Source organism: Odoribacter sp. N54.MGS-14 (assembly GCF_000980295.1).
In the GTDB taxonomy this organism is placed as follows: Bacteria; Bacteroidota; Bacteroidia; order Bacteroidales; family Marinifilaceae; genus Odoribacter; species Odoribacter splanchnicus.
On the sequence record NZ_LARL01000005.1, the window covers coordinates 1 to 57,671 of the forward strand.

Consider the following 57,671-nt stretch of genomic DNA (forward strand, 5'->3'; position numbering starts at 1 on the left):
ACAATCCAAAAATCAACATCATTAAAGATTTATGCGGAGTGAAAAAGACGGCATAGGGCTACTTGCGAAACTTGAATTTTTCATAATGTGCTGGTTTAAGTTTATCTTCTAGTTGGACGATTTACTGTGCCCCGGGAGGAACCACCCGAACTCCGGGAAGGCGATGAACTCCGGGAAGGCGAATAGCTGCTGCCTGAACTTCGGGAAGGGGTATAACTGCTACCCGAACTCCGGGAGGCCGATGAAGGTCTCCGGGGAACATAATTCGAAGAACTGTTGTTATTATAAGTCGGTCTGTAACTATTTTGAGGACGATTATAAGTTTTTACATTACCTGAACCGCTACCGGCCGGACGGGTATACCTGTTGTTCGTAGTGGTTGAAGGCCGGGTTGTGGTAGACGGCCGGTTAGTCGTTGTTGATGGCCGCGTTGTCGTTGTCGGGCGATTCGTCGTTGTCGATGGCCGTGTGGTTGTCGACGGCCGGGTTACCGGACGTGTTCCCCCTTGTGAGGGGCTGGACGTATTGGTTCCCGGGCGTATATTCGAGCCTGTATTCGGCCGGGTGATCGTTCCTGGGCGGGTAGTTGTCGTATTCGGCCGTGTCGTACCTGTCGGCCGGTTGATACCGGAAGTATTGGGGCGTGTTGTACCCGGACGGTTAACCGTTCCGGTTGAATTGCCCGGACGGGTGGTTGTTCCTGTTCCTGGCCGTAAAGAGTTACTGGTGCCCGGGCGTAACACACTTCCTGTACCCGGACGGGTGCTGTTCGGGCGGTTCAACCCATTGTTGCTGTTGGGCCGATTTCCGTTGGGGCGTATGCCGCTTACTCCGCCTCCGAATCCAGGCCGTTGTCCTGCCCAATGAGGCCGGTTGGGCCTGTTGGGATAATGACCGCTTCCACCGCCCCAGTGCGGATAATCCCAACCGGGATGTCCCCAATGTGGGTGATGCCAGTGTGGATAACCCCATCCCGGATAGTAACCACCGTACCAGGGGCGATACCAGGGATCGTACCAACCTCCGTACCAAGGATCGTACCAACCTGAATTCCATCCGAATCCGATGCTCCAGCCCGGACCGCCCCAGCCCAGATTCAGACTCCAGTTGAAACGGTTGTTGAAAGTAGCGTCGAAAGCCCAACTGTCGAAGCGGGGATTGTTCCATACGATGGTCCAGATATATTTCGGATAAGTACCGAAAAGCAGGGAAGAATATAAATTGATGTTCGTATTGGACGGAAACCACCAGTAACGTCCGTTATCTGTATAGACATTCCAATCCGAATCGAACGAAAGGTTGAGGGCTATTTCCTGCCCATTGCTGAAATTGGCGAATCCTTCGGGATACATGTTGATGATCCGTTGTATTTCTGTCAAATCGCTGGCCGGGCCCCGGTAGCCTCCGAGCCAGTATCCGGTATTTTCGTACAAGGTCATATCGATCTCTTTATTGTTGGCAAGCTTCTCTTCTGCTTCCCGGGTCAAGCTTTGGATATTCACTTGCTCCAATTGCCCGCTACGGGCATTGATCTTCGTGTTGTTACTACTCGAGAAGGTGGCAGGCGGTGTACTGCTACCTGCCGAACGGGAGATTTCCCCGGCTAAGACAGTCGGATCGACCGGTTGTTCGGTCCCGATATCATGTCCGGTAAGATTTTCTACTTCCCGGATAGCCAGCGCTTTTTTCCCGGGGACGTAATAGATATCGTCCTCCATGATAGAGCTGAAATTCCGGGTAGTGGAACAGGATACTATTATAAAAGCAAGACCTGCTATGTATAAAGAAAATTTCATGTTGTTTTATTTATTCGTTTTATTATTAATATCAAAAAGTATACCAAGAAAAAATTTGCTATTGTTTTTATAATTCTTTTTTAACCTGTTGCCGATCATGGAATAAAAATAATCAAATTCGGTCACATCTACTATTTTTTTCCTTAAATTTGCTCCCGTTTTATCAAATAATAAGAAGATGGGCAAGTTTTTAACATCAAGAAGCGAAGATTACTCACAATGGTATAATGAATTAGTGGTAAAAGCCGGTTTGGCCGAACAATCCGTAGTGAGAGGATGTATGGTGATCAAGCCTTACGGATATGCGATCTGGGAGAAGATCCAGCGTCAGTTGGACGATATGTTTAAACAAACAGGGCATGTCAATGCTTATTTCCCGTTGTTGATTCCCAAATCTTTTTTCTCTAAGGAAGCCGATCATGTCGAGGGGTTTGCAAAAGAATGTGCTGTTGTGACGCATTATCGCTTGAAAAATGATCCGAACGGAGGAGGAGTTGTTGTCGATCCGGCAGCAAAATTGGAAGAAGAGTATATCATTCGTCCGACTTCGGAGACCATCATCTGGAATACTTATAAAAACTGGATACAATCCTATCGGGATCTGCCGATTTTGTGTAATCAGTGGGCTAATGTGATGCGTTGGGAAATGCGTACCCGGATGTTTTTGCGTACGGCTGAATTTTTGTGGCAGGAAGGACATACAGCCCATGCTACGAAAGAAGAGGCGTTGGAAGAGGCCAATAAGATGGTGAGGGTGTATGCCGATTTTGCACAAAATTGGATGGCTGTTCCCGTCATTATGGGCTCGAAGAGTGAGAGCGAGCGGTTTGCAGGTGCCCTGGAAACCTTTACGATCGAAGCTCTGATGCAGGATGGAAAAGCTTTACAAGCCGGTACTTCGCACTTCCTCGGACAGAATTTTGCCAAAGCTTTCGATGTACAGTTCACCAATGCTGAGGGAAAACTCGAATACGTGTGGGCAACTTCGTGGGGGGTATCGACTCGTTTGATGGGCGCTCTGATCATGGCTCATTCGGATGATAACGGTTTGGTATTGCCTCCGAAATTAGCACCTTTGCAGGTGGTTATCGTGCCGATCTATAAAGGGGCCGAAGGATTGAAAATAATCAGCGATAAAGTACAGGGGCTGATTGAAAAACTGAGAGCTAAAGGAATCTCCGTAAAATATGACGATCGCGATACCCAGAAACCGGGGTGGAAATTTGCCGATTACGAGTTGAAAGGTGTGCCTGTGCGTTTAGCGATGGGAGAACGGGATTTGGAAAACGGTACCATCGAAGTGGCTCGCCGCGATACTTTGACGAAAGAAACTTTGCCTTTGGAGGGTATTGTCGGACATATAGAAAAATTGTTAGGGGATATCCAGGAAAATATTTATAAGAAAGCATTGGATTTCCGCAATAGTATGATCACTAAAGTGGATTCGTACGATGAATTTAAAAATCTGCTGGAAAGTAAAGGCGGATTTTTCCTTTGTCATTGGGATGGTACTGCAGAAACTGAAGAAAAGATAAAAGCCGATACCAAAGCGACGATCCGTTGTATTCCTTTCGATAGCCCTGAAGAAGAAGGAAAAGATATGGTGACCGGTAAACCGTCTCATCGGAGAGTGTTGATTGCGAAAGCCTATTAATGTAATATGTAAAGAGCTAAAAGCTGGCAGGTAAGTTTGCTGTTTTTAGCTTATAGCTTTTTACTTTTAGCTTTTTTGCTTTTTATGATGAATGTTACTGACCGTTTTTTGAAGTATGTAGGTTATGGTACTCAGTCTGACCCGAATACGGGATTGAATCCCAGTACACCGGGACAGATGGAGTTTGCCCATGTATTGAAGGAAGAGATGGAAGCTATAGGTATCCAGGAGGTGGAACTGGATGAATACGGCTATGTGATGGGAGTTATACCTTCTACTGTGGAACGGGAAACGCCGGCTATCGGGTTTATCGCCCATATGGATACCAGCCCCGAAATGAGTGGCAGGCATGTAAATCCCCGGATTATCGAGAATTATGCGGGCAATGATATTGTGCTGAATAAAGAGAAGGGAATCGTACTTTCGACGGAGGAATTTCCGGAATTGATGAATTATGTAGGGCAAACATTGATCACTACAGATGGGAATACCTTGTTGGGTGCGGACGATAAAGCCGGAATCGCCGAGATTTTGACCGCAGCCGAATATCTGATCGGACATCCCGAAGTTAAACACGGTAAAATATGCATCTGTTTCACTCCCGATGAGGAAATAGGGGAAGGGCCCGATCATTTTAATGTAAAAAAATTCGGGGCTAAGTTTGCCTATACGATGGATGGAGGAGAGATCGGAGAATTGGAATTTGAGAATTTTAATGCCGCTAATGCCCGGATCGTTTTCAAAGGACGGAATATTCATCCCGGATATGCGAAGAATAAAATGGTCAATTCGATTGCTGTAGCCAATGAGTTTATGGCTAGTCTGCCTAAAAAAGAAGTGCCTGAAAATACTTCCGGTTACGAAGGTTTTTTCCATGTGTATTCGATAAAGGGAGATGTGGAAACTACCGAGATCGAAATCCTGATCCGTGATTTTGACCGGGAACGTTTTGAATGGCGCAAAAATACGATCGAGAACGGGGTGCGTGAATTTTCCAAACGTTTTGGGCTGAAAATCGAGTTGGAATTGAAGGATCAGTATAGCAATATGCGTGAAAAGATCGAACCGGTTCACTACATTATCGATATTGCAAAGCAAGCCATGCAGGAGTTGAATATCAAGCCGTTGATCGTGCCGATCCGGGGAGGTACGGATGGGGCACGGTTGTCGTTTATGGGGTTACCTACTCCGAATCTTTTTACGGGAGGACATAATTTTCACGGGCGCTATGAATATATACCCGTTTATGCAATGGAAAAAGCCGTACAGCTGATTATACGGATTGCTGAATTGTGTACGAAAATCTAGTTTGACTTTTTAAATCGTTTCATAAGGCAGAACTTCAGAAAACCGACTTTCTTTTCCGGGTTCGGATAGTTTTCTGGTCAGAGATGAAATTATATCTCGTCATCACGTTGTGATTGTCATTGATATTCCGGTCCGATCGGGTGATGAGTCGGTAAGAATCGGTATTGCTGCCGAAACCGGTTCAGGAACCGGTTTCGGTTGGGAAATATTGTGATAAATTAAAATAAATTCACTACTTTTGAGGAAGTGTTTTTAAATAGCGTGGTTATGAAAAAGTACATTTCTGAAATGATCTTTACTTTCATCTTTGTACTGGTTGTTTTGGGTGTAACCGATGACAAGAAGGGAACACCGGTGATGTGTGGTTTGGCGATCGGACTGACGTTAGTGTTGGTACATATCGTTTGTATCCCTATCACAGGAACTTCTGTAAATCCTGCCCGTAGCATCGGACCGGCTCTTTTCGAAGGGGGGAAGGCATTGACACAGTTATGGTTGTTTATCGTCGCTCCTTTTGCCGGTGCTGCTTTATCGGCTGTCGTGTGGAAGAGTATCGGCAGCGAAAAATAACGATTCGAATTCTTTCGTTCTTGTCGGGAACAGGACTGTCTCTGTTTGGATAATCCTATAAATTCTCCCGACAAGAACGAATGAAGTTTCGGTGAACTGAAAATGTTCAGGACCTGAAAAACGGATAAAGTATAACAGCGGGGCGGGGAAAGTATCGTCCAATCGACGAAAGTCCCCGGGGGAGCGGGAATCTGACGTATTTCTGTCTTTTACGATGCTTTCAGGCTTTATGTTATCGGAGTAACCGATAGGGCTGTTAATTCAGCATCCGGTATTCATTGGGAGTGACTCCTACCACTTTCTTAAATAAGCGGCTGAAATGTTGCGGATATTGGAAACCGAGCTCATAAGCGATTTCGCTGATGGTTTTGCCGGTGTCGAATACTTTTTCTTTTGCGATATCGATCAGTTTGGTCTGGATATGTTCGGAAGCGGTTTTCCCGGTCTCTTTTTTGATCAGATCGCCGAAATAATTGGCGGACAGATGCATTTGATCTGCACAGTATTTTACTGTCGGCAGGCCCGAACTCTCCGGTTTTTCGGAATAGAAATAGTCGTTCAGCAAATTTTCGAACCGGGTGAGAATGTCTTTGTTGACATTTTCGCGGGTGATGAATTGACGGTCGTAGAAACGGACACAATAGTTGAGGAATAATTCGATATTGGATACGATCAACCGCTGGCTGTGTTTGTCGATGGGGTGATACAGTTCTTCTTCGATATTACGGAAACAGTCGATGATGATATGACGCTCTTGCTCGGAAAGATGAAGGGCTTCGTTCACCTGATACGAAAAAAAGGTATAGTCTTTGATCGTACGGCCTAGAGTGGTTCCCCGTAAAAGATCCGGGTGAAAGACCAGGGCCATCCCCTGCGGTTGATAGACTTTACCGTCGTCTTCGACGCCGATTACCTGGCCCGGAGCAAGAAAAACAAGTGTTCCTTCCTGATAATCGTAATAGTTACAACCGTACCGAAGATTTCCACATTTTATTTCTTTCAGAAATACCGTGTAAAAACCGAAAGAATGGAGACCGTGCCGGAGACGGCATGATTGGGCCAGATTGATGACATTAACCAGCGGATGTAAAGTCTCTTGTCCTAAAAATTCATTATACTGATGAATCGTGTCGAATTTTTGAATGGTATTCATGGCTGTTGTATTTTATTCGATACAAATTTAAATATTTTTTTATTGCCTGATTCATAGGATGTACCGGATCGGTAAAAATGGTAGGATAATCCGTAATTGGTGTACTTCCGATCTGTTTGTCTCCCGTATTTTTGTCATGTCGGAAAAACTTTATAATTTGGAAGATGAAAAAGTATCAAGACTATAAAATTGAAGAACGGTATTGAAATGCCGGTTTTGGGTTTCGGAGTCTGTCAGGTGGCTTATTTCATCGCAACCAGGGCGGAGACGGAGACGGAAAAGATCGAACGTACTTTCGATTGTTTACGGGGTACGGCTTGTCTGGAAAATTCCTGCGGGAAAAGGGGGATCGCTGTCACCGGACTATGGCGAGAGGGAGAAATGGACGGTTTGCTTGATATGAAGCAGACCAATGAAATGGGTAAAGCGGTTTAAGGCCGGGAAAATAAGTCGGAGAAATATGGGTAAAAAAAGATTTCGTATGATGTGGGTGATTTTGAGTGTTATCGTTTTGTCGGCTGTAGTTGGAGTCGTATTTGTGAATATGCCGCAATTCGGTCGTTTACCCCGGGGAGAACGTTTGGCTAGAATCGAACGCTCGGCCCATTACCGGGATGGAGAATTTCGTAACTTACACGAAACGGTATTGATGACTTCCGGCAAAGGATTTTTTCAAAATTTGACGGGCTTTTTATTCAGGAAACAAGCAGGACTGAGGCCGGATAGTACTCTGCCTGTTATCAAAACCGATTTACAGACCCTGAACCTCTCAGAGGATCTGTTGGTTTGGTTCGGCCATTCTTCCTATCTGATCCAGATGGAGGGTAAACGTTTACTTGTCGATCCGGTATTTTGTACGGCTGCACCTGTTTCGTTCGTAAACAAACCTTTCAAAGGAACGGAGGTGTACCGGCCGGAAGATATGCCCGATATCGACTGGGCTATTCTGGAAAACGGTCAGTACAACGAAGGGTGGAAATATATCCACCTGATGCCCGGATATATGGCAGCGGTAGCCAGGGAATTGAAAGCGGCAAAAATTCTGACGGTTCATCATTCTAAATATGCTTTGGCTACTCATCCCTGGGACGAACCGTTGAAGAATGCACGGAGGATGCGGGATAGAGATTCGCTACCTGTAGTTATTCCGCAAATAGGCGAAGTTGTAAATATGACGGGACATTGACCGGATGCTGTATGGATATGCTTATCAATCATCATCTGAGGTCAGCTTTTCCCGTTCTTTTTTGCTTAGGCTTCGGACTACGATTTCGTAGGATTTGCCGACCAGTTCTTTTATCATGATATCGGGGACATCCTGGTTAAAGTAAACGCTGATCCAATATTTCTTGTTCATATGCCAGCCCGGTTTTATTCCAATATATCCGGCTTGTAATTCTCCGGATTCTTCGGGTTGGCATTTGAGGCAACAAAAATCGAAAACTTCGATATTGACGAAGCAAAACCATTTATCCGCTACGTAGAAACACAGGACGTCACGGCTGTATTTATCGGCAACTCCTGAAAATGGCATCTTTTCGTATACTCCTTTGAATGACAAGCAATATGCTCTGAACTCTTCAATATTCATTTCTGTTACGATGGATGAGACCGGACAAAAATACGGTATATTTATTTAGATTCAAGCTTAAATTCTCCTGTTTTTATGGATAGATATCCGGAAATGTGCCGTAGGCCGGGTATTGAAATTATCTCTCTTTATTTTCAGGGTTTGGCTGCAACGTATGGTTATCCGGTCGGCTGGAATAGCAGAATGTAAAATGTGGTCGGTTGGATGATTTTGTAGAAAGGGGTAGACTTGTAAATAAATAAATTTTTTTCAATCCTGACTACCCCGTTTTTCGTTTGAGATTGTTATAAGAATGAAAACACAATAAATTTCAGCAGATTTTTCAAAATTTAATGAATGTAATTAATCCGGAATGAGGAGCTTAAATCTGTAAATAGAAAGACTTTGAAAGTGGCAGAAAGCTATTTGACGATTTTTGATTTAGGATAGATTAAAAAATGTTTTTATGCGATTGGATATGAATATTTTTCAGATAGCGGCTAAGTATGCAACCAACTTAATGGGGATTGCTACGCCGGAAGAACGGGAGGCGTTGGAAAACTGGAAGCAGGAAAGCGTGTGGCATACCAATCTGGCGGAGAGATTGGATCAGGAAGAAGATTTTAAAGCAAACCAGCAGTTGTTGGAACGTTTTTCTGTTACAGAGGCCTGGAAAAAAATGGAGAAGAATCTGGATAAGGCTATGGGAAGACGTGCCGGGGGGAGGAGGTGGTGGAAATATGCTGCTGTCATTTTAGTGATGTTGGGAGGTGGATTCTGGTATTTTCAGATGAAAACAGCTGTGCCCGTAAAGCCGCCCCTTATTGTGCAGCAGAGTATTCCTTCCGGAAAGCGAAGTGCAAAATTAACCTTAGGAAATGGAAAGGTGGTAAAGCTTGTTCCGGACGGTCGGTTTACTTTGGCAGAGATGGATGGTACTGTGATTCAAAAGGATTCTACGGGGATTGATTACAGGCAGATCGGAGTAGGTGAAGATACGCTTGTTTATAATCAGATGGAAACTTTGACCGGGATGGAGTATACGTTGACTTTATCTGATGGTACGCGGGTTTATTTGAATGCTGAGAGCCGGCTAAAATATCCGGTAGTATTCCGTGGCACAGAGCGGGTGGTAGAATTGAGTGGAGAGGCTTATTTTAAAGTGTCTAAAGATGCACTTCGTCCTTTTGTAGTAAAGATGAATGGGGTGAATGTACGGGTGTTGGGGACTTCGTTTAATGTTCGTTCATATGCAGATGAAGGGCAGGTGGTAACAACTTTGGTGGAAGGAAAAGTGAAGGTGAACGATCAGGATATTGTGGCAGGAGAGCAGGCCGTGTATTCGAAAAATGACGGTAAAACGACCGTACGGCAGGTTGAAGTAGAACAATATGTGGCCTGGCAGGAAGGAACGTTTGTATTCCGGAATGAACGATTGGAAAATGTTATGAAAACATTGGGGCGTTGGTATGGGGTGGAATTTCATTTTATAGACGAAAGAGCTAAAGAAATCCGGATCGGTGCAAGGTTTGGAAGGTATGATGATATGCAACCGATTGTTGATATGATAAAGAAGACAAATTTAGTAGAGGTGTTGCAGACAAACCGTTGTTTGTATATATCGGAGAAAAAATGAAATTAAAGATGATGATACTGAATACGAATAGGGTGGATGGCAAGGGGATATGAGGATAGAGAAATGAAAATATAGCGTTTGGGGTATACGGGTTTGAAATAAAAATGTTCCCGGTGGTCTGCGAAACTGGCCGGGAACATGCTTAAATAATCAAAGTGTGTTAAACTTTAATTCAACAAATTTATGAAAAAAAATCCTGGAATGGTTTTTCCCGCCCGGGGAAAACTCTCTAAAATTTTATTTGTGGTGAGACTGAAGTTTTTTTTGATTTTGTTTAGCTGTTTTCAGCTGAATGCAGCAGTACATTCTCAAAATAATGTAAGAATCAGTTTGGATTTGGAAAATGTGTCTTTGGAACAGGTGATCTGGGAGATTCAAAAGAAGACGGATTTTGTGTTTATGTACGGAACCCGTGACATTGAAGGAGTGAAGCAATTGACGGTACAGGAAACGGATAAGGAGGTGAATGAGATTTTGAAAACGTGCCTGAAAAATACTGGTCTTTGGTTTGAGATTTCCGGAAATGCCGTAGTGATAAAAAAAGAAGTGACAGCAACCGAAGGTCGTAAGATCACCGGAAAAGTGGTGGATGAAAAAGGGAATCCGCTACCGGGAGTGACGGTCATTATCAAGGGAACTTCTTTAGGGACGGTGACTAGCGTAGAGGGAGAGTTTACAATCACTTTACCTGTGGCTGATGGACAAGCCTTGTTGTTTTCTTTTGTGGGGATGGAGACGATGGAGGTGAAGATTACGGATAAGAATGATTATAAGATTGTCTTAAAGGAGGATGTAAAGGCACTTGACGATGTGGTGGTGACCGGATATTTTAATAAGAACAAAGATAGTTTTACAGGGGCACAGGTAACCGTGAAAGGGGACGAGCTAAGGAAGGTGACTACCGGGAATGTGCTTCAGGCACTTTCTGTATTTGATCCTTCTATCCGCTTTGAGGACAATATAGACATCGGATCGAATCCTAACCGGATTGCTGATTTTACGATTCGGGGAAATTCTGGAATCGGGCTGACTGAATTTGAAAAGGAAGCAGTGAGCCGGGATAATCTGAAAAATAATCCGAATCTGCCTACGTTTATCATGGATGGTTTTGAAGTAGATGCAGAGAAAATTTTTGACCTCGATATTGAACGGATCGAATCGTTGACTATTCTGAAAGATGCTTCGGCAACGGCTATTTATGGTTCTCGGGCAGCGAATGGAGTGATTGTTATCAAAACGAAAGCTCCCTCGGAAGGACAGTTGCGGGTGAACTATAATTTTACTGCTTCTATCGCTATACCGGATTTAAATGGATACGACTTATTGGATGCCCGTGAGAAGTTGGATTTTGAAAAGAGCATAGGCATGTATAAAGATAATAATGCTGATGCGCAGATCAATAAAGATAAAGATTATAATTATAAACTGAGTCTTGTTGAGAGTGGAGTGAATACCTATTGGTTGTCTCAGCCTTTGAAGGTAGAGTTTAATCAAAAGCATAGCATATTCATTGAAGGTGGGGATAAAGCGGTTAGATATGGTATTGATTTTAAGTATGATAAAGACAATGGGGTGATGAAAGGATCGGCTCGTGACCGCGGAGCTTTAGGTTTTTCACTTTCTTATAATCTAAAAGATAAACTTTTAGTAAGGAATTATCTCACTGTCAATAAAGTGAAATCTAAAGAATCCCCTTATGGTGACTTTTCCCAATATGCCTTGTTGAATCCCTATTATCCTTTTCAGGATGAGCACGGTAATCTGATCCGTAAGATGACGCAATACATAAATACCAATAAGCAAATTTGGAACCCTGTGTATGAAGCAACGGTAGGAAATCGGGATGAAAGCGAGTATCTGGACGTGACCAATAATTTCAGTCTGGAATGGAGTATCGTACAAGGATTACGTTTGCGGGCCAATTTCTCTTACGGTGAAAAGAAAGAACAAGTAGAGACTTTTGTTTCACCGGAATCATTGCAGTATGAAAGTTATGAGTTGTCGTCCGGTGAAGGATTGTTGAATAAAGGAGAAGGGTACCACGGGACGAGTAATACGTATAGTATGGATTTTAACTCGGTATTGACTTATTATTTGGGAGTGGGTAAACACTTTATCAATACGGCATTAGGTGTCAATCTCACAGAAAGTGGTAGTCGTAGTGTGAACTTCGACGTGAGAGGTTATCCTTCCAAGATGATGGATTATATCTCTTTGGCGAAGGAGTTTACCAATACCCATCCCGGAGGAAGTGAGGGAAAAACCCGATTGGCAGGTTTTTTTGCCAATGTCAATTATTCTTATGCGAATCGCTATTTATTGGATTTATCGGCTCGTTTGGATGGTTCGTCCATGTATGGTTCGGAATCTAAATTTTCTCCTTTCTGGGCAGTTGGTTTGGGTTGGAATATACACCATGAAAAATTTATGGAAAATACCGGTATTTCCAGACTGAAGATCCGTGGGTCTATTGGAACGACAGGAAAGGCTTCTTTTCAACCCTATCAATCTCAGACGATGTTCGAATATATACAGGACGGCTGGTATGCGACAGGAATCGGGGCAACCCTGATGGCTTTAGGGAATCCGAATCTGAAATGGGAAACGACGACTGCTTACGACTTGGGATTGGATTTCGGCATGTGGGAAGATCGGTTGACGGTGACTTTCGGGTATTATCTGAAAAAGACCAAAAACCTTTTGAGCAGTGTTACTTTGCCTACTTCTCTGGGATTTATTGATTATAAAGAAAACCTGGGACAGATGGAAAATGAAGGAGTGGAATTGGCTTTACGGAGTTTTGTCTATAAATCGAACGATTGGAATGTCAGTCTGTTTGTGAATATGGCTCATAATAAGAATCGTATCGTATCCATTTCGAATGCTTTGAGTTCCTATAACGATAAAGCCGATCAGGAACAGGCTAACAATGACGACTATAAAACCAAACCGATGGTCCGGTATAAAGAGGGAAGATCTTCAACCGCTATTTATGCGATGAAATCGTTGGGCATCGATCCTGCTACCGGAAAAGAGTTATTCCAGCGTCAGGATGGTACTAATACGTACGTTTGGGATCCGAAAGAGAGTGTGGTATGCGGTGATACAGAACCGAAAGTGACCGGAGCATTCGGAACGAATATAACCTGGAAGCAACTCAATCTAAACATGAATTTCAGTTATCGTCTGGGAGGACAGGTGTACAACCAGACCTTGATCAACCGGGTAGAGAATGCTGATCCGAGAGATAATGTAGACCGTCGGGTATTGGAGCAACGCTGGCAGAAACCAGGCGACCATACATTTTATAAAGACATCAACGATAAGTCGACGACTCCGGCTAGTTCCCGTTTTATACAGGATGAAAATGTATTACAGTTGGGATCTTTGTCATTGTCTTATGATTTGAAGAAAGAATGGCTGAAACCTATCGGTTTTGATATGGTTCGTTTGACTGCAATGATGAATGATGTGTTTCGTTTGTCGACAGTGAAGCGGGAGAGAGGGATTTCTTATCCATTTGCCCGTAGTATGAGTTTAGGTGTAATGGTTCAATTTTAATGCAATAGAATATGAGTTACAAAAAAATTAAAAATATGACAGCTGCAATCCTGTTGGGATGTGCTGTCCTCTCACAGTCCTGTACGTCGTGGTTGGATATTACTCCGGAGGCACAGGTGAACGACAAGAAAATATTTTCTACTCCTCAGGGATTTAAGGATGTATTGAACGGGATTTATATTACCGCTTCGGGTGAAAAATTGTATGCCAATAATTTATTGTTCGGATTTACGGATGTTTTGGCTCAGTATTACGCTATTCCGGACGAGACACATGAGTTTGCCCAGTTGGCCAAGTACCAATACAAGGATGTGAATATTTCGCCTAAAATTGATGAGATGTGGCTGGAATTGTATTTCTGTATTGCCAATTGTAATATTTTATTGGAAAGATTGGAGGAAGTCGGTCCGGATTTTTTTGAGGATGAGCGTACTTATTATATTTTACATGGAGAAGCCAGGGCTTTAAGGGCTTTTTTCCATTTTGATCTGTTGCGTTTGTTTGCACCTTCGTATAAAGCAGATCCGGGATATACAGCTATTCCGTATATTACAAAATATTCGAATAAAGTGTCGCCTCAAAAGACGGTCAGTGAAGTGATCGATAGTGTGATTGTAGATCTGAAAGCTGCCGTTACCGATCTGGAAGGCCGGGATCCTATTTTTGATCCGTTGTATCAGGCAACTACTGGCTCGGATATGTATATGTGGACCCAGCCGATGCCTGACCGGAATGAATTTTTGTCTTATCGTGGATTCCGTCTGAATTATTATGCTGTGAATGCTTTGCTAGCACGGGTATATGCTTATAAACTGGACAAAAAACAGGCTTACGATTATGCTAAAATTGTGTTGGAATCGGGAGTATTCAAATTTACCGATTATTGGAAGATTACTAGCGATATTCAATATCGGAACCGGATTTTACGGCCTGAGATCGTCTTTGGATTCAATGTACCCCGGATGACTAAAGTGTTTGAACCTTATTCGCCCAGCTATAGTAGCAGCAAAAAGTGGTTGACGATAAAGAATAGTGAACAGATGTTTGAAGGAAGTGCCAATGATTACCGTTTGAACTATCTGATGGAGCATGAAATATTGGCTGCTTTCGATCGGCCCAGTTGTATCAAATTTGTGAAACCTGAGAATGCTGATGAGATGACGGAAGAGGAGATGGGAAGGATAGCTCCGATGATTCGGATTAGTGAGATGTATTATTATGTTTGTGAATATCTGATGGATAGCGATCTGAATGGAGCTAAAACAGAATTACAGAAATTACGGAATGCCCGGAATGCCAAGGAGGCCTTGATTGCAAATTCACCCGCAGAGCTGGAAGATGTGATTGTTAACGATGCCCGCCGGGAGTTTATGTGCGAAGGGCAGCTGTTTTATTTCTACAAACGGTTGGGACGGAAAGTAGTAGATGAGTCCGGAAATTATACCATGACGGAGAAAGATTTCGTATTACCGTTGCCGGACGTGGAATTGGAATTCGGTAACAGATTGTCTGAACTTTATAAATAGAAAGGTATGAAAGCAAAGATATTGGCATTGATCATAGGGTTGGGAATGGGATTGGTGTTCTGTTCCTGTGAAAAAGACCTCGAAAAGTATTCGGGTACGGACTATATACGTTTTGTATCGGTGTTTGAAAAGGACAGTGTGGATTATAATTTCGGATTGGCTGGAAAGACAACGACAGATCGTATTGGCATAGAAGTGAAAGTGACAGGCGAAGTGTTGGATTATGACCGCGAATATAAGGTAAAGGTAAATCCGGCAAGTACGGTTCAGGAAGGGGTGCATTTCAATATTCCGGCGCAAAACTGTAAGTTGCGGGCCAATCGGGTTACGGATACACTTTGGGTTGAAGTGATGAATACAGAAGAATTGAAAGCGGAAAAATTGTATCTGCAGTTGGATTTGGTGGAGAGTGCCCATTTTAAATTGTGTTTCCCGGAGAGTAATAGTTGTAAAATATATCTGACTGATCGGATCGTTCGGCCCGGATGGTGGGATGAGTGGCATGAAACCGAAGGATTGGGTAGTTATTCTGAAACGAAATATCGTTTGTTTATCCGGATTAGCGGTACTTTTGATTTGGAAAATATTGCTTATCCGGAAAAGAGGGCCGCTATCCTGAAGTTTAAATATTATCTGGAAGAAGAAGCCGCTCAGGGACGGGTAATCATGGATGAGAATAATCAACCTATGCAGGTGAAGATGGTGGGATAGTAATAAAGGGGTACCAATTAAATTTAGATCGAGTTATGAATAAGATATATATATTGTTACTGGCATTACTGGTAATGGCCGGTTGCTATAAGGATAAAGGAAATTATGATTATAAAACAATGTATGCAATTGAAATTGATGGGATCGATGAAAGTAAAAAATATGAACTCTGGTTTGGAGAACCTTTTACGATGCCGGAACCGATTATTCGTTTTACCGATAGTACACAGGCACATGATGATCTATCCTATCAATGGAAGCTGGATACGTTTGTGGTTTCTACTGAAAAATGTCTGAATGTTACTTTTGGGATAGAACCCCAAGGGTGGAATGATATTTTCGGTGCTTTTAGCGTTAAAGACGAACGTACGGGAATCTCATATAGTCAGCGTTTTCGGGTGACTTTGCTAAGTAATTTTACGAATGGTTGGATGTGGATGACTGAAAATCAAGGAAAAGCGGAGTTGAACATGTTGGCGAGCAGTAAAAAGTTTTTTCAGAATGTTTATACGGCAGTTAATAACAGGGAATTGGGGCCTAAAGCTTATGGAGTGGTAGAACATTTTGATGCCGGTTTGAATGCAAACGGTGTATTGGTGATGGCCGGAGGGCCGGGATCGGACGGACCGGTAGAATTAGACTGGAGTAACCTTCGGAAAGAGGTGTGGACCGGAGAGGAATTTGTCGGCGGAAGCTTGCCGGAAGATTTGCAAGAAATTAAGGCAGCTTGTTTTATAAAGAATTATTCCTGTTTGGTTTCCGGGTCCGGGAAATTGTATGTCCGTTATTCTCCCGGAGGGTATTTGTACCAGGACCGGTATCCGGATTTTCCTTTCTACGGGGATTATAAGCTCTCTTCTGTGGTGGGGTATAGTTTCCCTCCTGATTATAATGTCGCTTTATTTTATGAAGAAAATGAAGGAAGATATTTGTTTTTGGATAACGGAGAGTTACGGGGATTAGATCAGGTGGAGGATGCGGGACAAAAATTCAGCCTGGTTGATCCTGATAAAGAGTTGATCTATCTGGCTCCGGCTTCTCAGCAGCAGGGGAAGAGTTTGTTTTATGCCGTTTTGCGGGATAAGTCGGATGGAAAATATTATACTCAGCGTTTTCAATTCGGGATCGTGGGAGGACAACCGACATTGACAACAATTGCACAGGATGTATTTCCGGCAGTTGTGAATGAAAAGACCCGTTTTGCAGTGGGATATACAACGAAGGAGGCTTATTATTCTCAGGGAGCACAAATTTTCCGGTATAATTTTGAATTGAACGATACTCCGGTAGCTGTAGCCGATTTTAAAACAGGAACAATAACAGCTTTTACCCTTGATTCTTATGGAGAACAGTTCGGTGTGTGTGTACAAAATGGAAATACTCATGACTTCTATTGGACGAGTACGGATGGACAGGAGTTCGAGCATGTGAAACAAATTCTCGGAGAAGTCAAAGGTTTGATATATAAATCGGGTGGTTCTTGGAAGTATGAATAATATCTAATGGAATAAAATTTGATGAGAAGATTAGTTGTTTTATTTTGTCTGTTCTTGTTGTGTATACAGGAAATATATGCACAACAGCAGGTGTCTGATGAGCTGCGTGCTTATAATGATTATCTATTGAGTTTATCCTGCTATAAAGCTTCGGGTGAGTTGAATATGGCTATCGGTGAGAAGTTTATGGAGGGAGATATTGCCGGAGTACGTCGGCTGTCGGCAGAGAGAGAAAAGTTATTGATGCAATCCATTGATAGTGTATTGGCTTTCCGTGCAGATGCCAAAAAAAGTGAAGCGGCGGCACAGTTGGTTACCCGGTTGGTATTTAATCTGGGATTTGAAAATACCGGAAAAGTATTGAATCGGTTTGAACCGGGATTTGATCCTTTGTGTTTACAGGAAGTGAGACAAAGTTTAGAGAAGGAGAGTAAAGTGCGTCCGGGAATGCCTGCTGCCGATTTTAAGGTGTTCGACCGGGAGGGAAAAGAGTATACCTTGGCTAGCTTTAAGGGAAAATATATTTTTCTGGAATTCAGTGCATCCTGGTGTAGTTGGTGTAAGAAGGAAATTCCTTCCATCCGGCAGGCTTATGAACGGTTTAAAGATAGTGTGGTGTTTATCACCATTCATTTAGATGATAACCGGGATAAATGGTTGAAGGACCTGGAAACTCATGCTGTGCCCTGGTATTGCCTGACAGATCTGAAAGCCTGGAAGAGTCCGGTGGCTAAGGCATATAATATTGCCGGAGTGCCTAATTGTTTTATCATTGGTAAAGACGGTTTGATCAAGGCGAAGGAGTTGCGCCGGGAAGAGATTACGCAACAGTTGGAAAAGTTATTGGCTGCCGGCAAAGGAATTCAATTCAGGACCGGTAGTTTTCAGGATGCTTTACAAGAGGCTGAAGCGACGGGTAAACTGATCTTTTTGGATGGTTATACTTCGTGGTGTGCTCCTTGTAAAATGATGAATACTACTGTCTTCACCGATCCGGAAGTGGGGCACTTCTTTAACGAGCATTTTATCAATGTTAAATTTGATATGGAAAAGGGCGAGGGACGGGAGTTATTGAAGCGTTATGGGATGCAGGTATTTCCAACTTATTTATTGCTGGATGCAGCAGGGAACGAGGTACACCGGGTCGTTGGCGGACATGATGCCGGTGAATTTATCCGGCTGATCCGGGAAGGAATGGATCCGGAAAATTCGATTGCAGGGATGCAGAAACGTTATGAAACAGGTGACCGGGAGGCTGATTTCCTTCGCCGGTATATTACGACTTTGGGGGGGGGATATCGGTTTGATAAAATTCCGGCCGTATTGGATGAGCTTTGCCGGAAAAATGGAGAGACGGTTAACGAAGAGGACTGGCAGCTGATTCGGCGTTACCTGTCGGATCCTTCGTCGTATACATTCCATTTTGTCGCAAAACACCGGGAATTATTTACTGCCTATATTGCTCCGGAGGAACTGGAAGCATGGATTCAGAAAGTACTTTACGTTCCGGTATTCAATACTGTCAACAGTCTTGTATTTGATGAGAAAGAATATGATGCCGGACGTTTTAAGACTCTGAGGAAGGATATCAAAATTGTTCGGCCGGAACAGAAAAGTTATTTGTTGTCCATATTGGATTATTACGATGCATTTCGGATGGATAAAATGGATAAAGTACTTTCTATTTTTAAAAAACAATTTATGTCCCTTCCTGCTTCGGACCGTTGGGGATTGACGATGCAATTAAATGCGATGTTGTGTGCAAAAGGAAATAAAGCTCAGTGTGAAGAAGGATTACATATATTCCGTCAGCTTTTTAATCCGGTTGATCCTATACTGAAAAATTTTGAAAATGCTTTGAATAAACGGATCGGTTCGTTATAGATCACGGAAATGTGGCGATTGTGTGGAGCCCCCACACAATCGCTCCCGTTTCTGGTGCGCTGTATTATACTTTTGAATACAATCTTATCGGCTATTCGGGCTTCTTACCTTTGTATCCCGGCCGGGCACTGAGTTGAGTCCTGGTAAACTCAGAAAGAAAACTTATAGGTTAGCTGGAAACATTTTTTTGTTGAACCTTAGGACTGGTTTTGTGTTGTTGTTTTTATTTCTTTCATTTGTGATATAAAAGGCAGATGCATGATGGAAAACCAGTATTGTTATAAATATCCCCGTCCCGCGTTGACGACCGATCAGGTTATCTTTGGATTCGGCGAGGGGGAGTTGAGGGTATTATTGATCCGGAGAGGGAACGAACCGTTTAAAGGGAAATGGGCTTTGCCGGGAGGTTTTATGGATATGGATGAAGATGCAGAAACCTGTGCCCGCAGGGAGTTGGAAGAAGAAACCGGATTGAAAGTAGTGAATTTCGAACAATTATATGCTTTTTCGGATGTCGATCGTGATCCTCGTTATCGCGTTGTCAGTATCGCTTATTATGCTTTGGTCAGATGGGAGGATTGTAAAGTGAAGGCAGGGGACGATGCCGATAGGGTCCAATGGTTTCCTTTGTCCGGAATACCGCCCCTGGCATTCGATCATCGACGAATTCTGCAAATGGCTGCCGACCGATTAAAGTTAAAAGCCCGGTATCGGCCGATCGGGATCGATCTGTTGCCCCCTGAATTTAAGATGGCCGATCTTCGGCATTTATACGAATCGGTTTTACAGTGTACACTCGACCGGGATAATTTTCGTAGAAAGATGGTAGGGACCGGATTATTGGTCGATGCAGAACAGGAAAATCGGGCGAAGAACGGTAGGAAGGTCAGGTATTATCGCTTTGATCGGGTAAAATATCGGTATTTTACGGAAAAGGGTTTTTATTTAAAATGGGAATAATGAAGATTACCCGGATTCAGGCGGAAGCTGGGGGTATGGAAGCCTAAGGTCGACGGACAAGTGGTGCCGGACTATTTAAAGGCATTATGTACATACGATCTGGCCTGAGCCTTTAGGTGCCCGTTTTACAACGACAACGGCGCTGAGGTCGAATTTTTAATCGAAGGCATATGATAATCAAAGATTTTACAGATAACGATCTCTACAAATTTACAACGATGAATGCCATTCAGAAGAAATTTCCGGATGCCGAAGTCGTATATCGTTTTGTCAACCGGGGAGAAACCGATTTCCCGTCAGGATTTGCCGAAGCTTTACAGGCAGAAGTGGAAGAGATGCGCGGATTGACTTTGACCGACGAGGCCGAACGGTTTATGCGGCGAAAATGTTATTATTTCGATTCTGTATTTTTCGATCTCTTGAAAGGATATCGTTTCGATCCTTCAGAAGTAAGGATTCTGCAAAATGGGGGTAGCCTGGAACTCGAGATCCGTGGATTATGGTATCGTACGGTACTCTGGGAGGTCCCTTTAATGGCGATGATATCGGAACTTTATTTTCAGATGACCGGCCAGTTTGCCCGGCAGGTGGAAGAAAAAGCGATCCATAAAGCCCGTCGTTTTGCAGAGATCGGTGCAGAAATATCGGAATTCGGCACACGGCGCCGCTTTTCATTCGAGGTACAGGATCGGGTGATCGGAATATTGAAGGAGTATTCCGGCAAATACTTGAAAGGGTCCAGTAATGTATGCCTGGCGATGAAGTATAACCTTACTCCTATGGGAACTCATCCCCACGAATGGTTTATGTACCATGGGGCACATTATGGCTATCGGTCTGCCAATGCTCTGGCTTTGGCTAATTGGGTGGATGTGTATGACGGGCATTTGGGGATAGCCTTGACGGATACCTATACAACCGATAACTTTTTCAGCAGTTTCGATACGCAATATGCTAAGCTATTCGACGGGTTGCGTTGGGATAGCGGTGATCCTTATGTATTTACCGAGAAAGCTTTGAAACATTACCGGGAGAAACGGATCGATCCGCGGACAAAGACCGTGGTCTATAGCGATGCTCTCGATCTGGAAGGGGTAGAAAATATTCGCTCCTTTGTGAACGGACGATTACATGATGTTTATGGGATCGGTACTTTCTTGTCTAATGATGTCGGAGTAAAACCGCTGAACATGGTAATCAAAATGTTCGAGTGTAAACCTCAGGGAGGAAAAGAATTTTGGCCTGTCGTAAAGCTTTCCGATGTGGAAGGTAAACATACGGGTGACCCGAAGGAAATAGCCCTTTGCCAGGGATTGTTAAGGATTTGAGCGGATAAAACGGTAATGACGGATAAACGGTCACTACACTGGAAATTGGAGGGGCGATAGATTACACTTATTCGATCGTAGCTTTTGCCGGCATCGTAAAATGCGGAATTTTAGTTTGCCGGACGATCCTGTTCGCTGGAGGTATCGCTATGCAGATGGGCCAGAAGAAGTTGGGAATGTTGTAATGAACGGATGAAATTGCAGCGTTCATATTCGTTTTCACAGAGTTCTTGTAATATTTCGATCGATTTGCGGTAACATTGCTCTGCTTTCGGATAGTTTTTTAAATGTACTTCATAAAGTTTTCCCAGGCTTCGCTGGCATTGTGCCGTTGCAGGACGATACCGGTATATATCTTCCCGGTCGAATTCGGATCGGGTATCCAGACTGGCCGAATACAGCCGTTCCGCCGAATTGAAGCGTCGCATGTCGACATATAGATTGCCTAACCGCCATTGGGTTATTGCTACATCTTCGAGGTAAATCCACCAATAGTTTTCTGCCAGTCTCTTTTGTATTTCCAACATTCGCAGTAATATTTGTTCGGAAAGTTCCAAACGATTCGAACGGTTGTATAGGTTTACTAAAAAGTCCATAATCTTCAATTTATGACTCTGTATGATGATTCTGCGCCCTGAATATTTTTCGTAGTTCTCCAATGCCTGAAGAAATAACTTTTCAGCTGAATGGTAATCTTTATAATCATACCAGTAAATTTGAGCCAGATTAGCTTGTAATTCGGCTATTTTAGGGCGATAGACGTTGGGCCTTCGGGAGAGGTTGGATCGGTATTCGGCGATATGGTTATGGATTGTTGTGATCATTTGTTGTATTGAGTCGATTTCGGTATTTTCTTGAAATAATATTTCGGATGTCATAATCTTAAGATTTTTTAATCGATGGTTTTTACTTTTTGTCGATAAATCTATTTACGGGCTGATAGATGAGGATATGTCAAAGAACGATATAAACCGGACCCATTACGGATCTTGGTTTCACTTCAAACAGTGATAAATAAATTTAACGGTAACTGGCAGTCCGGATATCCGGCGGTATCCGGACAAACAATTTGACTGCGGTGGTATTTTCGTGGCAAAGATAGTGATTATTTTTTATACAAAGAAAGTTTTTTCAATGACATTAGGCGCTAACTTGATTAGCGGGAGATTCGTATATGCTTTGTTAATCCTGTCGGAGAGATATTAAAAGTGTATATTTACAAAACATTTTCCTTTGAAGAAATACCGGAGGCACAAAAGTTGATGGAAGTTGGAAAAGTGGTGGTGAGAGTAGGAAAGAAGACTTCTGAGGAGTGAAGATTGAATTTTTAGAATAGGAGAAAATGAATATCGATTTAAGTCCGATCGACCGCCGGAAAGTAAAAAATCTGGGTGAGGTTTTGGAGATGAATAATGAGGTGCTGGGATTAATGAGCAGATATCTTACGGTATGTCCTGATTTTATCACGAAAGAACTGATAGAGGGGATCACCGGTGAGTGTGAAATTACGTTAGCAGAAGCCTATACCAGCTTGTTGGTCGCTGCTTGTGGACTGGATGTGGAAAATAATCCCCGGGATCGTTATCTGTCGACAGCTTATCTGAGGTCCGGTATCCGCCGGCTCGATCCGCAGGAATATCGGATGAATCCTTATTACCGGCAAATTCGGATTCCTGAAGCTCATTTTGGAAATTGGAAGCTGACCATTGAAAAATATAAACCCTATGAAGCGTTTGTTTGTGATGATATCCGGACCGATGAAGAGTTGAAAGAAATTCCACAGATCGGATTTTTCGATACGGAATTTTCATTCCCGGCAGTCATGGAGGACGGGCAGGAGTGGATGGCTATTAAACCGAATGAAATAGAAACCATGCGGCAACCCATAGCCAGGGCAGCGGGGCAGGTTGTTGCTTTCGGACTCGGAATGGGGTATTATGCTTTTATGGTTTCTGAAAAACCGGAAGTGAAAACGCTGACTATTGTCGAAAGGGACGAAAATGTCATCGCTCTGTTCCGGGAGCATATCCTTCCTCAATTTCCTAAAAAGGAGAAGATCGATATCGTTCGGCAAGATGCTTTTGAGTTTGCGACGAATTGCATGTCCGACGGCTATTACGACCATGCTTTTGTGGATTTATGGCACGATGTATCCGACGGATATCCTCTTTACAAGCAAATGAAAGCTTTGGAAAAAAATAGTCCGAATACCCTTTTTTCTTATTGGATCGAGGATTCTTTGCTTTCTCATCTGCGTTGGGAATTATTTCACCGGATGTCGGATCTGCTTTCAGCGACTGCACCTGCCGGAGAGCCAGTCATCCTCCGGCCGGTATATACTTACGAGCAGTTTGTCGCTTGTCTTCGCAATCCGTTTTTACGGAAGCTGGCAGGGACCGGGCTTTTATAATTGATATAGAGTGAGAAAATAAAAAGGATAGTTATATGAAAAGACGTTTGTGTCCGCAATGTAAAATACCGAATTTCTATGTGTTGAACGAGAAAAAAGAACGGCGTTTGGTGTTTGTGACAGTTGAGTTTGAGGTTATTGCCGCCAAGGAGGGGGAGAGTCTCGAAGGGTTCGACCTGACTGTGATTTATTGTTTGGGATGTTCCTGGAGCGGTTCACCTCGTCGTACGGTACGTTATTGAATATAAGATGGTTTAATAATTTGAAATCGGAATACGATGAAAAAAGTAAAGATAACGGTGTTGAAAACCACTTTGGACGAAGAGTTGGTAAAAGAGTACGGAGCAGAAGGTTTGAAGGCTTGTCCGATGTTAAAAGCCGGGCAGGTATTTTATGCCGACTATGCTAAACCCGAGGGCTTTTGCGATGAGGCCTGGAAAGCGATCTACCAATATGTTTTTGCGCTTTCGCATGGAGCGGGTGAAACATTGTTTTATTATGGCGACTGGATCAGAAAACCCGGGGTAGCTATATGTAGTTGTAATGACGGTTTGCGTCCTGTCATATTTAAACTGGAAGCGACCGAAGAGGAATCGGTTATCGACTATACGCCGGTGAGGTAAGAAGTGAGTTTACCCCTAAAGGATCGATAAGCGGTTGTGTCAACCTGGGTGGTTGGGTTTACAGATCGCTGACCGGTCGGGCCCTGCGAGGGACACTGATCCCCACAAGCCTAAAGGCATGGCTTGTGGGGGGGAGGGAGGGAGCTATTCCAGGTATCTCTTGAGCATAGCAGCTGAAAAAAGGATCAGGGAACGGGTAGGAGGTAAAGTGGCGAATCCGTTGAGCATCCCCCAATCGTGGATCACGCCGTTGAAACGGATGGTGGTGACATCAACACCTGCTTCGTCGAGACGACGGCCCAGGGCTTCTCCCTGGTCTCGAAGGATATCGTTTTCTGCAACTTCGATCAAGGTGGGAGGAAGACCTTGTAACTCTTCGGTAGAGGCTTGTACAGGAGAAAGATGAGGATTCAGGCGGTCGTCTTGCTCGGTAAGATATTGGTCGAACATCCATTGCATCAAGGGAATGGTTAGGAAACGTTGCTCTCCGTAGAGATCATAGGATTCCCAGTCGAAATTCGCGTCCGTTACCGGCCACATCAGGATTTGTACCTTGATTTCAGGCCCTTTTTGCTCTTTGGCCAGCATACTGGTGACGATAGTCATATTGCCCCCGACGCTGTTGCCGACGATACCGAGGCGGTGACCGTCTACATGAATTTCATCCCCATGCTCGGCCACCCAACAGGTCGCTGCATATATTTCATCGATCGTTTGTGGAAATTTGGCTTCGGGCGAAGGCGTGTAATTGACGAACACACAGGCGTAACCGGACTCGACTACCAGATCACGGGCCAGACGTTTGTGGGTGGGGTAATCTCCTAATACCCAGCCTCCACCGTGGATGAAGATGAATACCGGTAACTTTTCCTTAGAACCTTGAGGACGGAGGATATTCAGACGGAGCATGTGATCGTCCACTGTGATTGTTTTTTCCGATTCTTCAATGCCGGAAAGGTCTGTTTTTACGCTGGCTTGTGCTGTTACCAACACCTTTCTGGCTTCCGGAACAGAGAGCGATTCCACCGGCTTGTCACCTGAATTCAATACTTTGAGATATTCTTTTGTACCGACACTAAGATGATCGTCTTTCAGATATTCGGGTGCTTTTTTTCGATTTGCTGTCATGATATAAATTTTTATTTTCCGGTTGTACGCAGAAAAGAAAACCGGAGTTTCTCCGTGACAGCCTTTTGTATTAGATGATGACAGTAACAGCGGATAAAGCGATCTGAATTTGATTTTTATCGCTTTGTCCGCTGTTACTCTTTCATTTTCCGGCGCTTTAAATTTTGCCGCTCAAACCGAATTTTTCCGTAAGGACTTTGGCGACATTCGGTGAAAGGAAAGCGGGCATGGTCGGTCCCAGATGGATATTTTTGATACCTAATGACAGTAAAGCCAGTAGTACGATAACGGCTTTTTGTTCATACCAGGCGATATTGTAAACAATAGGGAGTTCATTGATATCTTTCAGTCCGAATACTTCTTGCAGTTTCAGGGCTATGCGTACCAGTGAATAACTATCGTTACATTGTCCGGCATCCAGGACACGGGGAATGTTTCCGATGTTTCCCAAACCCAGTTTGTTGTAACGGTATTTGGCACAGCCAGCTGTGAGTATCACTGTATCGGAGGGGAGAGATTTGGCAAATTCGGTATAATATTCCCGTATTTTCATGCGTCCGTCACATCCGGCCATGACTACAAACTGACGGATAGCTCCGCTTTTTACAGCTTCGACCACCTTGTCTGCCAGTTGAATGACCTGGTGATGGGCAAAGCCACCGACAATGGTTCCTTTTTCAATTTCTACCGGAGGTTTACAGGTTTTTGCTTTTTCGATGATTTCCGAAAAATCCTTTTTCCCGTCCGCATCTGTTACGATGTGTTTACATCCGGGATATCCGGCTGAATTGGTCGTGTACATCCGGGCTGTGTAGGTGGCTGCCGGTAATGGGGGTACGATACAATTGGTCGTGAAAAGGATCGGTCCGTTAAAAGTTTCGAATTCCTCCCGTTGTTTCCACCAGGCATTTCCATAATTACCGGCGAAATGTTTGTATTTTTTGAATGCCGGATAGTAGTGGGCAGGTAACATTTCACTGTGGGTATACACGTCGATTCCGGTTCCCTCGGTTTGCCGTAACAACTCTTCCATATCTTTCAAATCGTGTCCGCTGATCAGGATTCCGGGATTAGAACGGACGCCCAGATTGACTTCGGTGATTTCAGGATTACCGTAACTTCCGGTATTGGCCTGGTCGAGTAGGGCCATGGCCTGTACGCCGAATGTCCCGGTTTGCAGGACACGGGCGGTGAGTTCTCCGACCGACAGGTTACCGATAGCGATATCGGACAAGGTACGTTGTATAAATTCGTGAAGAGCCGGATTATCGTATCCCAGGCGCATAGCATGCCCGGTATAAGCCGCCATTCCTTTGAGTCCATATACAATTAATTCTTTCAGTGAACGCAGATCTTCGTTCGGTTCGCGTAATACCCCCACTTCAGCCGCTTTATCATCATAAGCTTCCGGGGCTCCGTTCCAGGTCAATTCGTCGGCCGAAGGAAAGGTGATGCCGGCTGACGATGCCTGAGCAACCAGACGGTTGCGAAGATTGAACCCCCGATTGATCCGCTCGGTGATGCTTTTTTCGTCGAAATTAGCATTGGTAATAGTCGAAAAGAGGGCGTCGATGACAAAAGCATTGACTTGTGGATCGGGTAATATCCGGTGCGTACGTAAGGTGTGGGCTGCAATAGAAATTCCTCTGATTACAAAGAGCAGCAAATCCATGCGAGCCGAAGTTGTACTGTTTTTACCGCATACTCCGCGGACTGTACAGCCTGTCCCTTTGGCTGTCTCCTGACATTGAAAACAAAACATCGATTCTTTCATAACATTTTATTGATTTGTATACCTTTTACTTTATACGTAAAAAGTAATCTTATAGCCATATTTCTTCTAAAATTTCGCCCTGTAGGCTGATTTTGACCATCTTTAAAGGAATGTTGCGTTTTGCTTTTTGACGGGCTTTCTGGCAAAGGTGCAATAACCCACTGCAACAAGGCACTTCCATGATCATAACGGTCAGGGTGTCTATTCCTCCTTCATCGATCATCGTAATCAATTTTTCGAGATATATTTCTTGTCCATGATCCAGTTTCGGACACGCGATAGCCAGGCGTTTCCCACGAAGCCAGTTGGTATGAAAATCCCCGGCAGAATAGGCTGTACAATCCGCAGCAACCAATAGATTCGCCTTCTTCAGCCAGGGAGCGGTCGGAGACAGTAAATGTAACTGAACGGGCCACTGTTGTAATTCGCTGGGCATCGATACCGGTGAGGTGAAGGTATCCGTTTGGCTTTGCGCCGATGCCGGGATACCGATGGCTTGTTTTTGTGATTCCTCCAATACGTCGATGGCTTGTTGGAGATAATCCTGCTGTCCCTGAGTTGCCAGATGACGGAGATGAGCGGAGATCACTTTTTCTCCTTTGGGGAGCAGGCGTTGCATCACTTTACGTTCGTCATAAGCTTCGGCTTCTCTCTCTTCCAGTTCTATCGCTTGCTGCGGGCATTCTCCTAAACAGGCCCCCAAACCGTCGCAATAGAGTTCGCTCACTAGAACGGCTTTGCCCTCGATCAGTTGCAGAGCCCCTTCGTGACAACCTTTTACACAAAGACCGCAACCATTACACCGGGAGTCGTCGATTTTAATTATCGTGCGTTTCATATTTGTCTGTTTTAATGTAATGACAAAAATCGGAATCTTATTACAGAAGAATTGTCACAAATGTTACAATGGAAAAAAATATGGAGGGGAATTGTGCTATATTTGGGGAGGAGAGTTGCTGAGTTGTAGAGTTGCTGAGTTGTAGAGTTGCTGAGTTGTAGAGTTACTGAGTTGTTGAGTTACTGAGTTATAGAGTTATGAAGTTGTTGGGTTATTGGGGGAAAAGGTGTTTGCAGGGAGAAGGATAATAAATAATAAACAAGACGGATGATGGATTATAAGAAATTGGCAGAGGCTCCGGTTTTCAGAGGGCTTTCAGAAAGGTTCCTGGAAAATTTTATCGGTCGTACTCCGAATGCTTTGCGTGAGTTTGGTATCGGTGATTTTATTGCTTTACAGGGGACGGTTTGTCAGTCGTTGTATTTGTTGTATAGTGGCCGGGTACGGACTAATATGGTGAATGAAGAGGGGAAACAGGTGACGATAGAAGAGATCGAAGCTCCCCGTTTGTTGGCTCCGGCTTTTATTTTTGCTACAGACAACCGTTTCCCGGTAAATATTACCACTTTAACAAATTGTGAAGTGCTGGTTTTGAACCGGACTGATTTTGTAGACCTGATGCATCGGGAAAAGATAGTGATGCAAAATTTTCTGCGGATCATTTCCGACCGGAGTATTTTTTTGAGCCGTAAGTTGAATGCTTTTGCCTTACAGGATTTGAAAACCCGCTTGCTGGCTTATCTTCGCGAACATGAAAATCCGCGTAGTCGACAAGAGATCGCCGATATCCTGGGAGTGGCACGTCCCTCCTTAGCCCGGGTATTGTCGGAATTGGCCGATGAAGGATATCTCCGGATCGAAAAGCGGAAAATCACTGTCGTACAGCATAAGATCGATTGACGGGGATAAGTGAGGTGAGCAGTTTGGGAAGTCTCAACAAACTAAAAGTTTCTAAACACGAAATTCCTGCTCTATAGCTTTATTTTTGCCCGAATCCGGCTCAGTGACTGCGGGGTGATCCACAGATAAGAAGCGATGTGTTTTTGCGGGACATGTTGCAATAATTCCGGGGTTTCCCGGATTAAAGTCAGGTAGCGTTCTTTAGCACGCGGACTGTCATTACTGAGTAACCAGTTTTCAGTGGTAAGCAATTGTTGCTCCATCAGACGGCGCCCGAGGTTGGCTAATCCAAGGGATGAATCGAATAACTTGGTTAAAAGATGGCGCGGAATACTGTATGCGATACTGTCATTACAGGCTTCTATAGAGATTTGGGAGATCGAATTGTCGGCATATCCCCAGATCGAAAAGGCTATTTCACCGACAGAAGCAAACCAGATAGTCGTATCGGTTCCGTCTTTCAGATAATGTCCTCTCCAGATTCCTTCTTTGATCAGGTATAAATTGCTATTGCGTTCTCCTTCAATGACAATAGCTTCTTTTTTTCTAAAACGTACTTCCTGCATTTGTTCTGTCAATGCTTTTACATCCGTTTCTGAAAGGTTATACCTTCGGCAGAATTTCTCGATAAAGACTTCCATAGTTGATCTGTTCTTTTTGCCCTGCAAAGATAGTGCTTAATTTTAGATTAAGGTAGTCGTAAGGGCGGCGGACAAGACCGAAAGTTCTCCACAGGAGTAAAGCCGATTTCGGTAAATTTAAGACTTCTGTTTCTGCTTTTCGTGCAGATAAAGGCTGCCGATCAGGAGAAGGGTGAGTACTTCTGCCAGAGGGACGGCCAGCCATATTCCTTTTACATCGAGTAATATAGGAAGCACCAGGAAGCCCACCAGCATAAATAGTATCCCGCGTAGCAGGGTGATGACGGTAGCCCGATGTGCCCGTTCGATACTTTGATAATAACCGATTCCAATCATATTGACGGCGAAAAATATAAAGCCGAAGGCAAAGTAAGGCAAACCTTTCACTGCAATCTGATAAGCTGCATATTCCGGTCCGATAAACAGAGCGACAATCTGGTGGCGGAAAAGGGCGGTGAGGGTGAAAAAACTTATTCCGCAGAGGAGTGCTGTTCTGTACATCAAACGGAGGGTTTGTTTGATCCGTGATGTATCCCGGAGACCGAAATTATAACTGAGGATCGGCTGACCCGATAACACGATTGCGTCGTATATCATAAAAATAATCGGGAAAAAATAACAAGCGATACTGAATGCTGCTACTCCGTCTTCTCCTAAATGACTGATGAATACGTAATTTCCCAGAAACATCATAAAGGCGATGGATAGTTCGGTGACAAAGGCCGATGAACCGAGCTTAACCATATAACCGATATTCCGGGCGGTAAGTTGCATACTTTTCCGGCTTAATTTGATTCGTTGCAGATGTAAAGTATGTGACCGGCGCAGCAGATAACCAACTGTCATCAGTCCCCCGATCGTTGTCCCGAGACTGGTTGCAAAGGCTGCCCCCATCAGTCCCCAGCCGAAACGGAAGATGAAAATATAATCGAGGAGGATGTTGGTTACTGCTGCTATAGCATTACACATCATGGCATAATTGGGGGAACCGTCTAAACGGATGAAGAACATCCCTGCATTCAGGATTAGATAGAATACCAGAAAAGGAATATACCAGATCATATATTCCATAACGCCGGGCAATAGGCGTTCCGAACTTCCCAGCAAGTGGGCCAAAGGTTCTAAAAACAGACAACACAGGGCGGACAGAATCAGAATGAGTAAAGAAGCGAATCCGATTGCCTGGGTGATATTGATATTCGCTACTTTTACTTTCCCCTGGGATAAGTGAATAGAAGCGACTACAGATGCGCCCATACCGAACATCAGGCCGATACCCGTCGTGATCATAAACAAAGGGGCAGTGATGTTAACGGCTGCTAAAGCATCACTACCGATTCCTTTCCCGACAAAGATACCGTCGGTGATTACAAATACTGCTGAAAATATCATTCCTAAAACTGTCGGAATCAATAATTTTCTGAACAAGGTCGAAATGTTCATGCTTCCGAAATCAATACTGTCTCTCATATTCCTCTTTTTTTGAATTTCGTCGCAAAGGTAAGGCAAACTATAGGGTAAAAAATTACCAAATGATAACTTCTCGGTTATTTTTTATGTGGAATTATTCCGGTCCTTGTTCGTCTTCGGTATTCGTGTTGGGGGACGCGGTCGCTTCTGTCGGTCGTCTGGCTTTTTCTTTCACTGACCGGAGGAACTCCTCACTGTGCAAAAAACTTTACGTTACGTTTCCGTCAGACACCACCGGTCGGTCGTTCAGAAAAAGCAAGACGACACTCGCCAGAGCTCCAATGGTCCCCGAACACGAACATCTTCGACTCCCGTTATCACTGCCTGGCAAGCTAAACCGGACCTGAAAACCATAAATTTCAGCGAAAAAAGATTTTCCGGTAAAGTAACCCAACTATCCATAATCCGATAGAGGTGAGCCGGTATTTTATTCTATAAAATTTTTCTAATTTTTCCTTTGCCAGGTCGTGTTAACGTGAGATGCAGGGTTTATGCCGAAAGACCATGGGAGCAGGACCGTTCCAGGCGAACCGGTCTGACGGCACAAAACCCGGAATCGGAATAGAAAGAAAAAATAAACCTACGAATATGTCATCGGTCCACAGCGTAGCATGATCGGCCTGGCATTTTTACGAAAATCTTTTGTTTTAAAAATAGTGATTTCAGTGATGACTTCGGTAAATTTGCCGGAAAATTATGATTTGAATATGCATTATTCTCAGACAATTTTGCCAACTTGCGGCGGTAAAGATCGGATAAAATGGGTACATTGACAGATATTCGGATGGCATGTCATCAGTTGGCAGAACCTGAATTCGGGCATCCTGCCGATTTGGTCGGTTGGATGGGAGCCATGCAGGCACAAGATTATACCATGTCGAAATGGGCTGTCGGGCTGCGTTTGAAGTCGGCTACGATTGCGCAAGTAAATGAGGCCCTGGCGAAAGGGGAAATTGTGCGGACTCACATTATGCGTCCTACCTGGCATTATGTTGCCGGAAAAGATTTACGCTGGATGTTGCAACTCACTTCTTCCCGGCTCAAAAAGGTGATCGATTCCTGGGTGAAAGCCAGTGGACTGGACATTTCAGAAAATCAATATACTCAGTGTAATGATTTGATCGGTAAGATGCTGTCCGGAGGAAACTGCCTCACGCGTGAAGAGATAGAAATGGAGTTGGGGCATGCCGGTGTCCCTGTTACCGGCGATCGGGTAAGACGTTATGTGCTCCGGGCCGAAATGGAAGGGATTGTATGTAGCGGTGCGGATAAGAATGGAAAGCCCGGTTATGCTTTGCTGGATGAACAGGTGGCCCCTGCCTCCTCCTTGCCCAGGGAAGAAGCTTTGGCGCGTCTGGCTGTCAATTATTTTCGTAGTCATTCTCCTGCTACTCTAAAAGATTTCGTCTGGTGGTCGGGACTGACGGTGACAGAAGCCCAACAGGCGATCGGTTCGATTAAAGAACTTCTAGTTGAAGAACATTTTGAAGGACAGGCGTTTTGGGTGTTTGCAGCTTGTCGGAAAACGGAAAATAGAGATCTGATCCAATTGCTTCCTCCTTTCGATGAGTATTTGGTGAGCTATAAAGACCGGACTCCCGTTATTCCGGAAAAGCACCATTCGAAAGCTTTTAACAGGTGGGGGACGTTTTATCCGGTGATTTTATATGGCGGACAGATTATAGGTAATTGGAGCAAGGTGAAAAAAAAGGAAGGGTTGACGGTAACGGTTTCGTTTTTTGATAAACGATCGAAATGTCCTTTAAAGCTCTTGCAGGAAGTTGAAAAACAATATCGGAAATTTGTAGATGGATATGTCCCGGATTGAAAGAGAAAAAAGAGTGGTCGGGATGATGGTCCGTTTGTATTGCCGGAAGCAGGAAGGGAACGATTGTTTGTGCGAGGAGTGCCGGGCTTTGTTGGAGTATGCGCATGCCCGTTTGGAGCATTGTCCGTTTGGAGAACGTAAAACTTCGTGTAAACATTGTAAAATACATTGCTATAAACCCGGTATGCGGCAGAAAATGCGGCAGGTGATGCGCTATGCCGGTCCGAGAATGTTATTTTATCACCCGCTGATAGCTTTGAGACATTTGTTCGGTGATTTTAAATGATCGGGAAAGAACGCCGGTCGATGCATTTTATGAACTTTATAGACTTTATAGGCCGATTTGATTCTAGGTTTATTTTTTCTTTCTATTCCGCTTCCGTTTTTTATATCGTCAGACCGGTTCGCCTGGACCGGTCCGTTAAGGCTTTCCTTCACTGACCGGTGGAAGTGACCGGGTCGACAATTCCGGTCACCGGAGACGAATAAGTAACGAAATAAACTTACTTTTGCAGTTGTATATTTAAGGAAAACGCATGGAACAAGGACTGGAATATTTCGGTGTATTGACGGGTTTGCTTTATCTCGGTTTGGAGATCGTTCAGCATCGGGCAATGTGGATTGTCGGGTTTGTTACTTCGTTTGTCTATATCTTTGTTTTTTTCTTCTCTAAATTCTATGCCGACATGAGCCTGAATATTTATTATGTCTGCATCAGTATATACGGTTTCTGGCAATGGCATAAGGGAAAGGCTGTACAGGAAGGCACTGAAGTGCTGATATTGTACCGTCGTTTGAATATCAGGCTGATATGGGGCATTACTGTCGTAACTGTTTTTTTGTACGGTACGTTGTATTTCATTTTGTCGGATTATACCGATTCGCCCGTATCGGCCGGAGATGCTTTTACCACAGCTTTGAGTATTACGGCAACGTGGATGCTGGCCCGGAGAATATTGGAACACTGGTGGTTTTGGGTGGTGATCGACGGGGTGTCGGCATTGTTGTATTATCAGCGGGCTTTGTATCCGACCTGCTTTTTATTTGTATGTTATGGCGTATTAGCGATTGTAGGATGGATCAATTGGAAAAAGAAAGGAAAGTGGTATGATCAAAAGATATAAATGTGTGGTTGTTGCAAACGGTTTATTTCCGACAGGGCAACAGGCATTGGAACTATTGAGGCAGGCTGAATTTGTTGTTGCCTGTGATGGGGCTGTGATCGGATTGGAGAATGGCCGGCTACCGGATGCGGTTGTCGGTGATTTGGATAGTTTGCCGGAACCGGTTCGAAACCGTTATTCCGATCGGATTCACCGGGTGAAAGATCAGGAGACGAACGACTTGACCAAGGCTGTGAATTATGTCAAAACTTTAGGCTTCCGGGAAGTATTGATTCTGGGGGCTACCGGTAGGCGTGAAGATCATACCTTGGGTAATATTTCTTTGCTGGCCCAGTATGTGACTGAATTCGAACGGGTAGAAATGGTTTCCGATTTCGGATGGTTTACACCCTTATACCGGACGACTACTTTGGATAGTGAACCGGGACAACAGGTTTCCTTGTTTTCATTGTATCCTAATGGTAGGATTTCTGTATCCGGACTTCGTTATCCGATAGAAAAAAGGCGTCTCCTGTATTGGTGGGAAGCGACATTGAACGAAGCTACCGGCAAGGAGTTTACCGTTATTCTGGAAGAAGATGCCAGGGTGTTGGTATACCGTACTTTCTCTAGTTTATAAAGTTTATAAAGTTCTTTACGAACTTTATAAACTAATTCCCTTCCGGCAATGGCAGAGGAATGCTAAACGATAAAAACGTCTGCCGGAAGCCTGTTATGCTAATGCTTCTACCAAGCGGGGCATTAATACCGGGAGGGTATGCTCGCATTGAGCCGTGTAGAAATTATCGTCGATCACAGCAGGTTCGTCGGTTGCGATGCCTTTTTGAATAGCGGCTTTGGCCAGAGGATGAATGGCCAGGCGTTTCCCTTCTGTGATACCTGCAATTTCAAAAATTAAACCTGCAGCACAATGTCCGGCCATTATTTTCTTTTTAGTGGCGAATTCCTGAATGACTTTTAATAGATCGACATTGTAAGGTTGGGTCGCATTGTTCTGGAATACAGGTATTGCATCACCACATGAAAATACCAAAGCATCGAATTCGTCGGAATGACCGGACAGATGGGCTATGATATCGTCTGCTTCCAGGGGGATACCTGAATTGGTCCTGATGGTTTTCGTATCGGAAACTGCAAATACTTTGTAAGAGATTCCTTTTTCAAAGAAGGTTTCGAGGTATTGGAATAATCCTGATCCGTTAACCGGATTTACTGCTAATACTGCTACTTTTTTTGACATAGTCGTATAATTTATAAATGAGACAATAGTTATTTTTAGTAAGTTTATTACTTTTGTGATGTAAAGGTAAGCGGTGTTTTTTGAACATGCAAGAACGCACTTGAAGATTAGTAAATTACCTCGATGTAACTAATATTGAAAAACAGCTGATTGTAAAAAGTTAAAAAAATGAAAAATTTTCATCATACCGAGAATTGTCCGATCCGTGATATACTGAGCCGGTTGAGTAGTAAATGGGCGATGTTAATATTGATTACGCTGGATGCAAATGAAGTAATGCGCTTCAATGATTTACAGAAAAGTATCGGCGATATATCCCAACGTATGCTCTCGGTGACTTTGCGTACTTTGGAGGCCGACGGTTTAATCGGGCGTAAAGCCTATCCTGAAATTCCTCCCCGGGTGGAGTATAGCCTGACTCCCCGGGGGCTTAGTTTGATTCCTTATCTGGAAGGCCTGGTCGGTTGGGCGTTGGCTAATATGCCGCAGATTATGAATGAACGTGAGGAAAAAGTTGTATAACCGATTGTCTGGAGAAGATTGGCTTTTTAAATAGGGTGTCTTTTCCGGTAATCGACAGGGGATTGTCCGTATCGTTTTTTGAAAAATTTACCGAAAGCGGATTGATCGGAAAAGTGTAATAGTTCGGCTATTTCTTTGATCGATAAATCGGGATGATCGAGTAGAGCCCGGGCTTCACAATAAAGTCTTTCAAAAATAAACTGACTAGGCGTACGCCCGGTCAGGCTTTTAATGACCGAAGAAAGATATTGTGTGGTGATATTCAGTTGATCGGCATAGAACGGTACTAAATGTTCCCGGCGATAATTTTGCATCAGAGAGTCGAAAAAATGTTTCAGGATATATTCGTATCTGATTTGATAGGGTTCATCGAGCAAGTTCCAATGATTTTCGATCCAAATGTTGCTGAGTTCCAGAAGAAAGGTTACCAGGGCATTTTGTATGATTTCGTGTTTTAGGTGGTGATGGGTCAGTTTTAATTTTTCCTGAATGGTATGTATACTTTCGGATACAATCCGATGTTGTTGCTGATTCAAAAGATTGACCTGCCGTTGTTGTAGCATGACTTTCGTGATGTGCCGGTACATTTTGTCGGAGGCGGGTAAAGTGTCTAAATAAGATTTATCGACTAACAATAAACTGCCTTGAAAATCAGAACCGATCTCTGTAAATTGACAATAGTATTCCGGGGCAAGAACCACCAGGCAGGAAGGTTTTAAAAAGTATTCCAAACCGGTAATCGTGATTTGTGCCGTCCCTTTTTGAATTAAAAGATAACGGAATATTCCGTCGAATAAGGGAGTATTTTCGAACGTATTTTTTTCAGTCAAAAAAAAAGAAGCTATTCCTCTCTCCTGAAGAAACGATTTGTCCCAAAGAGAGGAAAGACAGTCCTGGGGTGAATGAATCCTGTTTAGCATGTTGTAAAGATAAAGTTATTTTCAAATAAAACCAATTGCATAGGAAATGAAACTTTTGGGAATGAGGAAATCGATAGAACTTTGTAGCGTGATTTTAAATAGGAAGATATGCAAAATTCAAAGACATTTTTATTGGTTTTATTAGGTATTCTGGCTGCTTTCGGCCCTTTTGTGACAGATATGTATTTACCTGGCTTACCTTCTATGACCGTTTATTTCGATACAACGGCTTCTATGGTGCAATTGGGGATTACGACAGCTATGCTGGGATTGGGATTCGGACAGATAATCGTCGGCCCTTTGAGCGATAAATACGGACGAAAATTGCCACTTCTGCTTTCCTTATGGCTTTTTATTTTTTCGACCATCGTTTGTATTTGCTCTTGGAGTATCGGAGCTTTTATCTTTTTTCGTTTTCTCCAGGGAATTGCAGGGGCCGGTGGTATTGTGATTTCCCGTTCGGTGGCTACCGATTGTTATGGTGGTAAAGAATTGGCGAAGGCTTTTGCTATGATTTCGGCGGTAAACGGATTGGCGCCTATATTGGCTCCGGTGGGGGGAGGAGTTATGTTGAAATTTACCAACTGGTTGGGTATTTTTGTTTTTCTACTGTTTTTAGGAGTTCTGTTGCTTTTACTTTGCTTGCGCCTGAAAGAGCCTTTACCTCCTGAACGTCGGATCGATGTACCGGCTTTTTCTTCTTTCCGGACTTTTCTGCCTCTTTTCAAAAAACGTCGGTTTATGGGCTATGTGTTCATACAAGCTTTCGTTTTTGGAATGATTTTCGCTTACATTTCTTCTTCTCCCTTTGTTTTACAGGAACATTATCGGTTATCCCCTCTGTTATATAGCTTGTGTTTTGCTGTAAATGCAATTGCACTGATTATCGGAACAACGCTTGCCGGCCGTTTTCGGCATATTAGGCAGGGGATGGTTACCGGGGTGATCGGTTCGTTTGTGTTGGCTGTATTTACCGGACTGACTTTGTGGTATGAAATGCCGATCGCTTACTTTGAAACGGCTCTTTTTTTGAATCTGATTTTCGGGGGCCTTGTTTTGCCGACTTCTACAGCTTTGGCGTTGGACTCCGAACGGCAGAACGCCGGGGCTGCATCGGCGGTATTCGGGGCCGTCAGCTTCCTGGCGGGAGGAATCGTTTCGCCTTTAGTCGGAATAGGAAATATCCTGCACACTACGGCAATTATTATGGTTGTCAGCTCTGCGATCGCCGTCTTGATGATCGGAGGAAAGAAAAATGCTGCTTCGACCACCTGATTTTTCGGTCGAAAGGCAGAAAAAGGAATAAAATAATGTATTTTTATCCCTGATTTTAATCTGATCGGTATGGAATTAATTATGTTAGGTACAGGCAATGCCATGGTGACCCGTTGTTATAATACCTGTTTTGTACTCTCTTCAGGAGAAGAATATTTTTTAGTGGATGCAGGAGGCGGAAACGGCATTTTCAAGCAGCTGGAGCAAGCCGGAGTTCCTTTTACAGGTATTCGTGAGATGTTTGTAACACATGCCCATACCGACCATATCTTAGGAGCGATCTGGGTTATCCGGAAAATAGCTACTTTGATGTCGAATGATAAATATAGAGGGAATTTTATCGTTTACGGGCATAATGAAGTGATCGATGCACTGAGAACCTTTTGCCGTTTGACACTCCCCGGGAAAATTTTGAAATATATAGATGAACGTATCTTTTGGGGTGAGGTAAAGGACGGTACCCGGAAAGAAATCCTGGGACTGCCAATCTGTTTTTTCGATATTCTTTCTACCAAGATGAAGCAGTTCGGATTCCGGGTTTTGTTACCCGATGGACAGGTGCTGGTTTGTCTGGGAGACGAACCTTATAATGAGGCCTGTAAGAAATATGTCGAACAGGCCGACTGGTTACTGGCCGAAGCTTTTTGTTTGTATCGCGACCGGGAAATTTTTTCACCTTATGAAAAACATCACAGTACTGCTTTGGATGCCGGTCGTTTGGCCGAAGCTTTGGGGGTAAAACATTTAGTCCTGTATCATACGGAAGATAAGACTCTGGCTGAACGTAAGGAAGCATATACCCGTGAAGCCTCTTCGGTGTTTACCGGCAGGGTTTATGTGCCGGATGATTTAGAGCGGATTTCACTGGAATAACTTGAGAAATTTTATCGATTCGAATGTAAACCTATAATACATGATTTATTTAGAAACAGAGCGATTGGTTTTACGGGATTGGAGAGAAGAGGATTCGGTTGTTTTTTCTCGAATGAATCGGGATCCCAAGGTGATGGAATATTTTCTGAAACCACTGACCGACACAGAAAGCCGGGATTTTTATGAACGCATCCGACGGGAAATCGACACATTCGGTTGGGGATTATTTGCTGCAGAAGTAAAAATATCCGGGAAATTTATCGGTTATATCGGCTTACATCATACGAATTTTGAAACAGATTTTTGTCCCTGTATCGAGATCGGTTGGCGCTTATGCGAAAACTCCTGGGGACGGGGATATGCTACCGAAGGTGCCCGGGCTTGTCTGGATTATGCTTTCAGGCAATTACAACTACCGGAGATTTATTCCTTTACTTCTTTACCCAACAGACGCTCCGAAAGGGTAATGCAAAAGATCGGATTGCAAAAAATCGGGGAGTTCGATCATCCGTTGGTCCCTGCCGGACATCCGTTGCTCAGGCATGTACTTTATCGGGCTGAAAAAGGGTAAAACAGCTTCCTCGATAATGATTTCCCAGTCATTGATCCGGATACTGACGGGTACATAATAACTGTCGAAAGTGATTTCTATAGTGAAGTCATGGTCGGAATTAAAATCAATATCGGGATTCTCGGCAAGTAATCCGCTGATCAGTTTTTCATTGTATTGAAGCTCCTTTTCGGGACTGTATATCTTTAGCCGGGTGTCACTATCGGTTTGTAATTGCATGACATTGAAATCGGCGATCCAGGTATTCGGAGAATCCGACGGTTGGGAATATTCCGGGAGGTAGCTTATCGGTTGACCGGATAGAGTTTCTCCTTGATAATCATAATTACCGTTATTATCTTCTATACTGATCCGGAGTTGTAGAGTGGGGGTGGCATAATGGACGATTACGTGGATATTGTTGGTGATCCGCCGGAGATCAACTGTGATTTCCTGGTCCTCGTCGGCGTTTACGTCGATCGTTTCATGTAGGCCATGATAGAGTAATGAAGGGAGAATAGGGACTGTATTATCGGTTGTCCGGTTTAACTGTAATCCGAAATCTTCGAGATGGGTTTGTGAAGGGACATGGGAAGATAACCGGTAACTTTCGGATAAACCGGCCCAGACGACAAACTGGTATCGGCCTTGGGGAAGGGGCATTTCCATCATGTAGTGATCGAGTTGCAAAGCCGAATCTTTTCGTTCACATACGAATATTCCTTGCCGGTCGAAAACAAAAACCGACAAATGGTCGGTTTCGGGAAATCCCGGCGTCAAAGGAGCACCATTAGAATCGGTGTAGCGGAATTTCAATGACAAATATCCCCCGCAGCCGGAACGATTTTCACGTATACAACCTGCGGATAAAAAGATTAACGTGATAAACGACAGGGTTGGGATCACCTTCATTATCCGTAGGTTGTACTGTATTTTTATTTTATAGGTCACAATCTTCATCGATTTCCTGCCATTCGTCTACGGTGATATTTACGTCAACCCAAGTGTTGGGGCTGATAACCTGATTGTGGTCGAAATTATCGTTCGGGTTACCCGGGGCTTGAATAGAATTGAGGGTCATGCGGTAATATTGGTTCCGGTAAATTCCATAGGGACCGTATTGCCCGCTGGCTGCACTGTTTACAAGTACATGAAAATAACACATCCCGTTGGTGAAGGTGTTGTCACTCAAGGAATAACCTCCGGTAAGTGCCGGCATATCCGGAGCATGGGCAATACATAATTCGGCATATTTTTCTGCATCTGTGCCGGTAATGAAATAGTTACTGCTACCATCGTCGGTACGTACAACATAAAACGTCCCGTAACCATTCGGGTTATTGACGAATTCGAAGTCTGTCGCTCCCTGGGGAGCAGTAACTCCGGTTTTGATTCTGCAAATCTGGGTCGGAAGAAATTGCCCCTGTATACTTAAAAAGGTGGTTTGGTCGACCAACGAACTTCCGGGGATATAATTGAATGAATTTTCAAGAGCATAACTAAAAGTAGTGGGAGTGGCCGTTGCTTCATTTACCGGAATCTGATCGGTTCCGCGAACAAAATCATTTACATTATAGCTATCCCAATTGTAATCTTTGATGATCCCTCCATCGATTTTAGGGATAAAATAAAAGCGTCGGTTTATATTTCTCCAGCCATAGGTGATATTTTGCATAGTCCCACCGCCGTTGACGACGAAAGAAGTGCTTTTAACGACAGCAGCTTTGGCCACTACCCGGGAAACAGGGATAGAGATCGGATTCGCTTTGGCCGCTTCGGCCGAAGTGGCTAAGGCATCGCCGGGAGTGACGGCAGGATATGTCGTGTTGAACATGACGAAACCATCGGTCGGATTGGTTAAGTCGGAGATACTTTGTTCGAATTCTTTATAACTGAAAGCTCCCAGGCCTCTGGAGGTAATTTCATTGATAATGGCAGGAGTCAGGTTGATGCCGGCAAAGATATATTTATCGGCTTTTAAGGTCCGGATTGGGGTAGAAGCTGTCCAGCTATTACCTGAATTGATCAGGGTATTGGCGTCGGTACTGAAAGATGCGATTGTCGGGGCGTGAGGAGAAGCGACATCATAAATAAAAACATGGAGGGTTTTTACTGCCGTTTCCTCGGCGGTACCGCTGTTTGTGGCTTTGGTCTGCATATTTGCCGGGGCATTGATTTTGAATGTGGCGAATACCTCTGTCGGATTTTGATCTATGGGCAGGTCGCTTTCGGCCGGCGAAGCATCGTTTTTACTGCAACCCTAATGGGTTGCAGTAGCGAACATTATCATAAACAAACAATTCTTTCTCATTGTATTCTTTTTTAGTTTGTCAATTTATAAGGGTTTTACTGGGATTTTTGTTTTATATTCCTGAAGTTTTGACTTTTCGTCCGTTTCATTAAATTTTATTTGCTATTGAGCGGTGGCCGGTAGAGAAATAAGAAAAGTTTTTTCATAACCAAGAAAGAAAAGTTTCGTTTATCAGTAAAAAAACAGAGTTAGAGGAGGAAATATAATATGAGGCGAACGGGCGTTCTAATATGGATTTTATGGATGGGATTGTTCGGATTTACATCTTGTACAGACCGACTGGAAGAAGTGGAAGAGCAGTATACCGGAGAAAATGAGGTATGGGTGCGTTTGATTGTTTCCAGACCTTATTCCGGTAAAGAGGTCCGAAGTAAGGCCGGGAATGATCGGGAGACAGAAATAGATGAAATTCAGTTGTTGGTTTTCGAAGAGGGGGGATATAAATACCGGGTTCCGGGCATTTCGATCACAAATTCAGGAACGACCACTTCGTTCAGTGCCCGTTTGCTTGCAACAGATAAAACCTTGGACCTTTATATTGTTGCTAATGCTACAGCAGCAGTATTGGCGAATGAACCTCAGGTCGGTGATACCGAAAACGAGGTACGGACAAAATTACAGCTGGGGTTCCCCCTCGGTGGAAATTTCACTACTTTACCGATGTCCGGACATTACCGGCTGGTTTCAGGGCTGGATGCGAATTACCGGCAAGAAATCAGCGGTGTGAGCATGTTAAGAGCTGTTGCCCGGGTAGATGTGTTGGTCGGTGGGATTACGAATTTTGAATTGACAAGCATACAAGCTTATCGGGTGAATAGCCGGATACAACTCATAGCGAATCAGGATCTTCCTGTTGTTACCGCTCCAAGTATTCCGGTGAATAGCCGGATGGAGGTCAATACCCCGGTCTCGGCAGTAAGTGGTAACCAGGCGGTTTCCGGACTTTATTTGTCGGAATCGGTTTCTCCTGCCGAGTCTGAACGGGTGAACGGGGCTACTTGTGTTGTCGTTGGAGGAAAGTATGCAGGTAGTGGGGAAGTGACCTATTACCGGATTGATTTTGATCCGGACGATACTCAGGGAAGTTTCGGTCAGATATTGAGGAATCATCGTTATGTTTTCACGATACGGAGCGTTGCCGGGCCGGGTTGGCCATCGGCTGATGAAGCGGCCAGTAATCGTTCTGCACAAATTAATCTGGATATACAATCCTGGGACGAGTCGACGACAGACATGTATTTCGATACGGATCATCATTTTGGAGTATCTACACGCGAGGTTGTCCTGGGAAGTAAACAGAATGCAGCGTTGACCGTTCAGGTCGATACAGATCTTTCCGATTATACCTTCCAATGGTCGGATGAACAGGGCAATGTGTCGGGGACAGCTGCACAATCGCTTACCGGTTCGTATTTCAAAGTGGAAAAAACGAATAACGGGAGGCATATCGTGGTCACTGCATTGCAAAGTAATAACAGCGACAGTGATGAACGAAAAGCATATTTTGTGATCAATGCCAGCCGTTGGCGTATATTGATGACTATTCGCCAACAAATTGTGGATATTTCGGGCCGGACGATAAATATGGTTTCGTTCAGAAGCTATTTAGGACATTTAGGAGAAAATTTGTTATTACCCAATATTTCGCCTGAAAGCCGGGGAGCAGGCCTGCAGGGGATTCTGAATAATCCGGCTAACTTCGGTACTGGTGGTACTGTCACTTGTGGAGGCTTTAATTTGCTGTTGACGAATGTATCTGCCAGTAGTATAAACGATGCTGCTTTAGCACTTGCCGATGTTATTTATTTCAATTATGTCAGTAATGGTGATTTAAGGATTGATCTTTCACCCGTCGGCAGATGGTTGAAGGCTTCTGCAAAACGGGTATTGATTTTGTCTTTCGATTCCCAGGGAGTCAATACTCCTATCATGCAGGAATTTCTCGGAAGTACTCCGGATTTGATGCAAACTTCACCGAAAAGCGGTTCATATCCGTTGGCCGGAAAGTCGGCTTCTGATTTTTTTACGGATATGGGGCCCTTTACTGTCACGCCTTATACTCCTGTCGATGCAAATTTCAAATTTCAGAATTATGACGTTACTCATGGAGAAATCGGTCCCGGGAGTGCAGAAGGGATTACCCCTCTATTGAACGGACCGGGCGGTGGCATTGTCTTGGGCGTCGATATGTCTCGCCGGATTATCTATATCGGAGATATCGATATCTTTTCTGCAAATAATAGTAATAGCGGAATTAACAATTCGAAAGGAACCATCAATAGCAATGCGTCGAAACTGATAGCTAATCTGTTTGCCTGGGTCGTCGGGGTCGTTCAGTAAAAAACTTATCGGAACGATAACTTCGGTTTCTAAAGTTCATAAGGCTTATGGAGTTTATAGACCCTATGGCCGTAAAAGAAAAAAACAAAGGGGATATGATGTACTCCGAATCCCGTTTTCTAGGCCATTATCTGTTTGAAAAACCGGATTTCCAGTTGAAAAAAATTACAGGATTCTATATCGATATTTTGGATTATACCGATACGGAACCTTACCCCCCTGTTACTGATCGGTGATATAAAAGAATAGTAGGGGAGAGATTCTGGAATTATTTTCCTATTCTACATATGAAAATCCGGTGACCGCATGAATCGGTCTTAGAAATCGGTTGCTGAAGGTTTGTTGATTTCTTTTCTGTTTATTTACTTTTTTATGTAAAGTATTTAAGAAATACGGTAATTACTTTCGTAGCGTATATGGCGGAAGGATTTAATTCGTAGTTTTATGGTCAGGAAGTTAATCATCTGGATCACTATCGTGCTTCGGAAAATAGGATTTTTTATCTGGTTGTATTTTTATCGGATGAAATAGAAAATTTAGTCTCTTGCTTCGAAAATGTGGCAGTAGATACACTTTCATTTTCCGTTTTTCCAAACTTATGGTAGGTTTATTTTTTCTTTCTATTCCGATTCCGGTTTTTGTGCCGTCCGACCGGTTCGCCTGGACCGGTCCGTTAAGGCTTTCCTTCACTGACCGGCGGAACTCCTCACTCCGTTCGTCAAACACCACCGGTCGGGCGTTCGGAAAACCTAACCGGACCCTCGTTCCTGCTCCAATGGTCTTCCGGCATAAAACCTTGCATCTTCCGTCAGCACTACAGGGCGAAGAAGGAAAGTTTCATTGAATGAAAGGGTAGACTACTCTGACCACAGTACGGATACCTGGGTTACCTGATCAGATTATTCCTATAAAATACCGATTACTGAATTTATCCCGAAGGTAAGGGTTCAGAAAAACAGCTGTTTGATAGAAGTTTATACCTTTCAGGTCACAGTTCGTTTTCCATGCCGTGATAACGTGAGTCGGAGGTGTTCGTGTTCGGGGACCATTGGAGCTCTGTCGGGTGTCGTCTTGCTTTTTCTGAACGCCCGACCGGTGGTGTCTGACGAACGTAGTGAGGAGTTCCGCCGGTCAGTGATAGAAAGGGCTAGACGACCGACAGAAGCGACCGGGTCCCTAAACACGAACACCGAAGACGAATAAGTAACGACAGAATAATTCTACCTTTTTTAATTTGAAACAAACGTAAATTTTCCCGGAAAGTTACTTTGGGTTTCCGGTTTAACGGGTTGGAATGACGGTAAGAGTTCGCATCAGGCAAAAATACTTTACCGGCCTTCTTTCAGCAGATAAACTTTACGTTTGATTTCCTGAGCCCATTCGATCGGTTTTTTGCTTTTATCCAGACTTTCCCATTCGATCGGCTGTCCGATATAGAGCGTGAACGTGCGGTTACGTTGTTTAAACGTTTCATCCGGCAGGTAAAGCATTTCGATGTTGGCTTTCAGGCCGATTTTTTTCCGGAAATTCGCCAGGTTGTAAAAAAAGTTCGAATTTCTTCCATCGATAAAGATCGGGACAATATCCCGTCGATGCTGGATGGCTTTGGATACGAAACTTTTTTGCCATTCCAGGTCTTGGATGATCCCTTGTTGTTTACGGCTGACCAGACCGGCCGGAAACATGATCATCTGACAGTCGGAAGCATAAGCGTCTTCCAATGCAGAAACGGCGTCTTTCGCTTGGGCACCATGCTTGTTAACCGGTAAGAAAATGTTGTTCAGATTCTTTAGGTTTAATAAAAGATCGTTTACCGGAAATTTCAATTCCGGGTAACGTGTACCTAAAAAAGAGATTAAAATAATACCATCGGGTCCACCCAGAGGATGATTGGACACAAAAATATACCGGCCGTCGGGGGAAGGCAGGTTCGCTTCGCCGATCACCTGATAGGAAACATGGAGATATTCCAATATCGCATCGGAGAAGTCCAGCCCTTTCCGGTCACCGTAACGGGTAATAAAATCATTGATATCGTCTTGATGGATCACTTTTTTCAGATAGGAATAAATAAACCCGGGAATCATTTTGGCTACTCCCGGATTTTTGCTTCTGAAAAGTTGTTCGATATAGATCGGTTTTAAACCCTGATTATCTGCCATGAGTATCTTGTTTTAGTCGTAGAGTCGGATTGGTTTATAAACTTTAAGCGACGAAAGAGCAACTTTAAAAACTTTATAAACGAATTATACCTGCAAAGGTATAAATAAAACGGAATTTTTGAAAATCCTTCGTCACCTGCTCCCTTTTAGGGATGAAACTTTCGGTGAGGCTTTCCGTTAAAAGAGTAGGTAAGAGAAAACTGAATTAAAAACTGATAAGTTAAACTAAAAACGAGAAGTATGAAACGTACATTTTTAATGACGGGATTGGCAGTTTTGACACTGGCGTTTTTCATGACCGGATGTAATTCGATGAAAAAATTACAGAAGGAAGTGATCGAAACAGCCGTTGTGGGCTATGTTAATCCGGAACAATTGGAATCTGTGAATGGAGTGGTAAATTTCAATTATACCATCAATTTTGCTCCTAAACAGTTTGATAAAAAGATGATTCTGAAAATTACACCCAAAATTCAGTACGGTAGCCAGATGATGAATTTGCAACCGATGTTTTTACAGGGAGAAAATGTGAAAAACGCCAGTTATCCGGTGGTGAACTATGATAAAGGAACCAGTTTTACTCAGAAAATGTCCTTTAATTTCAAGCCGGGAATGGAGAATGGAGTACTCTGGGCAGATATCGAAGCTATGCGCGGTAACAAGTCCTTTATGCTGAGCCCGGTAATCCTGAATAAAAATGGAATCAAAGTTTGGAAACAACCGGCATTCACGCTGGACGGAGTAAATTATGTTCCGGCTATGACCGAGACTTTTGTGAGTGATGTTCCGGCAGAGGCTGTCGGTGTGGTAAGTGGTTATGTGATGTTTCCACTGGGAAAATCTACGATTAGCCAGGCTGAACAAAATTCGCCGGTAATGACTCAGGCGGTGAAAGCCATGGAAAAAGTTTTGGCAGATAAGAATGCCAAAATTACGAATATGTTTATTTATGTATCCAATTCTCCCGAAGGTGCCGAACGTTTGAATAAGAACCTGGCCAATACCCGTTTCCGGTCTGCCAAGAGTTTCTTTGAAAAAGACCTGAAATTGCAGAATACACCGATGGCCCGTAATCCGAAATTTGTAGTTCAGCAAACGGTTACTGAAAACTGGAACGGTTTGTATATGCTTCTTGGAGATTCAAATATTAAGAACAAAGATCAGATTATCAAAGACTTGAAAAGTGCTCCGAATGCCACTGCCCGGAATAAAGTGATCGATTCTTATATCGCTAAAATTCCTGAATTGAAAGAGGTGATCCTTCCGGTCCTTCGCCGTGCCGATTTCTTCGTATTCTACACGGTTCCCACTACTGTACAGGAAGATGTGCAACTGACTTATTTTGTACCTCAGTTGACTGAAAAGACTCCGGCAGTGACCGCTCAGACCAATTGGCAGTTATTGAACGATCTGGCTGTGATGGCTATCAATAATAAAGAATATTCGAAAGCACAGAAAATACTGGAAGCAGCTGTTGCTTTGAAGCAGGATGCTACCGTAAACAATAACCTGGGGGTAATCCATGCACAAATGGGGCATAAACGGGAAGCTGCCCAATATTTCGACAAAGCCAAGATCCGGAAAGAAGCCCGTTATAATATGGGATTGATCCTGATGCAAAACGGAGAATATGCAAAAGCGATTCCCTATCTGAAAGATAAACCCAACATCAACCTGGCTTATGCTCAATTGATGAATAACGACAACCGCGCAGCTTTGGAGACTTTCCGTAAGATTAAAATGCAGAATGCGATGGATTATTATATGCAGGCTGTAGCTGCTGCCAGGATAAAAGATACCAAAGAAATGGCAGTCTCTTTGCAAAAGGCGATCCAGATGCAACCGGACCTGAAAAATTGGGCTGCTACCGATATTTCTTTCTATCCTTACAAAGGAGATCCTGTTTATATGCAGATTGTGAAATAAAATTGTATTTATGTTGTTCTGATAGAGGGGTGTTCGGGAAGCCGGCACCCCTTTTGAGTGGAAAAGAAAAAGAACGACAAGGGAGACCATTTGGAAATTTGAAAAAAATGTCGTAATTTTATAAACTTGATAAAATAGCATTTACTGATTACTGCGGGGTGTCTGTTTCGGATGGGGATTGCTCATCGCGAAGAACGTTCGGACTTTATCGATATTCAGCAGAAAGCTTGTGGCTCTGTTACTTTTCTGGTTAGAGGTACATTATTCTCACTCCCTGGGTGGAGTACTGGTCGATTGTATAATATTTATTTTAAAGGAAGTAGAATGGAACGAACTTATCAGGCTTATGGTCTGACAAATTATCGGAATATTCGTCAAATAACCCGTTTGAATAAGGAAGAATTACAGGCAATTGAGGTGGTTGGAAGGGTGTTACCGTTTAAGACGAATAACTATGTCGTGGAAGAACTGATCGATTGGGAACGGATAGATACAGACCCTATTTTTACCTTGAATTTTCCACGTCGTGAAATGTTATCGAAAAAACATTTTTCAGTCGTTAGTAAATTATTGGCTCAAGAGGTCGGAAAAGAAGAATTTATAGCAGCAGTCAATGCTGTTCGTCTTGAATTGAATCCTAACCCCGCCGGCCAGGATCACAACGTACCTATGCTGGGGGATATCCGTTTGAAAGGTATACAGCATAAATACCGGGAAACCGTATTGTTTTTTCCGGCTCAGGGACAGACCTGTCATGCCTATTGTAGTTTTTGTTTTCGTTGGCCGCAGTTTTCCGGTATGAATGAGCTGAAGTTCGCAATGAAAGAAACGGACCTGTTATTGAAGTATCTGCGGTTGCATCCTCAGGTTACGGACGTATTATTCACCGGAGGGGATCCGATGACCATGAGCGCTTCCTTATTGTCGGCTTATATAGAACCTTTATTACAACCAGGATTAGAGCATATCCGTACGATCAGGATCGGTTCGAAAGCTTTGGCATACTGGCCCTACCGGTTTATTTCCGATGTGGATGCCGCTGAGGTATTGCGTTTATTTGAAAAAGTGACCGCTACCGGTAAAAACTTGTCTTTTCAGGCCCATTTCAATCATCCGGTGGAACTTTCTACGGCAGCTGTATGCGAAGCTATCCGGCGGATCCGGAATACGGGCGCACAGATTCGTACCCAGTCTCCTTTATTGAGACACATCAACGATTCTCCGGAGATCTGGCGGGAGATGTGGCGGAAACAGGTCGACTTGAGTTGTATCCCTTATTATATGTTTGTGGCCCGGGATACCGGGGCTAAGCATTATTTTGAAATTCCTTTAGAGAAATGCTGGGATATTTTCCGTAAGGCTTATAGTCAGGTCAGCGGTATCTGCCGTACGGTGAGAGGACCGAGTATGAGCGACGAGCCGGGCAAAATCCAACTGCTGGGAGTGGCCGAAATCAAGGGTGAGAAAGTGTTTGTCCTGCGTTTTATCCAAGGTCGTAATCCGAAGTGGGTAGATATGCCTTTTTTTGCCGCCTATGATCCGAAAGCGACCTGGTTTAGTGAACTGCGTCCGGCTTTTGGAAAGGATTATTTCTTTTTTGAACATGAATTTCCAACTCGTCCGATGTATGGGGATGGATTTTTATTTGAATAATTTTAAACCTGTTTGTATTTTGAGCGTATAAGATTCAGCTATTCATTAAATATTAATCTTATGGACAAAATGATAAAAGGTACAGAAACAGAAAAGAGTTTGCTGAAAGCCTTTGCCGGAGAATCACAGGCAAAGAACCGTTATACTTTTTTCTCGGAGATTGCAAAGAAAGAAGGGTATGAGCAAATAGCCGGCATATTTTATGAGACCGCTTTACAGGAAGAAATGCATGCCAAACGATTCTTTAGCTACCTTGAAGGAGGAATGCTGGAAATCACAGCCGCTTATCCTGCCGGAGCTTTATTGGATACGTTGGCTAATCTGGCAGAAGCTGCCGACGGCGAACACGACGAGGCTTTCAATTTGTATCCGGCATTCGGGAAAATTGCCGAAGAGGAAGGCTTCAAAAAAGTGGCCGCAACTTTTAAATATGTGACCGAAGTGGAGAAGATGCATGAGCAACGTTACCTGAAATTATTACAAAATATACGGGATAATCTGGTCTTTTCCCGCCCGGAAGAAGTCCGCTGGTATTGCCGTAAATGCGGTTATGTACATGTCGGCAAAACTCCTCCCGAAATTTGTCCTTCCTGCCTGCATCCGAAAGGATATTTTGAACTGTTCCCCGATAACTATTAAAAAACGATTCGGTTGTATAAATCCGGCCTGTGTGAGGAATTTTTTCTTTACGCAGGTTTTTTGTTTCGAAGCGGGAGGTGAGGTCTTTAAAAATTTTCCGGTATCTTTGTAAAAATTTGAGCGGATGATAGCGGGAAATGGAACTAAAATGAAAGATAGGTGGAATATCGTTGGTTGTGTGTTATTTTGCTTTGTTGTTTTCGGTGTACAAGCACAACAGCAACATCCGGTAAATAAAAAGGCCTGGGGACTTTTCCAGCAGGCACGGGAGTCTTTTCGCGAAGGAGATAAGGAGAAAGCTTTGGGATTACTTTTGAAAGCAGAGACTTTCGATCAGGGTTTTTCACCCTTGTATCTGTTGAAAGCAGATATATACAACAAAAAAGGAGATAAGATTCAGGAAATCCGTGCTATCGAAACGGCTTTGGCTTTGGATTCTCTGAAAAGTCATCCTTATTATTATTTTATTTTGGCCGAATATTATTTCGATGAAGCCGATTACGGAAAAGCTTTGGCACATTACGGGCGGTATCTGAGTTGGGATAAACGCTTGCAGGTAAAGGCAGTGGCGGAGCGACAAATGGAAAATTGCCGGTTTGCCCTGGAGGCTTTGCGGACCCAAACCAAACAACCTCCCGAAGTGTTTTATGAGGCCGGATGCCCGGTGTATTGGCCGGCATTGGATGTGACCGGACAAACCTTCTTGTTTACCGAACAGGCCGGCGAACAAGAAACGATGTGGATGTTGCAAGGCGACAGACGCTATGCGTTGAATTTTTCCGATAGAGAAAATTATGGGGCTCCTTCACTGACAGCCGATGGGCGAATGATGTATTTTTCCAGGGAAAACGGCCGGAATAGTTTTGATATTTATGTGGCTTACCGCTTGTCGGATACGTCCTGGTCGGAGCCGGTCAATCTGGGCGCCCCCGTCAATACCGATGGCTGGGAGGCTCAACCGGCGGTATCGGCCGACGGTACACGTTTGTATTTTGCTTCTACCCGTGAGGGAGGGAGAGGGGGAAGCGATATTTGGTTTTCGTATTTGCTAAGGCGGGAGGCGGATGGACGACAGTTGTGGTCACAGCCGCGTTGCCTTTATTTTAATACCGGAGGAGATGAAATGGCCCCTTTCCTGTATTTCGATAATAAAACGTTGTTTTTTGCTTCCGACGGATATGCGGGGATGGGACGGAAAGATATCTATAAAGTGGACGTGGAACAGGTGACCCGACCGCTGAATATCGGTATTACAGTGAATACCCAAAGGGATGAATTCGGGTTTATGGTGGATGCTAGCGGTCAATGGGGATATTTTTCGTCGGATATCAGCGGGAAACGTTGTATTTACCGATATCGGCTAGGAGAAGAGGTGGCTTGTCCGCCTGCCTCTTATTTGAGGCTGTTGACTGTAAATGAAGCCGGTGAGCCGGTAATACCCGATGGGTTGACATTAACAGAAGTGGGGACCGGTGATACCCTGGCTTGTTATGACCGGGTCGATGCCCGGACGGATATGCTGGCTTGTATTCCTGTGAATAAATTATTATGGGTGAGCGCTGTTAAACAGGGCTATTTGTATTATTCGGATACCCTGCAAGTGAAAGAAAATACGAGAGAAAATCCCCGAATCTATACGCTCTGTTTAAGACCGATCCAAAAAGAACAGACATTGGTTCTCAAGGGAATTTTTTTTGATGTCGACGACTATCGGTTACGGCCCGAATCTTATCCGGAATTACGGCAATTGGTCGTGTTTCTTAAACAGAATCCTGAGGTAAAGATCGAAATATCCGGCCATACCGATAATACGGGGAGTGATCAACATAATTATCGGCTGTCGGAAAATCGGGCTTTCGAGGTGTATAAATATTTGTTCTTGAATCATATTCAGAAGGAACGGATGGAATATAAAGGATATGGCAAGGATCGCCCCTTGAGGACTAATGATACGGAAGAGGGGAGAAAGGAGAATAGGAGGACGGAGATTAGGGTAAGGTGAAAAGAGAATAAAATATACGATAGGGTATGAAAAGATATGAAGTGAGTGGGTTCGGGGTAATGGAATATGAGGAGGTTGCTTCGACCAATAGTCTGGCGGAAAAATTGCCACTGAGTGAATTGAAAGATAAACAGGTGATTTTGACCTGGCGACAGACACAGGGGCGTGGGCAGGCTACGAATCGGTGGGAGAGTGCCCCGGGAAAGAATATTTCAATGACGGTGATTTTCCGTCCGGAGCGTCTGGAGGCAGGAAAACAGTTTGCCGTGTCGATGGTGATCGCTTTGGGGTGTCTCGATTTTTTAAGCCATTATGTCGAGGGGGTGACGGTGAAATGGCCGAACGATGTGTATGTGGGGGAAAGGAAGATTTCAGGTATCCTGATCGAACACCGGGTGGCCGGAGCTCATATTCAAAGTTCGTTGTGTGGCATCGGGGTGAATATTAATCAGGAACAATTTTTATCGGACGCCCCTAATCCGGTGTCTTTATTTCAATTACTCGGTCGGGAACTTCCCTTACAGGAGGTTCTGGAAGAGCTGTTGGAATGTATCGGGAAGAGATATGAACAGATTCATCGGTATGCCGAACTGGAAAATGACTTTTTACGGCATATGTACCGGTCTACCGGAATATATGATTTTGAAGATGAACGTGGAATCTTCCGGGCTTCGGTCGGAGGAATCGATGAATATGGCCAGCTGATCCTGAAAGATACGGATGGGCGGGAAAGGGTATATGCATTCAAAGAAGTGAGATATGTCTGCTGATTTCTCCTATACGTTGCGGTCTTGTGTTTTCAGTTGTTATACCGGATTTATTCCGGAAGGGCTGGGTATGGGCTGATCAATACCTCTCTGACTTTAATCTCACTTTCTTTTCGGATTCTTTCGACCGGGGAAGTCATTTGTTTTCAGGATTGATCCAGTTTATCTATACCTGTCGTTTCTACTTTACCCGTAAGCCTTTCCGAATAAGTATGCGGAAAGATCGGAAGCAGGTTACTTTCTGAAAAATGCTTGGAAAAACCGGAAAAAACCGAAAAACCGGGTAGGGAAATCAGTAAAATTTGATTATTTTTGCATGACAGTCCAAAAAACGGTTTATGTATTGAATACAGCAGGTGCTTTTTTACGGTCGCCGATGTGCCCATTGGGATTGAAAGTCCCGTGAACAAAGCGCCCCTGGCAGTCTTAGGCTTTATATACTTTAAGTGCCGAAAGAGCACTTTGGCAACTTTATGAACCGAATTGAAACAATATGTTTTAGTGCTGAAAGGGATGGACTTAATAAACTTTATAGATAAAATTTGATGGTTGAGAATTATTCGGAAGATTCGATCAGGACGCTGGATTGGCAGGAACACATCCGGTTGCGGCCGGGGATGTATATCGGTAAACTAGGAGACGGTTCGGCGCCTGACGATGGGATTTATATTTTGGTGAAAGAGGTGGTGGATAACTCCATCGACGAATTTGCCATGGGAGCCGGTACAGAGATTACGATTAAGGTAGAAGACCGTAAGGTGAGCGTTCGGGACTTCGGTCGGGGTATTCCTTTAGGCAAACTGGTGGATGCTTCATCTAAAATGAATACCGGAGCAAAATATGATTCGGAAGCTTTCAAAAAATCTGTCGGTTTGAATGGCGTCGGTATTAAAGCGGTGAATGCTTTGTCGGAGAGCTTTGAGATTCAGTCGTTCCGGGATGGCGAGACCAAATATGTGCGTTATTGCCGTGCAAAAATTGTAGAGGAAAGGAAGATCGAACCGACTGACCAGCCGAACGGTACACAGGTAACCTTTTTCGCCGATAAGGACATTTTCGGGAATTACCATTACATTGCCGAATATCTCGAAGCGATGGTGAAGAACTATGTATTTCTGAACACCGGTTTAACCATATTCTTCAATGACCATAAATATTACTCCAAGCGGGGATTGTATGATCTGCTGATGGAAAATATGAGCGGAGAAGGCTTGTATCCGATCATCCATCTGAAAGGTGAGGATATCGAAATGGCTATGACGCACGGACGGCAATATGGGGAAGAATATTACTCGTTTGTCAACGGGCAGCATACCACACAGGGAGGAACCCATTTGAGTGCTTTCCGGGAAGCGGTGGCCAAGACGATCCGGGATTTTTATAAAAAAGATTTCGAAATATCGGATATCCGTACTTCTATTATCGGGGCGATCAGTATAAAAGTACAGGAACCGGTGTTCGAGTCGCAGACGAAGACGAAACTGGGTTCGAAAGATATAAGGCCCGACGGTCCTACCGTACGTAACTTTATCATGGATTTCGTGACCAGGGAATTGGATAATTATTTACACCGGAATCCGGATACAGCCGAATTGTTGTTACGGAAAATCGTCGAGACGGAGAAAGAACGTAAAGCCATGTCCGGTGTGCAGAAGATTGCACGCGAGAGAGCGAAGCAGGTGAGCCTGCACAACCGGAAGTTGCGGGATTGCCGGGTGCACTTCAATTCCAATCACGAACGGAAAAACGAATCTTCGATTTTTATTACAGAGGGAGATTCGGCCAGCGGATCTATTACGAAATCCCGGGATGTGAATACTCAGGCTGTGTTCAGCTTACGCGGTAAACCGCTCAATTCCTACGGGCTGACCAAAGAAATAGTCTACAAAAATGAAGAATTCAATTTATTGCAGGCTGCTTTGAATATTGAAGACGGGTTGGAAGAACTGCGGTACAACAATGTCATTGTGGCCACGGATGCCGATGTCGACGGTATGCATATCCGCTTGTTGTTGCTGACCTTCTTTCTGCAATTTTTCCCCGATCTGGTGAGGGCCGGGCATGTATACATTTTGCAAACTCCTCTGTTCCGGGTCAGGAATAAAAAAGAAACCCGCTATTGTTACTCCGATGCCGAGCGTGAAAATGCCATCCAAAAGTTAGGTCCGAAACCTGAGATTACAAGGTTTAAAGGACTGGGAGAAATTTCTCCGAATGAGTTCGTACATTTTATCGGAAAAGATATTCGTTTGGAACCGGTACGTCTTTCAAAAGGAGATTCGATCGATGAGGTGTTGAGTTATTATATGGGAAAAAATACACCGGAACGTCAGGATTTTATTATCGACAATCTGTATATTGAAAAGGATGAATTAAGGTAATTTTGAAATAGTGTTATGGGCGAGGATATAATTGACATGGATTTGAATATGGAGGGGGGACGTAAAGAAACTGACGAAGAAGGGAAAGAGATAGCGGCCGGGACCGATCGTTCGGCCTCGGAACAGACAGCGCCTTACGAGGCTGAAGCGGCAGGAACAGAACAACACATAGAAGACGACGAGGAAATCCCTCAACTGATCATGGAGCATTCGGGAGAAGAAAGTGGGAAGATTCGTTCTATTCAGCATCTGGACGGGATGTACCAAAAGTGGTTTCTGGACTATGCTTCCTATGTTATTCTCGAACGGGCCGTCCCTTACGTGAACGATGGTTTGAAACCTGTACAGCGACGGATTCTGCACTCTATGCGCGAACTGGATGACGGGCGTTACAATAAGGTTGCCAATATTATCGGTAATACCATGAAATACCATCCTCATGGAGATGCTTCGATCGGAGATGCGCTGGTGCAACTCGGACAAAAAGATTTATTGATCGATTGTCAGGGAAACTGGGGGAATATTCTGACCGGAGACGGGGCTGCTGCTCCCCGTTATATAGAGGCCCGCTTGTCTAAATTTGCCCTCGAAGTGGTATTTAATCCCAAGACAACGAATTGGAAACCTTCGTATGACGGACGTAATCGTGAGCCCATCACCTTACCTATAAAATTTCCTTTATTGTTGGCTCAGGGAGTCGAAGGGATTGCCGTCGGTCTGGCTTCTAAAATATTACCTCATAATTTCAACGAGCTGATAGATGCCTGTATCGCTCATCTGAAGCACGAAGATTTTGTGTTGTATCCGGATTTTCCTACTGGTGGAATGATCGATGTCAGCAAGTATTGTGACGGTATGCGGGGAGGAAATGTTAAAATCAGAGCGAAAATCGAGAAAGATAATAATAATAGGGCACTAAAGATTACTGAAATACCCTTCGGACGTACGACCTCGAGTTTGATCGACAGCATTATCAAAGCCAATGAGAAAGGAAAGATTAAAATCAAAAAAATCGATGATAATACGGCCCGGGATGTTGAAATATTGATTCAACTGGCCCCTGGAGTCTCTTCCGATAAGACGATCGACGCTTTGTATGCTTTCACCGATTGTGAATTATCGATTTCACCCAATTCTTGTGTCATCGAGGAGGAAAAACCCCGGTTTATGCCGATCTCCGATATTTTGCGGCAGTCGGCAGACGATACGGTTGCCCTATTGAAACTGGAGCTGGAGATCCGTTTGAAAGAATTGCTGGAAGATCTGCATTATGTGTCTCTGGAACGTATCTTTATCGAAGAACGCATCTATAAAGACAAGCAGTTTGAAGAAAGCGAAACCATGGAGTTGGTTATCGCTCATGTACACCGGCGGTTACAGCCTTTCTTACCGGAACTCTACCGGGAGGTGACCGATGACGATGTGAAAAAATTGCTGGAGATCAAGATGAAACGAATCCTGAAGTTTAGCTCTGAAGAAGCCGATCATTATATCCGGAGTCTGAATGAAGAGATTGCTGTGGTGAAACATAATATCGAACACATCATTCCTTATTCTATCGCTTATTATGAACGGATAAAAGCGAAATACGGGAAAGGACGGGAAAGGAAAACGGAAATCCGTAATTTCGAAAATATCGAAGCCGCTAAGGTCGTCATCGCAAATGAAAAGCTTTACATCAACCGGGAAGAAGGTTTTATCGGAACGGCCTTGAAGAAAGACGAGTTTATCTGCGAGTGCTCGGATATGGATGATGTGATTGTCTTTAAGAAAGACGGTACCTATTATGTGACGAAGGTGGCCGATAAGATATTCGTCGGTAAGGATGTTCAATATGTGAATGTTTTCAAAAAGAACGATAAACGTACGATTTATAATGTCGTATACCGGGACGGTAAATATGGGGCTTCTTATGTGAAGCGTTTCAATGTTACCGGTGTGACCCGGGATAAAGTGTATAACCTGACTAAAGGTACCGCCGGATCCCGGATTTTGCATTTTTCTGCCAATCCCAACGGGGAGGCCGAAGTGATTAAAGTTTGCCTGAAACCGAAACCCAGTATAAAGAAACTGGTATTCGAATATGATTTTGCTGCGCTGTCGATCAAAGGGCGTGATTCTCAGGGGAATACACTGACAAAGAACGATGTCCACAAGATCAGTGTCGTGCAAAAAGGAGTATCTACTTTGGGCGGGTGTAAAATCTGGCTGGATGAAGATG

General features: G+C 43.8%; 45 protein-coding genes and 3 pseudogenes (1 of these 48 running past the window's edge). 34 read left to right on the forward strand and 14 right to left on the reverse strand.

Translation table 11 applies throughout. From position 1 onward, the window contains the following. Positions 1-101 precede the first annotated feature (101 nt). Entirely contained in the window at positions 102-1,796 is a 1,695-nt protein-coding gene (locus tag WS42_RS01850) for a dermokine domain-containing protein (RefSeq protein WP_046450692.1), read from the reverse strand. A gap of 178 nt (positions 1,797-1,974) precedes the next feature. Between WS42_RS01850 and proS the strand changes: the two genes are divergently transcribed. The 3 genes and pseudogenes from proS to WS42_RS01870 all read left to right on the forward strand — a co-directional run. Then, on the forward strand, positions 1,975-3,450 hold the full coding sequence (gene proS, locus WS42_RS01860; protein ID WP_046450693.1) for a proline--tRNA ligase: 1,476 nt from the start codon (positions 1,975-1,977) through the stop codon (positions 3,448-3,450). Positions 3,451-3,537: 87 nt separating this feature from the next. Beyond that, entirely contained in the window at positions 3,538-4,758 is a 1,221-nt protein-coding gene (gene pepT / locus WS42_RS01865) for a peptidase T (RefSeq protein WP_204248638.1), read from the forward strand. 276 nt (positions 4,759-5,034) lie between these two features. Next, a pseudogene (locus tag WS42_RS01870) lies at positions 5,035-5,328 on the forward strand (aquaporin); the annotation flags it as partial. 256 nt (positions 5,329-5,584) lie between these two features. On the opposite strand, the gene WS42_RS01875 reads toward WS42_RS01870, so the two are convergent. Further along, a complete protein-coding gene (locus tag WS42_RS01875; RefSeq protein ID WP_046450694.1) occupies positions 5,585-6,481 on the reverse strand; it encodes a helix-turn-helix domain-containing protein in 897 nt (298 codons plus the stop codon). Between the two features lie 189 nt (positions 6,482-6,670). On the opposite strand from WS42_RS01875, the gene WS42_RS01880 reads away from it, so the two are divergent. Together WS42_RS01880 and WS42_RS01885 are read left to right on the forward strand one after the other, a co-directional pair. After that, positions 6,671-6,916 (forward strand): hypothetical protein, encoded by a 246-nt coding sequence (locus WS42_RS01880; RefSeq protein ID WP_022159990.1) that lies wholly within the window; start codon positions 6,671-6,673, stop codon positions 6,914-6,916. Between the two features lie 25 nt (positions 6,917-6,941). Then, the gene (locus WS42_RS01885) at positions 6,942-7,667 is read left to right on the forward strand and encodes an MBL fold metallo-hydrolase (RefSeq protein ID WP_046403868.1); all 726 of its coding nucleotides are present in this window, start codon (positions 6,942-6,944) and stop codon (positions 7,665-7,667) included. Between the two features lie 24 nt (positions 7,668-7,691). Here WS42_RS01885 and WS42_RS01890 read toward each other — a convergent pair whose 3' ends face one another. After that, positions 7,692-8,072 (reverse strand): MmcQ/YjbR family DNA-binding protein, encoded by a 381-nt coding sequence (locus tag WS42_RS01890; RefSeq protein ID WP_022159988.1) that lies wholly within the window; start codon positions 8,070-8,072, stop codon positions 7,692-7,694. 445 nt (positions 8,073-8,517) lie between these two features. Here WS42_RS01890 and WS42_RS01895 point away from each other — a divergent pair, with 445 nt between their 5' ends. From WS42_RS01895 to pncB, 8 genes are all read left to right on the forward strand, one after another. After that, positions 8,518-9,687, forward strand: a complete 1,170-nt coding sequence (locus WS42_RS01895; RefSeq protein WP_046450695.1) for a FecR family protein — start codon at positions 8,518-8,520, stop codon at positions 9,685-9,687. 183 nt (positions 9,688-9,870) lie between these two features. Next, a complete protein-coding gene (locus WS42_RS01900; protein ID WP_087381757.1) occupies positions 9,871-13,248 on the forward strand; it encodes a SusC/RagA family TonB-linked outer membrane protein in 3,378 nt (1,125 codons plus the stop codon). Between the two features lie 35 nt (positions 13,249-13,283). Next, on the forward strand, positions 13,284-14,774 hold the full coding sequence (locus tag WS42_RS01905; RefSeq protein WP_162610004.1) for a RagB/SusD family nutrient uptake outer membrane protein: 1,491 nt from the start codon (positions 13,284-13,286) through the stop codon (positions 14,772-14,774). 6 nt (positions 14,775-14,780) lie between these two features. Next, positions 14,781-15,485 (forward strand): DUF4843 domain-containing protein, encoded by a 705-nt coding sequence (locus tag WS42_RS01910; protein WP_013611389.1) that lies wholly within the window; start codon positions 14,781-14,783, stop codon positions 15,483-15,485. 35 nt (positions 15,486-15,520) lie between these two features. Beyond that, a complete protein-coding gene (locus WS42_RS01915) occupies positions 15,521-16,981 on the forward strand; it encodes a PKD-like family lipoprotein (RefSeq protein WP_046403863.1) in 1,461 nt (486 codons plus the stop codon). A 21-nt stretch (positions 16,982-17,002) separates the two neighbouring features. Next, the gene (locus WS42_RS15235; protein ID WP_087381761.1) at positions 17,003-18,865 is read left to right on the forward strand and encodes a thioredoxin fold domain-containing protein; all 1,863 of its coding nucleotides are present in this window, start codon (positions 17,003-17,005) and stop codon (positions 18,863-18,865) included. 258 nt (positions 18,866-19,123) lie between these two features. Continuing rightward, a complete protein-coding gene (locus WS42_RS01925; RefSeq protein ID WP_022159981.1) occupies positions 19,124-19,825 on the forward strand; it encodes an NUDIX hydrolase in 702 nt (233 codons plus the stop codon). Between the two features lie 170 nt (positions 19,826-19,995). Next, entirely contained in the window at positions 19,996-21,153 is a 1,158-nt protein-coding gene (gene pncB / locus WS42_RS01930; protein ID WP_013611384.1) for a nicotinate phosphoribosyltransferase, read from the forward strand. Positions 21,154-21,263: 110 nt separating this feature from the next. Here pncB and WS42_RS01935 read toward each other — a convergent pair whose 3' ends face one another. Then, complete coding sequence (locus WS42_RS01935) at positions 21,264-22,031, reverse strand: tetratricopeptide repeat protein (protein ID WP_013611383.1); 768 nt, start codon at positions 22,029-22,031, stop codon at positions 21,264-21,266. Positions 22,032-22,495: 464 nt separating this feature from the next. On the opposite strand from WS42_RS01935, the gene WS42_RS01940 reads away from it, so the two are divergent. Genes WS42_RS01940 through WS42_RS01950 form a run of 3 tightly spaced genes read left to right on the forward strand, consistent with a single transcriptional unit; the run spans position 22,496 to position 24,186 of the window. Beyond that, the gene (locus tag WS42_RS01940; protein WP_013611382.1) at positions 22,496-23,563 is read left to right on the forward strand and encodes a spermine/spermidine synthase domain-containing protein; all 1,068 of its coding nucleotides are present in this window, start codon (positions 22,496-22,498) and stop codon (positions 23,561-23,563) included. Positions 23,564-23,598: 35 nt separating this feature from the next. Continuing rightward, positions 23,599-23,805 carry a hypothetical protein gene (locus WS42_RS01945; RefSeq protein ID WP_013611381.1) on the forward strand — a complete coding sequence of 69 codons (207 nt, stop codon included), beginning with the start codon at positions 23,599-23,601 and terminating at the stop codon, positions 23,803-23,805. 36 nt (positions 23,806-23,841) lie between these two features. Further along, positions 23,842-24,186: a TIGR04076 family protein gene (locus tag WS42_RS01950; protein WP_013611380.1), complete on the forward strand. Its 345-nt coding sequence runs from the start codon at positions 23,842-23,844 to the stop codon at positions 24,184-24,186. Positions 24,187-24,330: 144 nt separating this feature from the next. Here WS42_RS01950 and WS42_RS01955 read toward each other — a convergent pair whose 3' ends face one another. The 3 genes from WS42_RS01955 to WS42_RS01965 form a co-directional block, all read right to left on the reverse strand. Further along, positions 24,331-25,314 carry an alpha/beta hydrolase gene (locus WS42_RS01955; RefSeq protein WP_046450696.1) on the reverse strand — a complete coding sequence of 328 codons (984 nt, stop codon included), beginning with the start codon at positions 25,312-25,314 and terminating at the stop codon, positions 24,331-24,333. A gap of 157 nt (positions 25,315-25,471) precedes the next feature. Further along, positions 25,472-27,088 (reverse strand): hydroxylamine reductase, encoded by a 1,617-nt coding sequence (hcp, locus tag WS42_RS01960; RefSeq protein ID WP_013611378.1) that lies wholly within the window; start codon positions 27,086-27,088, stop codon positions 25,472-25,474. Positions 27,089-27,137: 49 nt separating this feature from the next. Continuing rightward, positions 27,138-27,926 (reverse strand): ATP-binding protein, encoded by a 789-nt coding sequence (locus WS42_RS01965; protein ID WP_046403861.1) that lies wholly within the window; start codon positions 27,924-27,926, stop codon positions 27,138-27,140. A gap of 270 nt (positions 27,927-28,196) precedes the next feature. On the opposite strand from WS42_RS01965, the gene WS42_RS01970 reads away from it, so the two are divergent. Beyond that, positions 28,197-28,826 carry a Crp/Fnr family transcriptional regulator gene (locus WS42_RS01970; RefSeq protein ID WP_022159977.1) on the forward strand — a complete coding sequence of 210 codons (630 nt, stop codon included), beginning with the start codon at positions 28,197-28,199 and terminating at the stop codon, positions 28,824-28,826. A gap of 71 nt (positions 28,827-28,897) precedes the next feature. Here the strand turns inward: WS42_RS01970 and WS42_RS01975 are convergent, their stop codons facing one another. Beyond that, on the reverse strand, positions 28,898-29,467 hold the full coding sequence (locus WS42_RS01975; RefSeq protein ID WP_022159976.1) for a Crp/Fnr family transcriptional regulator: 570 nt from the start codon (positions 29,465-29,467) through the stop codon (positions 28,898-28,900). A 117-nt stretch (positions 29,468-29,584) separates the two neighbouring features. After that, positions 29,585-30,937, reverse strand: coding sequence for an MATE family efflux transporter (locus tag WS42_RS01980; protein ID WP_046403466.1), 1,353 nt, complete (start codon positions 30,935-30,937; stop codon positions 29,585-29,587). 760 nt (positions 30,938-31,697) lie between these two features. On the opposite strand from WS42_RS01980, the gene WS42_RS01985 reads away from it, so the two are divergent. From WS42_RS01985 to WS42_RS02000, 4 genes are all read left to right on the forward strand, one after another. Continuing rightward, on the forward strand, positions 31,698-32,765 hold the full coding sequence (locus WS42_RS01985; protein WP_013611371.1) for a winged helix DNA-binding domain-containing protein: 1,068 nt from the start codon (positions 31,698-31,700) through the stop codon (positions 32,763-32,765). Then, complete coding sequence (locus WS42_RS01990) at positions 32,746-33,051, forward strand: nitrous oxide-stimulated promoter family protein (RefSeq protein WP_013611370.1); 306 nt, start codon at positions 32,746-32,748, stop codon at positions 33,049-33,051. Before WS42_RS01985 ends, WS42_RS01990 begins: the two co-directional genes overlap by 20 nt. Positions 33,052-33,301: 250 nt before the next feature. Further along, the gene (pnuC, locus tag WS42_RS01995) at positions 33,302-33,889 is read left to right on the forward strand and encodes a nicotinamide riboside transporter PnuC (RefSeq protein WP_022161289.1); all 588 of its coding nucleotides are present in this window, start codon (positions 33,302-33,304) and stop codon (positions 33,887-33,889) included. Further along, positions 33,873-34,508, forward strand: coding sequence for a thiamine diphosphokinase (locus WS42_RS02000; RefSeq protein WP_022161288.1), 636 nt, complete (start codon positions 33,873-33,875; stop codon positions 34,506-34,508). Before pnuC ends, WS42_RS02000 begins: the two co-directional genes overlap by 17 nt. Positions 34,509-34,601: 93 nt before the next feature. Here the strand turns inward: WS42_RS02000 and WS42_RS02005 are convergent, their stop codons facing one another. Beyond that, a complete protein-coding gene (locus tag WS42_RS02005; protein ID WP_022161287.1) occupies positions 34,602-35,129 on the reverse strand; it encodes a DJ-1/PfpI family protein in 528 nt (175 codons plus the stop codon). A gap of 168 nt (positions 35,130-35,297) precedes the next feature. Between WS42_RS02005 and WS42_RS02010 the strand changes: the two genes are divergently transcribed. Continuing rightward, positions 35,298-35,651 (forward strand): winged helix-turn-helix transcriptional regulator, encoded by a 354-nt coding sequence (locus WS42_RS02010; RefSeq protein WP_022161286.1) that lies wholly within the window; start codon positions 35,298-35,300, stop codon positions 35,649-35,651. A gap of 26 nt (positions 35,652-35,677) precedes the next feature. Here the strand turns inward: WS42_RS02010 and WS42_RS02015 are convergent, their stop codons facing one another. After that, positions 35,678-36,571: an AraC family transcriptional regulator gene (locus WS42_RS02015; RefSeq protein WP_046450697.1), complete on the reverse strand. Its 894-nt coding sequence runs from the start codon at positions 36,569-36,571 to the stop codon at positions 35,678-35,680. 108 nt (positions 36,572-36,679) lie between these two features. On the opposite strand from WS42_RS02015, the gene WS42_RS02020 reads away from it, so the two are divergent. The 3 genes from WS42_RS02020 (at position 36,680) to WS42_RS02030 (ending at position 39,290) form a co-directional block, all read left to right on the forward strand. Continuing rightward, positions 36,680-37,846 (forward strand): multidrug effflux MFS transporter, encoded by a 1,167-nt coding sequence (locus tag WS42_RS02020; RefSeq protein WP_046450698.1) that lies wholly within the window; start codon positions 36,680-36,682, stop codon positions 37,844-37,846. Positions 37,847-37,915: 69 nt separating this feature from the next. Next, on the forward strand, positions 37,916-38,719 hold the full coding sequence (locus WS42_RS02025; RefSeq protein ID WP_046450699.1) for an MBL fold metallo-hydrolase: 804 nt from the start codon (positions 37,916-37,918) through the stop codon (positions 38,717-38,719). 40 nt (positions 38,720-38,759) lie between these two features. Beyond that, a complete protein-coding gene (locus tag WS42_RS02030) occupies positions 38,760-39,290 on the forward strand; it encodes a GNAT family N-acetyltransferase (protein ID WP_013611362.1) in 531 nt (176 codons plus the stop codon). 21 nt (positions 39,291-39,311) lie between these two features. Here WS42_RS02030 and WS42_RS02035 read toward each other — a convergent pair. Together WS42_RS02035 and WS42_RS02040 are read right to left on the reverse strand one after the other, a co-directional pair. Continuing rightward, positions 39,312-40,229 (reverse strand): annotated as a pseudogene (locus WS42_RS02035) (FimB/Mfa2 family fimbrial subunit); the annotation flags it as partial. After that, positions 40,210-41,517: pseudogene (locus tag WS42_RS02040) on the reverse strand (Mfa1 family fimbria major subunit); the annotation flags it as partial. The pseudogenes WS42_RS02040 and WS42_RS02035, both read right to left, overlap by 20 nt. Positions 41,518-41,823: 306 nt before the next feature. On the opposite strand from WS42_RS02040, the gene WS42_RS02045 reads away from it, so the two are divergent. Together WS42_RS02045 and WS42_RS15240 are read left to right on the forward strand one after the other, a co-directional pair. Further along, positions 41,824-43,920: a hypothetical protein gene (locus tag WS42_RS02045; RefSeq protein ID WP_087381774.1), complete on the forward strand. Its 2,097-nt coding sequence runs from the start codon at positions 41,824-41,826 to the stop codon at positions 43,918-43,920. A 47-nt stretch (positions 43,921-43,967) separates the two neighbouring features. Continuing rightward, on the forward strand, positions 43,968-44,156 hold the full coding sequence (locus tag WS42_RS15240) for a hypothetical protein (protein ID WP_013611358.1): 189 nt from the start codon (positions 43,968-43,970) through the stop codon (positions 44,154-44,156). Positions 44,157-45,248: 1,092 nt separating this feature from the next. Here WS42_RS15240 and glsA read toward each other — a convergent pair. Continuing rightward, positions 45,249-46,082, reverse strand: a complete 834-nt coding sequence (gene glsA, locus WS42_RS02055) for a lyso-glycine lipid O-acyltransferase GlsA (protein ID WP_013611357.1) — start codon at positions 46,080-46,082, stop codon at positions 45,249-45,251. 240 nt (positions 46,083-46,322) lie between these two features. Here glsA and WS42_RS02060 point away from each other — a divergent pair, with 240 nt between their 5' ends. From WS42_RS02060 to WS42_RS02095, 7 genes are all read left to right on the forward strand, one after another. Further along, positions 46,323-48,008, forward strand: coding sequence for a tetratricopeptide repeat protein (locus tag WS42_RS02060; protein ID WP_046403853.1), 1,686 nt, complete (start codon positions 46,323-46,325; stop codon positions 48,006-48,008). A 324-nt stretch (positions 48,009-48,332) separates the two neighbouring features. After that, positions 48,333-49,661 carry a KamA family radical SAM protein gene (locus tag WS42_RS02065; protein ID WP_013611355.1) on the forward strand — a complete coding sequence of 443 codons (1,329 nt, stop codon included), beginning with the start codon at positions 48,333-48,335 and terminating at the stop codon, positions 49,659-49,661. Between the two features lie 60 nt (positions 49,662-49,721). Beyond that, positions 49,722-50,300: a rubrerythrin gene (gene rbr, locus WS42_RS02070; RefSeq protein ID WP_013611354.1), complete on the forward strand. Its 579-nt coding sequence runs from the start codon at positions 49,722-49,724 to the stop codon at positions 50,298-50,300. 148 nt (positions 50,301-50,448) lie between these two features. Beyond that, positions 50,449-52,302 (forward strand): OmpA family protein, encoded by a 1,854-nt coding sequence (locus WS42_RS02075; protein ID WP_286728129.1) that lies wholly within the window; start codon positions 50,449-50,451, stop codon positions 52,300-52,302. A gap of 26 nt (positions 52,303-52,328) precedes the next feature. Further along, positions 52,329-53,072, forward strand: a complete 744-nt coding sequence (locus tag WS42_RS02080; protein WP_022160713.1) for a biotin--[acetyl-CoA-carboxylase] ligase — start codon at positions 52,329-52,331, stop codon at positions 53,070-53,072. A 542-nt stretch (positions 53,073-53,614) separates the two neighbouring features. Further along, positions 53,615-55,450: a DNA topoisomerase IV subunit B gene (locus tag WS42_RS02090; RefSeq protein ID WP_013611351.1), complete on the forward strand. Its 1,836-nt coding sequence runs from the start codon at positions 53,615-53,617 to the stop codon at positions 55,448-55,450. 201 nt (positions 55,451-55,651) lie between these two features. Then, positions 55,652-57,671, forward strand: the 5' portion of a protein-coding gene (locus tag WS42_RS02095) for a DNA gyrase/topoisomerase IV subunit A (protein ID WP_046403510.1). 590 nt of this gene lie beyond the right edge of the window; only the first 2,020 of its 2,610 coding nucleotides appear in the window; the start codon lies at positions 55,652-55,654; its stop codon lies beyond the right edge, outside the window.

Bases quoted from the DNA above. Each gene is read 5' to 3' on its own strand.
- WS42_RS01850 (WP_046450692.1), bottom strand. From the start codon at position 1,796: ATGAAATTTTCTTTATACATAGCAGGTCTTGCTTTTATAATAGTATCC.
- proS (WP_046450693.1), top strand. From the start codon at position 1,975: ATGGGCAAGTTTTTAACATCAAGAAGCGAAGATTACTCACAATGGTAT.
- pepT (WP_204248638.1), top strand. From the start codon at position 3,538: ATGAATGTTACTGACCGTTTTTTGAAGTATGTAGGTTATGGTACTCAG.
- WS42_RS01875 (WP_046450694.1), bottom strand. From the start codon at position 6,481: ATGAATACCATTCAAAAATTCGACACGATTCATCAGTATAATGAATTT.
- WS42_RS01885 (WP_046403868.1), top strand. From the start codon at position 6,942: ATGGGTAAAAAAAGATTTCGTATGATGTGGGTGATTTTGAGTGTTATC.
- WS42_RS01890 (WP_022159988.1), bottom strand. From the start codon at position 8,072: ATGAATATTGAAGAGTTCAGAGCATATTGCTTGTCATTCAAAGGAGTA.
- WS42_RS01895 (WP_046450695.1), top strand. From the start codon at position 8,518: ATGCGATTGGATATGAATATTTTTCAGATAGCGGCTAAGTATGCAACC.
- WS42_RS01900 (WP_087381757.1), top strand. From the start codon at position 9,871: ATGAAAAAAAATCCTGGAATGGTTTTTCCCGCCCGGGGAAAACTCTCT.
- WS42_RS01905 (WP_162610004.1), top strand. From the start codon at position 13,284: ATGACAGCTGCAATCCTGTTGGGATGTGCTGTCCTCTCACAGTCCTGT.
- WS42_RS01910 (WP_013611389.1), top strand. From the start codon at position 14,781: ATGAAAGCAAAGATATTGGCATTGATCATAGGGTTGGGAATGGGATTG.
- WS42_RS01915 (WP_046403863.1), top strand. From the start codon at position 15,521: ATGAATAAGATATATATATTGTTACTGGCATTACTGGTAATGGCCGGT.
- WS42_RS15235 (WP_087381761.1), top strand. From the start codon at position 17,003: ATGAGAAGATTAGTTGTTTTATTTTGTCTGTTCTTGTTGTGTATACAG.
- WS42_RS01925 (WP_022159981.1), top strand. From the start codon at position 19,124: ATGATGGAAAACCAGTATTGTTATAAATATCCCCGTCCCGCGTTGACG.
- pncB (WP_013611384.1), top strand. From the start codon at position 19,996: ATGATAATCAAAGATTTTACAGATAACGATCTCTACAAATTTACAACG.
- WS42_RS01935 (WP_013611383.1), bottom strand. From the start codon at position 22,031: ATGACATCCGAAATATTATTTCAAGAAAATACCGAAATCGACTCAATA.
- WS42_RS01940 (WP_013611382.1), top strand. From the start codon at position 22,496: ATGAATATCGATTTAAGTCCGATCGACCGCCGGAAAGTAAAAAATCTG.
- WS42_RS01945 (WP_013611381.1), top strand. From the start codon at position 23,599: ATGAAAAGACGTTTGTGTCCGCAATGTAAAATACCGAATTTCTATGTG.
- WS42_RS01950 (WP_013611380.1), top strand. From the start codon at position 23,842: ATGAAAAAAGTAAAGATAACGGTGTTGAAAACCACTTTGGACGAAGAG.
- WS42_RS01955 (WP_046450696.1), bottom strand. From the start codon at position 25,314: ATGACAGCAAATCGAAAAAAAGCACCCGAATATCTGAAAGACGATCAT.
- hcp (WP_013611378.1), bottom strand. From the start codon at position 27,088: ATGAAAGAATCGATGTTTTGTTTTCAATGTCAGGAGACAGCCAAAGGG.
- WS42_RS01965 (WP_046403861.1), bottom strand. From the start codon at position 27,926: ATGAAACGCACGATAATTAAAATCGACGACTCCCGGTGTAATGGTTGC.
- WS42_RS01970 (WP_022159977.1), top strand. From the start codon at position 28,197: ATGGATTATAAGAAATTGGCAGAGGCTCCGGTTTTCAGAGGGCTTTCA.
- WS42_RS01975 (WP_022159976.1), bottom strand. From the start codon at position 29,467: ATGGAAGTCTTTATCGAGAAATTCTGCCGAAGGTATAACCTTTCAGAA.
- WS42_RS01980 (WP_046403466.1), bottom strand. From the start codon at position 30,937: ATGAGAGACAGTATTGATTTCGGAAGCATGAACATTTCGACCTTGTTC.
- WS42_RS01985 (WP_013611371.1), top strand. From the start codon at position 31,698: ATGGGTACATTGACAGATATTCGGATGGCATGTCATCAGTTGGCAGAA.
- WS42_RS01990 (WP_013611370.1), top strand. From the start codon at position 32,746: ATGGATATGTCCCGGATTGAAAGAGAAAAAAGAGTGGTCGGGATGATG.
- pnuC (WP_022161289.1), top strand. From the start codon at position 33,302: ATGGAACAAGGACTGGAATATTTCGGTGTATTGACGGGTTTGCTTTAT.
- WS42_RS02000 (WP_022161288.1), top strand. From the start codon at position 33,873: ATGATCAAAAGATATAAATGTGTGGTTGTTGCAAACGGTTTATTTCCG.
- WS42_RS02005 (WP_022161287.1), bottom strand. From the start codon at position 35,129: ATGTCAAAAAAAGTAGCAGTATTAGCAGTAAATCCGGTTAACGGATCA.
- WS42_RS02010 (WP_022161286.1), top strand. From the start codon at position 35,298: ATGAAAAATTTTCATCATACCGAGAATTGTCCGATCCGTGATATACTG.
- WS42_RS02015 (WP_046450697.1), bottom strand. From the start codon at position 36,571: ATGCTAAACAGGATTCATTCACCCCAGGACTGTCTTTCCTCTCTTTGG.
- WS42_RS02020 (WP_046450698.1), top strand. From the start codon at position 36,680: ATGCAAAATTCAAAGACATTTTTATTGGTTTTATTAGGTATTCTGGCT.
- WS42_RS02025 (WP_046450699.1), top strand. From the start codon at position 37,916: ATGGAATTAATTATGTTAGGTACAGGCAATGCCATGGTGACCCGTTGT.
- WS42_RS02030 (WP_013611362.1), top strand. From the start codon at position 38,760: ATGATTTATTTAGAAACAGAGCGATTGGTTTTACGGGATTGGAGAGAA.
- WS42_RS02045 (WP_087381774.1), top strand. From the start codon at position 41,824: ATGGGATTGTTCGGATTTACATCTTGTACAGACCGACTGGAAGAAGTG.
- WS42_RS15240 (WP_013611358.1), top strand. From the start codon at position 43,968: ATGGAGTTTATAGACCCTATGGCCGTAAAAGAAAAAAACAAAGGGGAT.
- glsA (WP_013611357.1), bottom strand. From the start codon at position 46,082: ATGGCAGATAATCAGGGTTTAAAACCGATCTATATCGAACAACTTTTC.
- WS42_RS02060 (WP_046403853.1), top strand. From the start codon at position 46,323: ATGAAACGTACATTTTTAATGACGGGATTGGCAGTTTTGACACTGGCG.
- WS42_RS02065 (WP_013611355.1), top strand. From the start codon at position 48,333: ATGGAACGAACTTATCAGGCTTATGGTCTGACAAATTATCGGAATATT.
- rbr (WP_013611354.1), top strand. From the start codon at position 49,722: ATGGACAAAATGATAAAAGGTACAGAAACAGAAAAGAGTTTGCTGAAA.
- WS42_RS02075 (WP_286728129.1), top strand. From the start codon at position 50,449: ATGAAAGATAGGTGGAATATCGTTGGTTGTGTGTTATTTTGCTTTGTT.
- WS42_RS02080 (WP_022160713.1), top strand. From the start codon at position 52,329: ATGAAAAGATATGAAGTGAGTGGGTTCGGGGTAATGGAATATGAGGAG.
- WS42_RS02090 (WP_013611351.1), top strand. From the start codon at position 53,615: ATGGTTGAGAATTATTCGGAAGATTCGATCAGGACGCTGGATTGGCAG.